This window comes from Bacillus sp. UNC438CL73TsuS30 (genome assembly GCF_000482325.1).
GTDB lineage: Bacteria > Bacillota > Bacilli > Bacillales > Cytobacillaceae > Neobacillus.
Map to the genome: position 1 here is coordinate 113,506 of NZ_KI535299.1, position 45,058 is coordinate 158,563.

A 45,058-nucleotide genomic window follows, 5' to 3' on the forward strand; every position below is an offset into this window, starting at 1 on the left:
GGCAATCGTGTCCGAATCTAGGGCTCATTCCGACAGCTTCATCATTGCCAAGGGCGTTTATGTCCGAATCAGGTTTTCATTCGGACAGTCTTGGTGAAATCATGAGCAATCATGTCCGAATCTAGGGCTCATTCCGACAGCTTCAAATTGCCAAGGGCTTTTATGTCCGATTCAAGATTCCATTCGGACAGCTTCGATGTTGTTAAGGGTAATCGTGTCCGAATCGGAATCCCTAGGGCGAAAACAGCTACTTCCGCTTTCTTTGGTTTGATTTCTTAATTTTCATTAACTTGGTTGGAGCTTGCTTTCGAATCCATTTTACGAAGCGGCTTAATTGATGATCTTCCCGCAGCTCCTTTAAAGTTGACAACCGCGAGGCGATTTCCTCATTGGTATAAAGTGCATGAACTTGCTTATGACAAGGAATGCAGAAATTGGCTGTTGCACCAAAAGTTCCTCCCATTTCCTTTGGGAGTAAATGATGTACTGTAATCTCAACCTCACTTCTTCCGCATAATTCACATGTCCCCACCGTCTTACCTTCTTTCAAAAATTTTTTCCACATTATGAAAACTAACAAAGAGGAACGATTGTCATTTCATAGACCACTATTTTACTATTCAGAAAGTTCAGTTTAACAACAAAGACAATGGAAGCTACCCCATTCACCAATAAAAACGAACCCCAGCGAGTTAAAGTATTAACGCACTGGGGGTCAGGCACTAGCTACTTAATCATCATTTAATTTGAAACTAATAAATTTTTGCTCCATCATTTCTTTCATCGCATATTTGATGCCTTCCCTACCGACACCGCTATCCTTCCAGCCGCCATAAGGCATGTTGTCAACCCGGAAGGTTGGAATATCATTGATAATGACCCCGCCTGTTTCTAAGCGCTGCGCAGCATAAAAAGCCTTTTCAACACTCGGTGTAAAGATGCCTGAATTCAATCCGTAACGGGAGTCATTCGCATCATTAATTGCTTCATCCAATGTATCAAATGGGAAAATACAAACGATCGGGCCAAATATTTCAGAACGAAATACTTTTGAATCACGGTTCACATTTGTTAAAACGGTTGGTGCCATGATATTTCCCTCCACCGTTCCGCCGCACTCAATTTTTGCCCCTTCCTTAACTGCTTCATCCAGCCAGCTCTGTAACCGCTCCAAAGATTTTTTCGAAATGACTGCCGTAATGTTTGTTTTTTCATCAAGTGGTGAACCGATCACAAGCTCTTTCGTTCTGCGAATAAATCGATCTAAATATTCTTGATAAAAGGATGAATGAACATAAATTCGCTGAATGGAGATACATACTTGACCATTATAGGAAAAAGACCCCATCACACTTCGTTCGACCACTTTGTCCAGGTCAACACCTTCATCAATGATCAACGGGGAATTTGACCCAAGCTCAAGCGTAAGTTTACGAAACCCTGCCTGCTGTTGAATAATATGACCGACCTCAACACTACCTGTAAAGGTCACCTTTTTTACATCAGGATGACTTGTTAAAACTTCACTTAACACTTCCCCTTTACCTGGAATAATGTTAAGTACCCCATCAGGCAGCCCGGCCTCTTGAAAAATCTCGGCGAGAACTAAGGAGCTTAACGGTGTTTGTTCAGCGGGCTTTAGGACAATCGAATTCCCTGCCGCGATGGCAGGACCGACTTTGTGCGCAACCAAATTAAAAGGAAAATTAAATGGAGTAATAGCTGTTACGACACCAATAGGGGTATGAATCGTAAAGCCAAAGCGATTTTCCCCTCCAATCGCCGCATCCATCGGTATTTGATCTCCATAATTATTCTTTGCTGCTTCTGCCGCAAATTGATAGGTCTGAACAGTACGGCTAATCTCCTCGCGGGCATTCCGAATCGATTTAGCCCCCTCAAGGGCAATGATCCTAGCATATTCCTCACTGCGTTCTTCCATGATGTCTGCGACTTTTGCTAAAATTTCTGCCCGGGCATGGGCCGGATAAGATTTGAATTTTTGAAACGCTTCATGTCCATTCGTTATCGCCAGCTCAGCATCAGCTGGTTCGGCTTGTCCAATTTGTGCTAACTCCTCATTGGTATGGGGATTATACAATGGTTCGTATGTCTTTGCTTCCTGCCACTTCCCACCAATCCATAATGGCCATTTTTTCTTCATCCTTCAGTTTCCTCCAGTCTTGTAACGAATCAATTCTATAATCGGCAAATGTAATCCCCAAGTGTTTTCGACAGCTTTACATTCTCTGAATAATCAACATCGACATCAATGAGTACAATTTCCTGACTTGCGATCGCTTTTTCCAAAGCCGGTAACAATTCATCAGAATGAGTTACTTTCACTCCTGTCACGCCGAAACTCTTTGCAAACTCCAAAAAGTCAGGATCTGTAAAGGTAATATCACTTGAGCGATTAAATTTATTCAACTGTTTCCATTCAATTAAACCGAATTTCGAATCATGGAAAATGACAACCACAAAGGCCAGTCCAAGGCGTTTGGCCGTTGCCAGTTCGACACCATTCATAAGAAAACCGCCATCACCAGTAACCGCAACGACCGGTTTTTCAGGATTGGCCAGTTTGGCCGCAATCGCACCAGGTACCGCAATCCCCATTGAAGCCCATCCGTTCGAGATAATGGTATGATTCGGCTTTTCCGGCTGATAAAGCCGGGCAATCCATAATTTATGCGCCCCAACATCCGAAATGATAATGGCTTCGCCTTTTTCAGCCTTCTTCAAATCGGCAATAATTCTTTGCGGTTTAACAGGACTTCCTGACAGCTCATCAGAGGCATGAAGTTTTTCAACTAGTTGAACTTTTAATTTTTCAACTCCTGGCCATAATTGTTTTTCTTCTACTAGTGGACTTAATGCTTCGAACCCCTCTTTTACATTTCCGACTAATTCTGCTTCCAACGGATAATAGGCGTCCACTTCAGCAGGAAGACTATCAATATGGATAATCGGGTTCATTGCCTCATCATTCCAATATTTTGGCAAATACTCAACAAAATCATAGCCGGCAGTAATAATCAGATCAGCTTGGTCAAATCCACAAAGCACATAATCTTTCGCCTGCATCCCTACTGTATAAAGGGTTAAGGGATGATTGGAAGGCAAAACACCTTTAGCCATAAACGTATTTACAACCGGAATATTCTTTGCTTCAGCAAATTCCCTTAACGCATCTGTTGCCCCATCGCGAATGACTCCGTTCCCCGCTAAAATGATTGGTTTTTTTGCACGATTAATGGCCATCGCAGCCTTTATGATTTCGCTTTTTGTCGGACTGGAAGCTGGATTTGGTGTGACTGGAAGCGGTTTACCCTCCGTTTCTTCCATGGCAATATCTTCGGGAAGTTCAATATGAACAGCACCAGGCTTTTCAAGGACAGCTTTTTTAAAAGCTTTCCGAACGATTTCAGGGATGGTATGGGCTACCCGGATTTGTTGATTCCATTTTGTTACTTTCTCAAACACACCAATAATGTCGACATATTGATGGGATTCCTTATGAATTCGTTCAAGACCAGCCTGACCCGTAATGGCGACAACTGGCGCATGATCAAGATAGGCGTCCCCGATCCCCGTTAGTAAATTGGTTGCACCTGGCCCAAGGGTTGCCAGACAAATTCCCGGTTTTCCTGTAAGTCTGCCATAAACATCAGCCATAAACGCTGCCGCTTGTTCATGATGAACAAGTATTAATTCAATATCAGAACCAATCAGGGAATCAACAAAATCAGTATTTTCCTCACCTGGAATGCCAAATATATACTTAACCCCTTCATTTTCTAAACATTTCACAAATAAATCCGAAGCCTTCAAGTTGCCTCCTCCAATCAATTGAACTGTGGTTTATGATATGGATAGTTTTTTCTTGGAAGGATGTATTTATGTAATGGTGGTCTTCAAGATTACAATGGATTAAATTCATCTTCCAAAGCTTTCTATACGGAACAACGAAAATTGATTTTTTAGTGGAATAAAAAAAACACTCACAAATGTTGATTTAACAACCTTTGTAAGTGTTTTGACGTCTTTATTATATACTCATTTGTTCTCACACTCGCACATGTGCTGAGTGTATGTGGCAAAACATGGGGTGCTGGTGAAGGATACCATTGCAAACTCTGCAATTGAAACTGGATACCAAGCAACCAGTTAGATAATATTTTCTTTCATCTTGGGCCGGTATTTATTCTATTTTCAAAAAGTCATTTGCATTGTAACATCTTGAATTATGTTCAGTTAATAATTTCGCCCTTGTTTTTAGCTAAATTTTCGTGCCATTCACGTCGCTCCAAAGTTGTCAGTTTCGCCCATTCTGTTACTTCACCAATTATTCTTAAAGGTTCTTTTGAACGATAAGAACGTGTTAAGTTACCAGGAAATTTTTTGTCAGTAACATTTGGGTCGTTTTCAAATTCACCTATTGGTTCTATTATATAAACTCGTTCTCTTCCTTCTCCTTTTGCTAAAGCTGCTGCAAGTCCTGCGCCATTGACATTAGCAGTGAAATAAATGTGGTTCATTTTAAGCCCAGGTTTGTAATTTGAATTTCCACCTGCTGTTAGTAAATCATCAACCTTCAAATCTGCCTTTGTACCATGGTAAAATGGTCCTATATCAGAAGGTGCACCCTTAGATGAATTTGACAATTCATAATTTCTTTTTGCATTCTCAGTATCACACAACTCCTCATAACATTTGGCAATCTTTAAATATAACGTTGAGTATGCACTCTTCACATTATCATCATTTATTTTTAGTGCACACTGTAGAGATGTTTCCATCCATTTTAATTTGTCTGTAATACTCTTTTGTTGACGAGCTAAATGATAAGCTGCAATAAATCTTTCATAGTCGTCTGTTGCTTCGTGCCATGCATTATGAAACACCTTGACTGCATCTTCAATATTTCCACTATCCTCCAATCCCATCCCACTCATACAGAGTTTAATAACGACGTTATTTGGATCAAATTTTATATTCATCTAATTACCTCCAAATTAATTGATTGTTATTATGAGTACACCCGGGAATTCAACTTCTCACTTTCATTAAAGGATCACATCGAATGTCAATCACAATTTCGTCATTTAAAGCGCCCGTTTGCTTTAAAAAATAAGCAAGCAATTTTGTTCTTATTGCTTAAATGCTTCTAATCTTTGAACTTGAACTCCTTTGTCATCAAAGTTCTCCTCTGCCAACCATTGAGTGAATGCTTGTTTATGTAAAGGCCATTCTTCTATTAGCATTGAAAACCAGCTGGTGTTTCGTGAGCGGTTTTTATAGATAATGGCATTTCTGAAGGTGCCTTCATACTGAAATCCTAAACGTTTTGCTGTTTGAATCGAGGGAGCATTTAGGGAATCACATTTCCATTCATAGCGCCGGTATTGGAGTTCTTCGAATACATACAGGGCTAATAAATAGTGTGCTTCGGTAGACATTCTAGTTCTTCTTAATGCATCAGAAAAATTAATACTTCCTACTTCGATCACCCCATTTGCCGGATCGATCCTCATTAAACTAAAGATCCCAAGGGGTTTGTTTGTCTCTTTATTTAACACGGCATAATAGATCTGTGTGCTGCTTTCTATTTTTTCTAGTAATGTCTGTTCAAACGCTTCATAGTCGTGAGGTGGTTCGTCGATTAAGTAGGTCCAATTACTAGGGTGAGAATTTTTATAGGCGTTATAGAGGTCTCTGGTATGTGAACGAGATAATCTAGTGACAATGGTATACTTTCCGACATAATACATATCTGAAGGGAATTTTCTTTTCTGCCAATTGGATAACTCCTCACCAATTGGCTGGTTGTATTTGTTTATTCTCTGATTCATTTCATCACCACATTTCATTATGCTTTTACCTAATATCTTCAACTTTTATATATTATTTTTTTGGCATTCTTGATAGTTTAATAAAAACGCCCAAACCAGCAAAGAAAAACCCTAAACAAAATAAACTTGCTGGACTGCCCCAAACGATATCTCCCATAATACGCCCCCTATAATTTATATAGACAGTATAATTTTACCATAAAGAGATGAAAGGCCTCTCAATATTTTTCCATTTTTCTATCAGAAATCATACGAATTAGTGTAAGATTTAAGCTACGAAAAAAATATGAAAAACCAAACCCCCAGCATGTAAGACGCCTTTACTCGATTGCTGTGGTAAGCCGAGGAGAACCGTCCCCTCGGCACCTAAAAATATATAAAATAAAAGCGCCAGTATAGGCGCTAAAAACAGGATTTTAGACAAATTTGCCGAATTTCTATTGAGGTTGGCATATGTCTATATTTATAGTGACATTAATCTTCTTTTTGCTTTAACAGCAGCTTGATCTGGTGTGCTGCCATGTTCGATTACGGCTTTTTTGCCCCTTCGAGCATACACCTTTATCCGGTGTCTCACTTGATAGACCCTAAAATAAATTCCATCTTCTTCATATGCAGAAACGGCTGCCATTGGACTCTTCATACATTCACAACCTTTCGGATTATACAGAGTAATTCTGCATTTTTATGAAAAATCCTTGTGAATGTTTTGTTACAATTTTTGTGTCGCAATCGAGCGTAGATTTATTAAATAAACATCTACTTCTGTCTTTGCCTTTTTATTGTGTTTGTTTGCTTTTTTTGTCCGGTTTCTAGGATTCTAACAGATATTAGACAATTTATAATAACATTTTCAAATATTTCTCGAAGTGAACTCCTTCTACACTAGGAACTTGCTCTTTAGAGGAATCCTGGATGGCCGCTGTCAGAAATGCCTCTGCAAGCTGTACAGATTTTTCCAGACTCTCCCCGCGCATCATGCTTCCCATAATCACAGATGCAAATAAATCACCCGTACCAGAATAGCTCATACCGTTATACTCCATCGCACGATAAAATGTATTGCTTCCGTCCAAATACATATTTCCGATATACTGCTTATCTGAATCTGCTGACGGTGGATTCATTCCAGTAATAATAACCTGAGCGCCAGATTCCTGCTGCAATATATTCCCTGCCTCTTCGACCGCTTTAATATAGTCACTTTCATTTGAATAGCGATGCAGCTTTTCATAAGACATGCCGGATAATAAACAGCACTCCGTAACATTCGGTGTAATCACATCAGCACGCTTCACCAGTTCCCTCATGAGTACCAGCAATTCATCGGTAAAAAGCTTATAAACTTCTCCTAAATCGCCCATTACCGGATCAACGAGTAAAAGGGTTTCCTTTGTTTGGAATTTCTCTAAAAAAAGAAAAATATTATGAATTTGCTCTTCACCCGTAACGAATCCTGTATGGATTCCATCAAAAGTAACCTCAAGCTTACTCCATTCCTCAATGAAATATTTCATTTTAGATGTAAAATCTTCACAATAAAAACTTGGATATCCGGTTTGCGCCGTCAATATGGCGGTTGGTAAAGGACATGCCTGTACGCCCATTACCGAAAGAACCGGAATCGCGGCTGTTAATGAACATTTTCCAAAAGATGATAAATCCTGTATTACAGCAACTTTTTTCATAATAACCCCCATAAAGCTGTCCGTCTTAAACTTTTTTCATCTTACCACAAATAAAGAATTTGGAAAATTCCTTTCTAACTGACCATATAGTTTTTTAATAAATTGACACTTTTATATATGCCAGTCATTTGCTAAAATCATAGAAAATTCAGTTAAGAAGGGTTAGAACTATGCAAACTACACAAACTTATTCAAAGCCAGGTTACAAAACGTTTGATTTAATTCTTACTGCTATGTTAATTGCACTTGTTTTCCTATCTACTTTCTTGAATATTAAACTGCCAATTGCTGCAAATGGAGGTTTAGTTCATCTAGGGACTGCAATGCTTTTTATCGCAGCTATTCTTTTTGGTCCTAAAAAGGCTGCTCTTGCTGGTGCGATCGGAATGGCATTATTTGATCTCGCTGGAGGCTGGGCGTTGTGGGCACCGATTACCTTTGTTTCGCGAGCTCTGCAGGGATTTATCGTTGGTAAAATTGCTTGGTCAAATGGCCGTAATGGCAATAGCTTTGCTTTCAATTTAATTGGAGCAATCGTTTCAATGCCAGTAATGATCGCTGTTTATTACATTGGTGAAGTTATACTATACGGTAATTGGGTTGCACCCGTAGCTTCGATACCTGGAGACGTCGTTCAAAATGTATTAGGAGTGATTGTTGCCCTTCCGGTTAGTGCTGCATTGAAAAAAGTTCCTTATTTTAATCGCTAAAATAAATACAAAAAGAAATGGATTTACCATTTCTTTCGAAAGCACTGGGGGTCAGGCACACTGGCCCCATTTTTATTTCTCACTTTCTTTTGAATTTTTTCACTAACCGCCCAGTGGAACCTATTGCAGAAATGAACCTGTTAGTTCAACAAGCAAGGTCATATCCTTCAATTGGTTATTTAATACCCATTGCTTCGGTTTTTCTTCTTCTCTAAAGCATTTAGCCCACTTAGTAGCCACTCTTCTCTATACCTCTCTACTGTATACCCTAACTCATCATCGTCATATCCAGGTTGAAATCCGCAGCAATGACAAATAAGACTTACATCTGGTTGCCCTTTTTCATTATATAAGGGACTAGGTAAACAGTCGTTACCACATACTGCACAAACAAAAAATTACTCTTTCCAAAAACATCTCCTAACCTTCATAAAAGGCTAATATGGGGGCATCTTTTTTAATATTTGTCCAAGAACTCAAATAAAACCTGAATAAATTGGTAGTACAAGCTATAAAGTGAGGTGATTACAATGCTCGATGGTCGAAATGAACCTGGTTGGGCGGATATGAGAAACAATCGAACTAATCGTTGTGATTGTGACTGTAATGGAGTTGGTCAACCGAATGAAGGTTGTTGCTCTGGTTCTAACCTAAGGCCTCCAGGGATCAGAAGAACAAGCACTCGTGGAGTTTACTTTGCAGATGCCGATTTAAGATGTAGTTCATTTTGTTATGGGTTTGACCGAGATACTATATATGAATGGAGTTTAATCCCCTTTACGGGAAATCCAAGAATCCTTGGAGATACTCGTAAAGTAGGGAATGACAGGGTGGAAGTCACTGGATCTGGAGAATTTGAATTAACTGTAAGAGTAACATTTAGGTGTAGATTTACGGATGGAAGAACGGAAGAAACATTTATAGTTGATTGTGTCAGAACAGCTACCAGAGAATTTAGTCAATGAGAAAAAAAGCAACATTATAATTCGGTCTCTCTTTCTTCAACGAAGGGTGCTTTAACACAATAATGAAAAAACTAAAGAGCCAAATATGCAAGTTTTTATTTCTTGCGTATTTGGCTCTTTTTTCAATGGACATAAACGGATCAGTTTAATACATACTCTTTTTGAGTTTACAGCAAACATTTACGAAAAAGCCCTCCTGAACAATATGATTAACTTTGTTGTTCGCATTAGAGATCATGACCGTGTCGCTGTAAATGTAAAGATTTGTTCATCCTCTGTTCATATAGGAGGTATATTCTAAGTTTGTAAAGAAGAGATTGGAGGAATGAATGATGAACCTTTCGTGGAAAGAAATGAAGAAAAATAAAGTAAGATTTTTGATATTAGGTTCAATTGTTTTTCTTGTTAGTTTACTAACTTTTATTATTTCTGGTTTGGCCAATGGATTATCACAAGACAATGCTGCATTAATTAAAGATTTACCACAAGGACAATTTTATATGACGAAAGATGCTGAGGAAACGTATAACCTGTCAAAAATAGACAGCAGTATCCAAAATAAAATATTAAACAAACAAAATGATGCTGTAGCATTTTCGATTCAAATGGGTTTTCTAAATGATCAAGATGATAAGCAACAAAGTGTTGCCTTTGTTACATCTACCGATTCAAAGTTATTTAAAAAGGTTAAACACGAAGAAATTATATTAGATAGCTCCTTAAAAGATAAAGGGATAAAAGTGGGAGATACCTTAACGAATAATCAATTTAGTGGCAAGTTTATTGTAAAAGGTTTTGTTGATCAAAAAAAATATAGTCATGTCCCTGTTGCTTATATCAATATGGAAGATTACAAACAAATATACAAGGTCAAAGAAATGCAATTAGTTTTCATCCCAGGAGGAGATTCTCCACAAGAATTCACTGGATTACAATCTTTCTCACAGAAAGATTTTCTCAATACGATTCCAAGTTATAACGCAGAACAAATGTCTTTAAATATGATTGTTTGGTTTTTAGTGATCATTAGTGGATTGTTATTTGCGATCTTCTTCTACATGATGAACGTTCAAAAGATTGGTTTATACGGTATTTTAAAAGCAATTGGTGTGAAAACAAGTGATTTATTCAAAATGATGTGGACACAGATGATTTTTATTACAGTCATTTCACTAGCTTTGTCTATTGCACTCAGTCAAGTCTTTAATATGATTGCACCTGAAGGAATGCCTTTTCATTTAACTTTTCAAACAACAGCTCAATTGTCTATCGTCTTTCTCGTGATCGGCTTTATTGGAGCTACACTCTCAGGAATACAAATAAAGAAAGTTGAACCATTACAAGCAATACAACAAGGAGAGGTTTAATATGACCATTTTTACGATTGATGAAGTTAGAAAAACATTTACAAATGGGGAAGTTAAAGAAGAAATATTAAAAGGAATTAATCTTTCTTTAAAAGAAGGTGAAGTAACAGCATTAGTCGGTGCATCGGGATCTGGTAAAAGCACCCTTCTTACAATTGCTGCAGGGCTTCAACCTGCCTCAAATGGACAAATCCTATTTGAAGGAAAAAATATGACGACAATGAGTGCAGAACAAATCCGAAAAGTACGAGCAAATAAATTTGGTTTTGTCTTTCAATTTGCACATCTTGTTCCTTTTCTAACAGTAGAAGAACAATTAATGCTCATGCTTGATGTTTCTGAATCCACATTAAGCAAACAAGCAAGAAAAGCAGAAGTTAATACCATACTGCAATTAGTTGGAATGGACCATCGAAAAAAAGCTTATCCCGCTTCCTTGTCAGGTGGGGAGAAACAACGGGTTGCCATTGCTCGTGCAATGATTCATAAACCTAAAGTTCTCTTCGCAGACGAACCAACTGCAAGTCTAGATTCAAAAAGATCAAAAGATATTATGATATTAATTAGAGATTTAACCAAAACGTTAAATATTACTACTTTAATGGTTACGCATGACGAAGAAATGCTTTCTTACGCGGATCATATCATTAAAATGAGCGATGGTCTAATTTTAAAGAACGAAGATTAAATCCTTGAGCATCAGGGAAAGAATTGAAGTTAATATTTAGTAAACAGCCTGCCGCATTGCGTCGGGCTATTTTTTTATATACCAGTTATAAAATCAGTTAAAAAGCGACTACTCACGATGAGCAATCGCTACTTTTTAAGTAAATAACAAATGAGCAGAAAAAATTACTGTCGTTACTGTGATGATACTAAATACTGTAGACATTAAAACTGCTTGTGCAGCATATTCAGGATGATTTCCATATTCAAGGGCAAACAGCGAACTATTTCTTGAAGTTGGAAAAGAGCTCGCTATAAGCAATGACTGTGCTGTGGTACCGTCCAACTTTAATAGTAAAATAATAAAGATCGCCATACATGGTGAAAGAATGAGCCGTCCAACAAGGCTTAGCACTAAAGGCAACGAAAGGCTTGTTATTTTTAGGAAAGCACTTTGTGCACCTAGAGTAATCAGTGCGATCGCTATAAACGCGTTAGAAGTATTTTTAATTGGGGTCCATACGAATTCTGGAAGTTTTATAGAAACTGCATGGAGAACAAAACCAAACAAAAAAGCATAGATGACAGGATTTTTCAAAAACGTTTTGATCGCCTGGAATTTTGCCTTATCAACAGAAACAGAATTAAATAACCCATACGTATACGTTAGGAGATTTTGAAAAATCATCACCACGACTTGTATCGATAGACCAAGAGGATTATGCTGAAAAACGACCTGACTGACAGGTAAACCAAAGTTCCCCGAATTACTTAATACCACACTGTTTTTAAAGGTAGATGAAAGACCACTCTCAAATTTTGCCACTTTAGAGATTCCTGTACTGATGATCATTAGGCAAAGATTTTGTATAACAAGGAAACTAAGAATATGCAGAAGCGTTTCTCCTTTAATATTACTTTCATAAACATTGGCAAAACTCACAGCAGGCATGGCCTTTAAAGAGTAAATCTTTAATATGATTATGACTACCAAGGAGATTTCAAAAACATAAAAATGACAAAGAACCCATCCTCTAATAATAGGCTCTTCCGACATTGCTTTCATTTCCATATTATTTACTTACGTATTAATGCTTTTCACATGAAGAAATATCCAATAAATACTTATAATGTATTATGGTTGTATTAATAATTAAATAACAAAAATATAAAAAACTTGGGAGTAACTTTTAACATATTTATTTATAGAAATGCCATTATTAAATAGTTCTACATATAACTAATTAAGTTAAAAACAATGAAACCTAATCCTGTCGAAAGACCTAATAAAATAATGGAAAGCCATTTTATTGAATTATTATGATTTTTAATACCATAAATAAGCAGTCCCAAAGAAATAATAAAAAGCAATACTATAAAAAGGGAAATTCCCATACAAATCCTCCTAATCAAGTTCTGATAAAATAATTTGTTTAATATTATTTTTATTCACGACAAATTTTAATATTATTTTATTTTCTTTATCTACATAGGAAAGAGTATTTCCTATTTCCTCTGATTTTTTAGTATAATCTTGACCATATACATTTTCTATTTTTGTTTTAGAATCTATAGGGCTAATTCCTTTATTTGTTGAAGTGAGTTTGTTTTCAGTAACTACAGCCACAATTTTCGAGTCTCTTGTTGCTATAAATAGACCTTTATACTTTAAAACCTGTTCGTACTCGACATTAAGAAGGATGGCCATGCCTGGATCGTTAATTTCAGGTCCGTAATGTTCATCAATCTTTTTTTTCATGGATTTTGTTAAGTAATCGCCTATTTTTAAATCTAAAATTGATGTGCCTGCTAAATCTGTACTTTTCACATAAGTATAAGAGTGGAAATAGAAAAAGCTACCTATGCCAAGGAGTATAGTAAATAGGCAAATAAACATAATTTTTATTGAAGTAAAATAATAGAGTAACCAAAGTATTAAAATAAAAAAAATAAGACTGAGTAAAAATAGCAATTGGCTTTCCTCCAAAGTTAAAAAGATGGGGTGCCGTAACCCTTAAACTTATTTGACTCATTACCTGGTTTGAGTTTCTTTATAATAAACTCAGTAGATGAATTTGGATATTGTTCCTTTAGTCTAGCTATCATTCCTGTTAAAATTGCTGCTGAAAAAGATGTACCTTCCAAAAATTTATCTTCAACTTTTATCGAGGTACCTGGCAACACAAAATCTAATTCGTTTCCATAATTAGAATAGTCCCATCTTTCACCATCAGTATCTATAGCCCCTACACTAATAACAAAGGGAGAATTTGCAGGAAAATCTAGACTGTTTTTACCCTTATTCCCAGCAGCAGCAACCAAAACGATATTTTTATTTTTTGCTTCTAATAAGATTGATTCAACTTTATCTATTTTTTTATTAAAGCCTAGACTCATATTAATAATATCTACTTTAAGCTCAATTGCACTAATTAAACCTTTAATAAAATCATATTCCTTTATAGAACCGCTAGGAGAAGCAACTGGGATACAATATAACTGTACCTTTGGTGAAATCTTTTTAATAAGAAGTGAGACTTGATCACCATGTAGTATTTTCCTAGATTTTACCTCTTCCTCCATATTTAAGCAACCCTTTGTGTTAGTGTTGGTATCTAGAATTGCAACTTTAATTCCTTCTCCGCCATAATTATTGTTCTTTAAATTTATATAAGTTAGTTCCCATTCTTCCTGTTTAAAAAAGTCCTGCTTCTTCGTTTTTTGGGGAACTTCCTGTACAAATTCGGTCTTACCAAAACTAAAGTATAAATACCCCATTCCGGCTAATAAACTAGAAAAGAATATACAGATAATAATTCTTTGCTTCATTTTTTCTCTACTTCAACTGGGTAACGACTCTTTAAAAAATTGATCAATTCTATTTTCTCTTTATATAGTTTTTTAGTAGCATAATAATCTAATATTGCTTCTTTGTTCTGCTTGAAGTTTTTATTTGTTTCTTTCACGACTTTATCTATTATAATTATCGCATGTGAAGAACCATTACTATCTGTATAATCATGTGAATGTATAAATTCTCCAGCATTTAAACCTTGTAAAGTAGCAAATGCACTATTTGACTCATCAATAATAACACTCTGAAAATCTACTCCTAGCTGCGATTTTATTTCTTGCAATGTTACTCCACTAGCGAGTTTATTTCCGATTTCATCCAATTTCGAATGATCATGGTCTTTATATACCTTTACATAATATTTAGCAGGCAAAACAATATTTTTTTCATTTTCCCAAAACTTCTCTAATTCTGTTTGGGTGATTGTGTATTTTTTATATAACTGTAAAGTATGATAGAACAATTCGAGTTCCTTTTTTTTCTCATTCCTTATTTTATTATCATCATCTTTTAAATTATTGACCAACTTGTAGTATTTTATCGCTTTTTGTTCTTCTTCCTTATTTAATGGTCCGTATCCCAATCTTTTAATTTCCTGTTTTATTAAATCATCACTAACCATTTTATTAAGAGCTGTATCTCTATACATTTCATTCAAAACCTTATCCAGTTCTTTCTCACTTATTTTTTTTTCTCCAATTTTGGCCACTACCTTCTGTTCAGTTGAATAGTCTTTGAGAACAATGAAAAATAGAATAGTAAAAAGGGCTATAAATAATATGTACATACTTTGCTTGAAATATTTCATGTTTGTAAAACTCCTATACAATGAGATATTTAAAAGAGAGAATTTAGCGTTTGTCTAAATTCTCTCTTTTTTTAATTAAGAAGAAGGACTAAAGAAGCCAGTGTGCTTATGATATTTTCTAGAATGTCCTACTCTGGAAAGAACAGAACAACGTCCTTTATTTGTGTCCCTATAATTGGAACAATACCTTTTACTTGCTTCACCATAATCCGATAGACAATAGGTATACCAGAATAAAGCAACATCACAATCACTTTGAACAAAGTTTCTTGATGCTAAATAAGGATGGTCGAATTTATCATAATAAACTCCATCACCTAGGTAACCATTAAACCGATTACAATGCACGGTTTGTCCACGAGAATAAGATGTACCATGCGATACATTTCCTACATTCTCTGCGCCATCCACATTTGCATCTTGAGATGACGGAGCTACTTCTTCACCAGCCTGGGTATCAGTAGCAGTTTCTACATCTTTCCCCATTTCTGCAATGATTTCATCCAAATAAATATCTTGAGTAATATTTGCAGTTTTGTCGCTGCCAACTTCAACAACATAAGTACTTTCTTCCTGTGGAGAAGTATTAACTGTAAGCTCAAGTTCCGTAGAATCTTGACTTTGATCAAGTGGAACCTGAATTTCTCCGTTACTGTCTGTAACATATGTCTGATCCTCTACTTGAACTTCAACAGCTTCTTGATGAACTTGTTTGACAAAATAGTCTCCCTCTGTTACCCATCCTGCGGCTTCATACATAGATTTTAATTCTTCAAGTTCCTCAGGTGTTGCATCTTCGTCTGGTACTTCTAAATACAGATTTTGTTTGATTTGAACATCAGCTGTTGTATCTGTTGTAGTTTCTTCAGCCGATGCCAGTGTTGAAAAAGATAAACTATTTAGTAAAAAAATTAATAGGACAAATATCTTTTTCATTTCTCCACCCCCTAATATATGCCAGAATGACTATAATTTTACCCTATTGGATAAAACTACTAAAATAGTTCTTTGGTACCATTTTGGTAGTTTTTTATAAAATTTTGTCTAATTTTAGGTTTTTATAACTAACGATAAAATGATGAAATATTACAAAAAATTGGTGTCAGCTGGATTATCTGGTAGATTAAAATCATAAATTTCCCGATTTACAGCGTTTTTCTGTAGCCTTGAAAAAGGTATCCATCATCTGTCATGCAATCAAAGCCCTCGTAATCTATTACCGAACCACCTTTTATCTTATGGAGAATCTTGTTACTTCAGTGCTTGAGCAAACGATTGAACCCTATCATTTACCTTATCAGCTTCAACAGATGGAAAATGGATCGTCATCGAATTTGAAAAGTAGATTAGAACAACTAGAAAAACGAATTATTAATGAGGCGATTGCCAACAATTCATCGCTGCGCCAGGCCGCCAAATCACTAGGAATTGACCACTCCACATTAGTAAAAAAGCTGCAGAGGTGGAAGCGCGACCTGTAATGCATTAGTGGCTTCTTTAATCTATACTTGTAACTAACCAGATAATAAGGTGCTTAATGGCATAGGTAACAGGACTACTTTTTTTCCTTATCGAACAAAAACGGATAAGTCCAATGACTTAGGGGAGACGTGGTTATCTGTCCATTTAATGTCGAAGCGACATCTACGGAATGACTGAAAGGATGCTTTTTTATCTAAATTATAAAAATCCTTAAAAATAAAGAAGAGCACATATTAGTCATCCATAATATGTGCTCTTCTTTTATTCAATTAAGGCGCCCATTAATTGAAGATCGTCCCTCGTATTTAGCACCAACTTCTATTTAATAGAAATCGGCACTTCGGTTATTCGCTATAAGTTTAGCGTGACGCTTTTGGCGGTTGGCACACGTCACATTTACGTTGGTTATTATTTTTAAATTTCGTAAATGTTTTTTCAAAATTGCTACCACAAGCACATTTAAATAGTAACTTTTGAGAAAAACCGAGATATTCCGTCGTTAGCAACTTACTTTCCGAATTGTTCTCAACAAATTCTTTAATTTTACCGATTGTCCATCGTTTATTCATTCTCTAACACCTCTATATTTTATCGCTACATGGAGGCTTTTTTTGGCATCCATTCAATTATGAGCAAAAGTCTTAATTATTCTAAGTTACTCATTATAACATGAGCTGGAACACAATTAAACAGATAAACTATACTCTCTGATTACGCTTTTGAGTATGGGATAAAATCATTCTGAGATTCTTCTTGGTGATGAATGCTTTTTAACCATTCCTATGAACCTAATACAATTTATGAGATTAATTTTAAAAAATGGAGAAAAGGAATTTGCTGATTGGTTACCTACTCTTTACCACGGGACTTCGTTCAAGTGAACATTTAAGTTTAAATTGGGGAAGTTTTCGATATAACCGAAAATTGTGAAGTTTAGTCTTAAATAAAATTATAAAAATTCCACTTAGTAAATTAATCCTCTTCCTAACCTATTGCTACAGCTAGGGACAATTATTTCAAAAATTTTGCTATTTTTGCAATCTATAATTCCCGACAATATGGCCCGATAAAGAAAGACGCCTTCTTATTTAAGAATGGCGCCCTATAATGGAATAACTGAGTAGCTCATGATAACTATTTTAGTTTAAGTACTTTTACAATCACTTAGTTCAGGATAGATACTTTTTAGATGCTGATTCCCACGCTACAAAGAATTCTTCTACTGTTGAATATCTGTCTTTTTTATCTATTTCAACTGCTTTCATTGCTCTTCGTAAAGCTTTTGACCTACATCTCACTTTTTAAAATATCGGTCAAGTTCTCCAACCAACAATCCAAAAGCGATTGCACCTATATTAAATACGTTAGTTTTTTCATTTATTCAGCATCCATTCAAACTACTTCTGGCGACATAAATCTTGATGATCCCCATAGTCTTCTCTAGATGATGAAATTTCCGTGTGAAAGTCATTCAAAAATCTTTTTATCCTTCAAAATTTGAAGGGTAATCTGCTTTGCCTTGCTGCTGCTCACCAGATTGTCCGCCTCAATATTCATGGCAAAAATATAAGCGTTTCCGTCCTTTTCAACGTAACCGATGAAATTTCCGTTGACCGGAATCCCGTTAATCACTCCATCCTTCCATCCTGTACCCGTTTTTCCAGACAGCAATGCACCATCTTTCTGATCCAATACGAGTATTTTCTTCACAATGTCGATGTTTCGGTGTGAGAACGGCAGTTGGTAGGTGTAAAACCGTTTTAAGAAATCCACTTGCTATATTGGTGAGATTTCTAATGAACTTTGCAGCCAGAAATGGGTTAATCCTCCCGAAATATCCTCATTTCCGTAGTGGATCCGGTGCAAAAAATACTGCTCACGATTTTCCCCCAACCGGCTAGACACTTCTTGGAAATACCAGATCGTCGAATTTTGAATCGCTTGGGTCAAAGTCTGATCCTGATTCCATTGAGGAAATGGATATTCAGTTCCATCCCATTGAAACGTCGTGTTTTCATCTTCCAACACTCCCGTTTGCAATCCAAACAAAGCATGAGGTACTTTAAAAGTGGAATTGGGTGAAAGCCGCTTTTCACTCTTGGCTTTGTTGTAAATTGTATACTGTTTATGCTCGAGATCATAGCTAAAACCGGTAAAATACGAACTTAGATCTTCGTAGACGACATTATGTTTTTTTACGAATACATCGTTCTTCTCCGCATAACTTTTACTGTTGAAAGTTAGAAGAATTGTAGCCACAAAAGTTATTACGACTAAGTATGCCAATATTCTTCTCCATCCCATTGTCATTCTCCTTTAGCGTACATTTTTATTATGTTTTTTTCGGGTGTGGTTACCAACTTAAATCCGATTAACCTCTCAAACTTCTATTTCTCTTTTCTTACTAAATAGCCCAACAAAAAAGACAACATACTAATAGATAAAATCAAAAATTCATATGTGCTTCCTAATTCTTCCCCCTTTCATTTTTAGCCTAATCCTCTAACAATGACTTAATTCAACTGACACTACTAATTATTTCAAATCTTCCAAATTTACACAATTACTTATTGTTAAATGGCCCGATTGCTGAACAAAGTTTAAAATGTACACATTTAGTATTTATTACAAAACTCGTAAGTTTTTTACACTACAAAAATATCAGTTTTTTCGCTTTTTTTCTATTTTGATTTCCATCTAAAAGTTAGTCTATAAAAAATGTACAGAAAGTTATATATCTTTTGACGGGAATGGTCAAAAATGAGTGAACTTGTTGGATACGCAAGGGTAAGTACCTTAGATTAGGATTATTCCTTACAAGTTAAACAATTAGAAAAGTATGGATGCACTAAGATTTTTTACGATAAGAAAAGTGGCAAAAACACTGGAAGGCCCGAACTGAACAAAGTCATGGAGTATTTAAGAGCAGGAGACAAATTAGTTGTTTATAAGATTGACCGTTTGGCCAGATCAACAAGAGACTTACATAATATTGTTCATGAATTACAAGAGAAAAATATCGGTGTTGTATTCATCAAAGAACAGATCGACTTTTCAACTCCGGCTGAAAAGCTCATGTTTACCATGCTGGGGGCTATTGCTGAATTCGAGCGCGATCTCATCAATGAACGGACCAAAGAAGGGAGAGAACGGGCGAAAGCACAAGGGAAACACTTAGGAAGAAAAGGACAGGACACAAAGGAAATCAAAAGTGCATTAAAAATGTTTGCAAAACGGGAGAAAAATGGATTAAGTGTAAATGACATTTCTAAACAAACAGGGGTACCTGGGAAAGGACTATAGGAACACTCGCACTAGGTCAGCAATTTAAAATGGATGAACAACAATTTGACAGTAGTAAAGATGATGGTAGTTATGCACGATTTTATTGTACAGTTTCCAATGAAACATTCTAAATAGGGGAAGTTATTCCCCTATTTTTATTTTCTTAAATAAATTTTCAGCCACTTTTTCCTAACTGACCCACTCTACAAAGGACGGTATTCTTAACAGTCCCTTTTCCGTAAGATTCCTGTATTTAACTTTTACTTTCATCTTTGGATCTAGATAAACGAATTTATCATTTTCTTCTATAATAAAGTCCTTATATTGTTTGTAAAATTCTTTACGATTTGGAGTAGGAATAAACTCTATTAACCCTGCGTATTTGCCATTTTCAAAATTCAGCAGTAATCCAAACTCGTCTTTCCGTAACCCTGAAACATAAACATCTTCATACTGATAATTTATAACCTTCATCCAATCACTTGAACGTTTATTGATTTGGTACTTAGAGTTTGCCTTCTTTTGAACTATTCCCTCAAGTTGGTGCTGCTTTATTAATTCAAAATACTGTTCAGCATTGCCTTCTATCCACTGGACTTTATTTAGTAATTTACTATCTTCCGGAATAATCTTTTTAAGCATTTCCTTACGTTCAATTAATGGTAAGTTGGTTATCTTAGCCCCATTAAAATATATAATATCGAAAACACTGTAAGAAATTTCAAGACATAAATCGTTCCATTACAGCTTCAAAGTCTGGTTTCCCTTGATTGTCAGTAACTATTATCTCTCCATCTAAGATAGTACCATCTGGAATAGGAAGGTTTATCAATTCAGGAAATTTAGATGTAATTTTATTATTATGACGAGTATAGATTTTTACTTTATTATCAAACTTAGTCCAAATGGTACGAAATCCATCAAGCTTTAATTCAGTTATATAATTATCATCGTCAAATGGATGATCTATTTTTTGTAAAAGCATTGGTGAAACAAACATTTAAAACACCTCATGATAAATTGTACCATGAGAACTTTTCAAAATTTGGTGGTAATTAAATGTAAAATAATTACCATTTAATTAAATAATAAGATGTGAACTCCATCCTTAACGCTAAATTGAGGTTTGGGCAGTTAAGGATGGAATTTTTAAAGTAGGCACCAAGGCATTGAGGAACCTCAGTTAAAAACAATATGGACATTTTTTCCAAAAATATACATTTACAAAATAGGCTAAAATCCAATATTAACAAGACCTTCAACCAGTATGTACCATCTATACATTTATTTGTTCTTCGCCAGGAGAGATCCTGGCATTTTTATTTTGTAATTTAGTTCATTTCAACATTTGTACCTTTTAAGGTTTAACATTTAAAATATTTAAGGTAAAATGGATATTCTAAAATTTTCCAATATCACATAAGATAAAGGTGTAGGACGAAGAGGGTCACCTTCCCGCTTAAAGCGTCATTTTTTTGACGCTTTTTTATTTTAATTACTTCCGCTAATCATCAAATATTCTGCACCTGTTCTCTGTTAGGTTAGGACGGCTTGGATATCTGCATGGTTTTTGCGATTTACCTGTTTATCCCCCAAATAAAAAAAGCACCCACATATTGGATGCTCAACACATTTTATACACCTGGCTTTGGTTCTGCATATTTTATTGGAAAGCCACCTGGTCTTGGTTCTGCATAACTCATGGGATAACCACCTGGCTTAGTACCTGTCATTCCCACGGGTGGGTCACCTAAATGATAACCACCATTCTTAAAAACTATTTTACAGAAATACTACCAAGTGATAAATATTTGATATCGAGATATTCCTCGATTCCATATTATTTTTGAATGTAACATTTTTTTGATTAAATGACTCTCATGGATTTTTTAATTTATATAATGCCGGGGCGAATCCCCCAGTATCGTTTTATGCATCTTTTCTCTTATAAAGTTCAGCATTAAAAATCTCAGCATGTTCATTAGTTAAACGAATATAATTAACACCATTCTCAAATTTTGTTTTAACATATCCCTTTTTTTCCAACCGGTAAACTGAGGATTTTAATTTAGTCCAACCCTCTTTATCGTGTTTTCCTATAAAGAATGACTCACGGCTATATTCAATCCAATCATCCTCAAGCTCCTCTGTTGCATACTTGTTAATGAGGTGACCAATAACCATACAGTAATAGATATTTATTTTATTAAAATTTTCTAGATAGAGTGGTATTAATACGCCTTTTTTGGAGTCCGTATTATCACAATCTAAATATAGCTTTTTAGCTTTTTCAGTTAATGACACTTCACCCTTATATTCACTGGTGTTTTCCTTTATACTTTTAATGTCCGGAAGCACCACCTTACACATTTGACATAGCTCATCATCCTGATAATCTGAAATATCCTTTACATAGATACTTTTTATTGCCGTTTCCGGATCTTTATTTCGTGCTCTAGTACAATATGGTTGATTAATAGTATTAGGAACAATATGAAGCTTCTGACCTTTCCCAAATTGTACTAGTTTAAAGCTAGTAGGTACGGATTCGGCTAATTCCTTGTAAGTAATTTTGCTCATGTTGATATGCCTCCTCATAATTGAGCCGAGGATTAGACCCCGGTATTATTTTTCAACTTGTAATGGCCCTTTCAAACCATTCCATTGCATTAGAAGGGAATTTTTCCTCTTTCAAATACGCAACATCTTCATTAGTTAATTTATAATGATTGGATTTGCTTCAACCAATCTATTAGAAAACTGAGCCTTTAAAAATTTGTGATAAAACTTCATTGTGTCGTAAGTTTCCAATGTATGAACAATTCGAACAGTATCACCATATTCAAATTTTACATTTTCAATTTTTTGTTGTAATAACAAGGAAGTTGTATAAGTAAATTTGTGCGTACCGTTTGAAAATTGCAGCAACAAAATGAAACCGTGTTTCGGAATTTCACGCTGCTTCTTTTCTTCTTCTCTTTCTTTTCGCCTATCAGCATTTAATTGTCGTCAGTTCTTTACTTGGGATTTCCTCCTGGAACTTTTCTAATGGATCTTCAAACTTGTCGAATTTAACGCTAGGATTAAACCCATTATTAATATTAACATTAGTATTTGATTCATCAGCGTTGGCCTTACAGTCTGATGTCCTCGATCTAAACGTACTGTGCTTGACTAAAAATTTCCTCGGTTCCAAGTCTTCACTTTTTATCTCCTATTTTATTATCCTGCCTAATCCTCCTTCCTTTCTAACCGTTTGGTGGTAGCACTTGAATTATTTATCATATATTGTCCGAGCGTACATATTATTATAATGTGAATTTAACACATATTGAAATTAAAATTTTAATGAAAGAAACAGGCACAGTAAAAAAATTGATCAAAGTGGATACTTTTTCATAAATTAGATTTAGATTTCAATTTTTGTAAAAAAGTTTATTCGTTTCCTATCTAAATTACTCCACAATCGCACCTTTTAATTGAATAACAACGGACTATATTTTATTGAAATCATGGTCAACAAAGATCTTCATTTTATCTGTATAAGGACGCTAAGTTTCCATGTTTGTAATTTTGCCGAAAAGTACTGCATCATAATACTTATTCTCTATAAAATAGTAGTCCTTTTATCTTCCTTCTAACTCATATCTATTCTTTTCAAGTATCCGTGCAGAGCCAATATTGGCATGAACTAAATTATTACACTTGGTTTTAGTAATCTTTCTTGTGATGAAATTGAACTTGGTGTTACTTTATTGAAAAAGGCCTGGTTATAAAAACACCCCGTAACAATTACGGGGCAATTCATTTCAATAGAATATAATACCTACCTTCAAAATGAAAAGTAACCCTTTCACAAGTGATTATTCGTGACTCCCACATCTAGTTGAGACAAAATAGAAAATATGGAAAGGTTATTATCTGAAAGCATGGACACTAAAGTCCTTTTAGAAAATACAACATTGAAAAACGGGTTTTTTTATATCTCTCGTTGGATTGGTAACAAAAATCGATTCTTTAAGTAAGAAAAATGCTCTCAAACATCGAGAGCATTTTTTTCAGTCTAATTAATCATGTGTTTTTTCAAAATTAAAATCAAATTCACATTCTTCTAGTCTAACTACCTTTGTCTTCTTGATAAACTTAAATCCAAACCACAAGAGAAGGAAAAGCGGTATTCCTAAATAAGCGGCAATGACACTGCCCCAATCAATTTTGTTGCCAAGGAATGCTTGATAGTTTTGGGCTAATGTAACAATTAAACAAATAGATATCGCGAAAATGGGGCCAAATGGGTATAATTTTGCGCGATATGGAAGTTGACGGAGCGAATAGCCCTGGGCTAGATAAGCCTTACGGAATCGATAGTGACTTACAGAAATACCTAACCAGAAAATAAAACCGGTGATGCCGATCGAATTCATTAACCAAACATAAACAATACCGTCACCAAAGATGGAAGATAAGAAAGCAAGCATTCCAATTGCAGTCGTTAAAATAATGGCCGCGAACGGTACCCCGCGCTTATTAAGCTTTGCAAAAATGCGTGGAGCTTGTCCTTCTTTTGCCATTGCGTATAACATACGAGTGGATGCATAAAGACTTGAATTACCTGCAGACAAAACGGCAGTCAAAATAACCGCATTCATGAGTGATGCTGCAAACGCAAGACCAGCCTTTTTAAATACAAGTGTGAATGGACTCACCATTACATCATCACTTTGTAAATTCGGGTTTGTATAAGGGATAATAAGACCAACAACAAGGATGGCTAGTACATAAAAAATGAGGATACGCCAGAAAACACTATTAATGGCTTTTGGTATGTTTTTCGCTGGATCTTCACTTTCACCTGCAGCAACACCGACAATTTCTGTTCCTTGAAACGAAAAGCCGGCCGCAATGAAAATAAGAAAGGTACCTAGAAAACCTCCGCTAAACGGGGCTTTATCAACTGTAAAGTTTTTAAATCCGATGACTTCTCCACCCATTATTCCAAAAATCATCAATAAGCCGATGACGATAAAAATCACAATGGCGGAAACTTTAATGAAGGAAAACCAATATTCCCCTTCACCATATCCCTTAACGGATAAATAGTTTAATAGAAAAATAAGGGCTAAAAATGAGAAACTCCATAGTAATGATGGACTATTCGGAAACCAGAATTTCATAATCATGGTAGAAGCTGTTAATTCCGCTGCAATCGTCATGGCCCAGTTAAACCAGTATGTCCACCCTAACGCAAATCCAAATGCAGGATCTACAAACTTCGTTCCATAGGAACTAAACGCACCGCTTGTTGGCATAAAAGCAGATAGTTCGCCTAAGCTCGTCATAACAAAATATACCATCAATCCAACAAATGCATAGGCAAATAATGCACCACCCGGCCCAGCTGCGTGAATCGCAGAACCGCTTCCTAAAAACAAGCCTGTACCAATCGCTCCACCAATCGAAATCATTGTTAAATGCCGGGCTTTCAAACCGCGATTTAACTTCGGCTCTTCATTTCCTGAGTGTTGGGAAACTATCACTTTTTCTTCCCTTAATCCCATTCTCACATCAGTCCTCCTCTTTATTTTTTAGTACTTACAATATAACCAGTTGTCTAACGTAAGTAAGTACCAATAAGTCCTTTAAATTATCATTCTTTTCCGAAAATTCAATTGATAATAAAGCACTTATTCAAAATTTTATATTGCAATTTTTATGCCAAAATCTCTAGTAAAAAATCCTTTACTAACAGCTACCTTTGTCAAAATTTCTTTATTTTAGTGCAAAAATATTTTTAATTTTATAATTCATTTTGCATGTAGGTGCAAAATCCCCATAAGGTTTAATTAAATCTTTTACTGCTTTTTCATCTTCTGATAAAACTGAGAATCAGTCATGCAGAGTAAATGCATAGGCGATAATCTTTTTAGGTAATATGAAAATAATTGTTAATTATCAACTATTTCCATCTTTCAACGGTAATAGATTTATATAGTATTTTTTTACAAATATTTTTCATAATTTTATAAAATTTAAATAAATTAAGTGTTACTAAATTAAAAAGAATGTCCAATAATAAGTTGAATATACACCTTCATTTGCTCAATCTAGAAATATGTTTATTAAGTTTGTATTACATACCATAAATAAAGAGATCCCAACTCCAAGGAAATCTCAATGTATCTAAGCAATGGAAAACGGTAATATAGACACCAAATTTTGTCCAACAGCTGCCCAGGGTGCACTTCCTAGGTTAGCTATTATCATAAAGCTATTTCCTATAGCATTTAACGTAATAGAACAAACAAACCATAATAAGTTTACAGGTAGACTTCTCATAATTACCCCCAATTTTTCCCGACATCTTATATTGTATCTTCAAAAGCCCCTCTCGATGATTAAAGTGTACCCATTGTAAAGGACATTTTAAAAAAGGTTATGCCATATTGAGAAGATAATTTCTGTATTCAACAGGGGTCATTTTCTTTAAATTCCATTGATATCTAAAATTGTTATAGTAGATCATATAACGCCTTATTTCTTTTTTTGTTCTTCTAAAGCATTACACTGGTTTATAAATGCCTCATCCTTAAAATGGCCAAAAAAAGACTCTTGTGGAGCGTTATCCCAACATTTCCCTCAAATTGTGGCTTAAGCCCACAATAAACTAAAAGTAGCAGGCATCCGCCAGTTACTTTCAGAAAAAAATTATAAAAATACAAAAGCAAGTGGAGAAATACGATCCGTTTTTCTTCACTTGCTTTATTTTAGAAATTGTCGGACAGCCCCTTTTCCTTTTTATGAAGCTGGTTCAACCTTTGTTGCTTTATAGCTTGAGCCATCCCATTGGAGATACACACGATATTTTTGCGTGCCATTTCCTTTTGCTGATACAATCCCAACTGAGCCGCCTGGGTTGCTTTTGTCGCTCCCTAACCACCATACAGTTATATTGCTTTGATTTATTCCAATAGCAGAAGAGATTGTCTGCAGCATCTCCTGCCAATCTTGAGAATTTGGATCATAGCTTGTAACATGCTCGTTATTCTGGTTCGGAGAATCGTCAGAATTTCCTCCTTTAACGTACAGTTCATTATTCACTCTATTAACGTCACTTGGCTGCTTAAAGCTGGTTGAGTCTGTTCCAAACGCTTGCATCATGTCCTTAAACATTAGTTGCGAGATTTTGGTAGTATCTCCAAGCATATAGTTGCCTGGACCGTTATTCACATACCCAGTCCATACAGCCATCGTGTATTGTGGGGTATAACCCGCAAACCAACTGTCATTTACTGCGTTGGATGGATATCCAAATTGAGCACTGGTCTTATGGTCAAAATTGGTTGTACCTGTTTTCCCAGCAACATCCAATCCTGGGACATTTGCCGTTTTTCCAGTCCCATCGTTTACGACTGTACGTAACATATCTGTTACCATATAGGCTGTGTAATCATGCATAACACGGTTTGGCTGTGGCGTAAAGCTCATAACTTTGCCATCAGGAAAGACTACTTTTTGGACAAAATGCGGTTGATTGTATACTCCTTCATTTCCAAAAGCACTGTATGCCCCTGCCATTTCTAAAGGATTAACTGTATTACTTCCAATCGCGTAGGATTCGTACACTTGGTTGTTATTAAAAGGAATACCGAGGTTTTCTGCAAAATTCTTTGCCTTATCCATGCTAACCTCACGAAGAGTAAGAAGCGCAGGGATATTATAAGAATATTGTAGTGCCTTCCGTATTGACAACATCCCGTGATATTGATTATCCCAATTTGAAATAGATTGACCATTTGTATACGTTGTCGGCTGATCATTGATTTGGTGAGCAGTTGACCATTTCAAATACTCAATCGCAGGACCATAATCAAAAATCGGCTTAAACGAAGAACCTGGTTGACGTTTTATATCAATTGCAAAGTTGTTTCCTAGAAATGTTCCTTTATATTCATTTCGTCCGCTCCCTATTGCCCGGACTTCACCAGTTTTTGTATCTAACAAAACAAATGAACCTTGAAACTTAGAATTAGGATAAGCAATGATATTATTTGTGTTCATCATTTTATCCGCATAATCCTGTGCTTTTGGATCTAAAGTGGTATAAATAGATAATCCATCCGTGCTGATGTCTACACCTTTAAGTTTTCCTTCCACTTCTTTAACAGCTGCATCAAAAAATGCTTCATAAGGAATACCTTGTTGAGTGGTTTTCGGAACAAGGCCCTCCGTTACGGGTACTTTCATCGCTTCCTGCATTTGTTTCTCTGTAATATAGCCCTGTTTATGCATGGAGCTTAACACAAGATTACGTCGATTGGTGGCAGCCTCTCTATTTGCTGGTTTAGACGGATCGTAATTAGCTGGACTTTGTGGGAGCCCTCCCAGCATAGCAGCCTCCGGAAGCGTTAATTTATTTAAATTATTTGCATCAATTCCGTAGTAGGTTTTTGCAGCAGCGGCCACTCCATAGGCCCCATCTCCAAGGTAGATCTTGTTTAAATACATCGTTAAAATATCCTGTTTAGAATATTTTTTGTCCAATTGATACGCCAAGTACCATTCTCTTACCTTTCGCTTTATGGTTTTCTGTGGAGACAAAAAGGAGTTTTTAATTACCTGCTGTGTTATGGTACTACCGCCCTGAGAACCGAATTGCCCGGTTAGATTCTTGAAAATCGCTATAGCGGTCCGTTTAAAATCTATACCATCATTTTTATAAAAATTTGCGTCTTCGGTAGCAATAAATGCGTGTTCCAACACTTTTGGAACTTGAGTATACGTAATTTTCGTTCGATTTTCTTTACCGTATTCATAAATGAAATTCCCTTCTTTATCATAAAATTTTGTTGGTAGTGGATCTACTAGTTTTGAAGAATTTAATTTAGGCGCATCTTTAATCATAGTAGCGAAGGTAATGGCAACTACTCCTGACGAAACAAATCCCAGCACCAGACAGGAAATTAACACTTTTTTCAACAAGGATGCTTTTTTTGGCGTTTTATTACTTTCTTTTTGATTTTGTCTTATTTTTACAGCTTGTTTTCGTTCCTGACGAGAACGATACGTTTCTTCTGACATTAATCTTCTCTCCTATGTGTAAGTTACTAAAAGTTGATATAAAAAGAAGTAGTTATCACTACCTTATCTCTGACTGATGAGAGACTGATTTTAGTCCATTACTTTTCATGTAAAATCCGTCTATAACGAATTAAATTAGTAAAAATCTAATCATCCCTTTACGTCTTTCGAAATAAGGTATTTACGCTGTTCAATCTTTTCTATTATTTCTTGCATAGCCTGTTCCTTTTTAACATCTAGCTCTATCATTATTTCCTCTCATTTAAATCCTTCTATAAAGAAGAACAAATAACAAAATCCTTCAAACTAACTCTTCCCTATTCTCCTACTCTATCTGAGTGTCTAAAGTTGAAATGAACGTCTACAAATGCTAACGGCTGAACGTTACAATTATTATTTCATAAACAAGCATTTATAGTTTTGTTTTGCTTTTCATAGACATTATACATAAAAATGAGTAGAAATAATTTTTCCGTATCTTTACATATTTGAGTCAATTTCATATTATTTTATTGTAATTTTTTATAAAGGCTCAATTTTCATTATAAAAAAGCCCTTTAGAGAAATGTGTTGGCTCGATTATCTTAATGATTTTTCTGAAACCGATGAAATGAATACAAGCGTAAAGGTTTATTTTTATTTTTTGGATTTGATTGTATTGTGTATGGTTGGATTTGTTCCAAGCAGAATGATGTAGATATTTAATTTTCACTTCACTCTTATTGTGACTTCCTTATCAACAATTGGAATGGCTATTTTTAGCTTCAAATACTCTAAATTTTGTACCATATATTCAAATACCTAATAGAAAAAGAGTTGACTCCTTTAAAGAACTGAGTGGCACATTACAGAGAAAATGGTGAAGCTGGTTTAATTTCCAACTATACAAATTATGATATTGAATTTAAAATGGACGTACTAAATTATATGAACGAATTTAGAGCGTCCATAACACAAGCCGCAGCTGTGTATAATATTTCTTCACCTTCAACGATTCTTCAATTGCAGAGGCAGGTTGAAAGATTGGGTGCGGACGCTCTACTACCAAAGAAAAAGGGGCGTCCACCCATGAAAAAGGTAACTAAAAAATCAGTACCTGTAGAGAGGGATCATACGAAGCTTTACAAGCTGAAAATGAGCGTTTACGCATGGAGAATGCCTATTTAAAAAAGTTACAAGCCTTGATTCAAGAAAAGGAAAAATCACCGAACAAGAAAAAGCGCAAATAATATATGAATTAAGGCACGAATTTAAGGTGATAGAGTTAGTTAAGATCGCTGGGATTCCACGTAGTACCTATTACTATTGGGTAAAGCAAATGGACCGCCCAGATAAATACAAGGAAATGAAAGAGTTAATTAAGGAGATTTTTGAGGAACACCAAGGGCGTTACGGTTACCGTCGTATCACATTACAGCTACGCAACATGGGGATTATTATCAATAATAAAACTGTTCGTCGTTTAATGAATGAGATGGGCCTAAGATGTTTGGTACGAATGAAAAAATATAAATCTTATCGTGGACAAGTCGGTAAAATTGCACCTAACATTTTAGACCGTGATTTCCATGCCTCAAAACCGAATGAAAAGTGGGTAACAGATGTAACTGAATTCCACTTATTTGGTGAAAAGTTGTATTTTTCGCCAGTTCTAGATTTATATAACGGAGAAATTATAGCGTACAACATGGAGAGTCGTCCCGTATACCCACTTGTTTCTAAGATGTTGGACAAAGCCTTTGGATGCTTAAACGAAGGGGACGCCCCCCTCCTCCATTCTGATCAAGGCTGACATTATCAGATGAAGCAGTATCAATTTGCGCTAAAAGAAAATGGAATCATTCAAAGTATGTCCCGTAAGGGGAATTGCTTAGACAACGCAGTCATTGAGAACTTCTTTGGCTTATAAAGTCTGAATTGCTTTATTTAAAGGAGTTTGAGAGTATGGAGCAATTTAAAGTAGAGTTAGAGAAATACATCTACTACTATAACCACAAAAGGATTAAGGCAAAGTTAAAGGGCATGAGTCCAGTACAATACCGAACTCATGCCCCTGTAGCTGCCTAAATCCCGTGTCTAACTTTTTGGGTTCAGATCAAATTTGGCCTTTTTTTATTCTAACTTCTTTGCAAATATTCCTTTTCCAGAACTAACATACCCTTTGTTTAACAATCCCCCCCAAGATTTCTGATGCTGAAAAAAATTTTTTGATCGATTTTACTATTTCTGACGTCTAATTTTATAGAAATGTACCCTACCTTTCCAACTCGTCACACATTCTAAGATTTGTTGTCCATGTGTGCATTACTCCAGGCAAGTGTCGATCCACTTCATACTGGTCAAAAAATACCCTAGTACTCATCATGAATTCAACCGTATCCATCTAACACATCAAAATCCTCCGCTCTTAATGTATTTAGATTAAAAGATTTCTTGTGCAGATAAGAATAGAATTTGGAACCAAATAAGATTTCCGGTCGAAGATATTTGTACATTCGGGAATCATAGAGCCACTCAGTGGACTTTAAATCAATAACCTTTTTAAAATCCTCCACTGTGAACCCTTCCCTCATTCTTGTCTGAATGATGACCCTTGTTTTTTGTAAGCTTGGTTCGTAAGCTGCGTTTGTCTTTTCATTTAGGTAGCTGATAATTTCGGTAACGGGTGAAGTTTTCTGTGGAGTCATTTCTGATGTGTTTCCCGGTTCAGTTTGGTCTATTTCGATTTCAGCCTCGTGTATCTTAGGCTCAGGAGATGTTAATTCTAATGTTTCCAATCGCTCATAATCGATGGTGTACCACTTGGTTTGATCCATTTTGCTTCGATCCCAGTTCTCTGAGAGGAGAAGTCCTTGGTCTTCCAATGAACGAATCGTTCGTTTAATGGTGCTTAACGACCAAAAAGAAAACTGCTGATTCCACTGTTGGTAGGTGTTATAAATCCAGGTCTTTCCTTCAATCACATGAGAACTTTTTTGAATCCAATAATGAATCTGCTGCAGGATGATTGCTTCATTTAACCCAATTTTCTTTGCCAGTGATGGCAGCACTATCATGGGGCTTTCGTTCAGTAATAAACTGCTCATTGCTTTTTCCTCCTTTTGTTCCTCTTCCCGAGAGAGTCTCTGATGAATACTTCCTCGATTGGTTCACTAACCTTACACAAGCTATATATAGAAAAAGGAGCAAAATGGACATGGTGAATAAAAAGGTTTTTTAGCGTACGGAGAAGTTGTGAACAAATGTCAGGAGATTTGAATTGATCTTAAAAATGGGGTTTGGGAGTTTTTTAGGTTGGAACAACGACAACGTGAGTTTTTTTCTGTTGTTGTTGTCTTTGAGTAATCTCTGAAGTAATCTCTGGTATTGCTTGGTTCAGGCTTGTTCCTTCCAAAGGGTCAGGATGGAATGTCAGAGGATTCAATTTGAAACCATGATGAGTTCATGCTGAGTTGAAGGAAAACTCATTTCGGTTTTTCAAGTAAGTGTCTGGCCACCAGACTTTATCGTACATGGTTTCCCCCTCCTCTCCTTGCTTTACAAAAATCCAATACCGGGTAAATGGACAAATAAAAAAGATGAAACCATAATGATTTCACCTTAGCGTCCTTCCATTACTCCGACTTTAAAAGGATGCAATTCCACATCCATGACACCGGTTTGAACAGCAGGGTCTTTTTCAAACATTTTTTGTGCTTCTTCCGCAGATTCCGCATTATAGATAATGATCCCATAAGCCCCGTCTAAACATGGGCCAGACAAAACCACTTTCCCTTCCGCGTACATCTGCCTAACGTATTCAAAGTGTTTTCCCATTATTGCCTTTTCCTCAGGAGTTATTGTTGCTAGCCAATTCTCCCGTTTTGCCTTGCCAATCGCCAAGAACTCAAGTTGTTCCATTTTCAAACACTCCTCAGTTGTCCTTTAATCAACCTATTTTTCCACAATAAATGGAATGGATACCTTATAAAATTGATTTAGTTCAGACTGAAATAAACAATCTTATTCTTATCCGCCAATTAAATCAAATTTATTCACATAATAATACATAAAAGAAATTTGAGAAATATTTTCTTTAAACTAAAAAACCCTACTCATTTTAAATAACATTTTCTTTTTCATCACCTTGGTGAGAAACCACCACCAGGATAAGTTTTATATATAACAATTCAATTTATAAAAACATGATAGAATAAAGTTCAGGAGGTGAAATATGGTAACTGGAGATTCTAAAAAATGGTATGAAAGAGAGCGTTGGACAAAGGAACGGAATGTTTTTTTGGCTAAAATCATCATTCCCCTCATTCTCTTAATTTTTTCTTTCGTTGTAAAGAAAAGTTGGGGAAGTCAAATTCTATCCTTTACACAGGAAAATAAATGGTTGATCCTTGTAGGTGTCGCTCTTATTATCATCTACACAAGTTGGACTTTCCCTAAGTTCTTTAAAAAGCATAATCAAAATTTGAGAAGAACATGGTACTTCTTTTTTATTGTAGGGATGATCTTGCTGCTGAATCAGTCAGGTTTTGATGTGAAAGAGTGGCAACGATACACGTTTTTAGCGGGCATGTTTATATTTGTAGACTTAGCGTTATTTCTTACACCGTCTATTAAAAAAATAGGCGGAGCCGAAATGGAACCGATTACTGAGGTGGAAAGTATCAATGAAGAAATGCACAAGGTTATTACGCAAACGCAAAACAGAAACTTGCAGTTCACTTCTATTTTAGACAGTGTGAAAAAATCTTCTTTTGGTACTCAAGAATGGCAAGATGCGGAATCATATCGTGATAGTTTAGAAGATTTTCTTATGGCCTACGGAGAAACTTGTAGGCAGGAACTTACCGTATTTGTTAAGCAAGATGATGGAGCATTTAAACAAGAGATAGGTACGATCATCGGTGTTAATTTAACGGAAGACCAAATGAAATTTCTAAATGAGAAAAAGGTCGTTCATATTGATAAATTCACGATATTAGTACCTTACTTAAAACATACATATCCAGTTGTTATCGCAATTGTATCAGAGATCGACATATTAGATATAGATATTGATCATATCATTAATTTGTCAGTAATACATACTTGGGTTGAAAAAGCGCAACCGCAACAACCACATTGGCAAAACCAATTATAGAAAATAGAGTGTAAACCTGATAGAATTAGGGTAATAGATAGGAAAGGAGTGGATAAAATGCCAGAGCGTGGAGCAGAAGCAGTTGTTTCAAGGAGACGCAAAGGTAGAGCAAGATCCCCTTTCTTAATGGAAAGGACGGCTCAAACAGTTCCACAAACTTCTCCTTCGTTGTATACAAGAGATTTGTTTGAGAGAAGCAACAAAGCGGTAGAGCGATTAAGAGATAGCCGTTATGGTGAAGCGAAGCGATAAGACAGGAGATTTCTCCTGTCTTTTTTGTTTAAAGCTCTCATATTGTGACCATACAGACAATATAGATATATTAAGAATCTGTTTGGGAGATGATGTAATGGGAGAGAGAAAAAAGAAAAGCCCTTTTTTGGACAAACCATCAGGAACCTTACCTAAAAGGGATTTGAAAGATAGTCAATTACTAAAAATGAATGAAAAAATCAAAGAGAATATTGATAAAATAAAGAAAAGCAGATAGTCTATACAATCCTATCTCCACCTCCAGAAATGACAATGATCGGTAAACAAACCAAAGATACAAACTGATTGTACTAATTAATTGAGTAATTTTATTGAGTGAAATCCTCCTGTTACACTTACTTGAATTTGATCCCCAATAAAATCAATGTTTGATATTACTTGGTTCAGGCTTGTTCCTTCCAAGGGTCAAGATGGTATGTCACATGATTCAGATTGAAAAACATGTTGAGTTCATCCTGAATAAGTGGGAAGGTCATTTTGTTTTTTTACAGTAAGTGCCTGTCCCTAGCCTTCAGAGTACATACGTTCCCCTCTTCCTCTTCCTGTACGAACAAAATCCACTATTGGGTTAATAGACAAATAAAAAAGATGAAACCATCACGATTTCACCTTAGCGACCTTACATTACTCCGACTTTAAAGGGATGTAATTTCACATCCATGATACCTGTTTGAACAGCAGGATCGTTTTCAAACATTTTTTGTGCGTCTTCCGCAGATTCCACTTATAGATAACGATCCCATAAGGCCTGTCTAAACATGGTGTCAAGTGGCGGTATTAGTATAGAGTTTTGGCAAAAAGTAGCCCTTCCGCTTTTAATTAACCGATTACAAAAAGTGAAAATGGATTTTCTGTAAGAAGGCAGCTCTTTTTCCAGACTGCTTTAAGTCTACAGGATACTAGACTACCTCTCTCCTATTGGCTAAAAGTTAGTCTAAAACAAAATGGACAAAATATTGTTAACCTTAGACAACAAAATAGAAAAAAAGACTGCTCTATACTTTAGAAACGGTCAATTATTCTATCCATTCTAGCTACTACTGCTACTTTCGTCATCTTCGTCTAATAAGTCACTACTGCTAACTAACACAAAGTTTTCATGTTTGATGAACATCGCTGGTTCTGATTCAGTAAGTGAAATACCATTAAGTGAAAAACCACCTGTTACACTTACTTGAATTTGATCCCCAATAAAATCAATGTCCCCGCTTACCGTTACGACTAATACTTGTTGGGGACCTGTAGGTTGATCGGGAGTGGCTGCTTCTTCAGTTGTTAACGCAAAGAACACTGGTACTGCAATCATAGCCGCTGAACGTGGAGCGAGCGTGCAAGGATTTGGAGGGTATAATGGATTCATAATTGGGGAGGGTGGGAAAACAGGGGCTGGTGGTGCCCCTGCAACAAAAGCACTATCAGTCCGGTGAACTACCGTTAATGTTCGAGTGGTTAGATTGGTGAAAGTTAAAAACATATGAGTGACTGGTCTACCACTGCATGTCTGAGTCGGAACCAAAAATGGACCTGAACGCAAAGTTGCCATTAAAACACATCCTTTCAATTCATAATTTATCAATCAATATATTAAATGTGAAAATTTATCTTTTTGATATGGACAAGTTATTTAGTCTACTTGTACATTTCTATTGCCAGTGAAAGCCCTTTACCTGATATTGTTGGTAAAAAAGTTCTTCTGAGGTTTTGCGAAAATTTCCTATTTAGCCGCAACAATTTCCATTTACTATCTATCCTTACCGCCATCTAATAACAGTTTGTCATGGATTCCATCTTTTTTGTTAATACCTTTTATTACTTCATTCGATTATAATTCAATTAACAAATATATTACTATTTTTATATAAATTGGGAGGGGTTAGGGATGGAATCATTTCAAACTAAAGAGAACAATTGGGATGCGAATTTATATGATAGTAAGCATTCCTTTGTTTCAAAATATGGGAATAGCTTAGTTGAATTGTTAAATCCACAACAAGGGGAAAAAATACTTGATCTTGGTTGTGGAACAGGAGATTTAGCCAATAAATTATATGAGTTTGGAGTAGAAATTGTTGGCGTAGACAAATCACAAAATATGGTGGAACAAGCAACCCGTAAATACGCACAAATACAGTTTAGGGTTCAAGATGCCACAAACTTAGACTATAATAACGAGTTTGATGCAGTGTTTTCTAATGCTACACTTCATTGGGTTCAACCTGCAATCCAAGCATTACATGGTATTTATAAAAGCTTAAAACAAGGTGGAAGATTTGTTGCTGAATTTGGAGGAAAAGGAAATGTTCAAGCGATAACGGATGAAATCATCTTACAAATAAAAGAAGCAGGGTTTGAATTTAATAAGGAACAATTTCCTTGGTTTTATCCAAGTATTGCTGAGTATTCGACTTTAATGGAAGAAGCAGGATTTAGAGTAACTTTTGCTCAACATTTTGATAGACCAACTCCATTGGATGGAGTGAATGGGTTAAAAAACTGGATTGAAATGTTCGGAAATCATTTGTTTGATGGTATACCTGATCATTCAAGAGATGAAATAGTAACAAACGTGGAAAATAATTTAAAAGGTGTTCTGTACAAGGACGGTAATTGGATTGCTGATTATAAAAGAATTCGTGTAATTGGAGTAAAATAGGTTCTTAATTGGTTAATGAAAAGATACCTGAAAAATTTTAGCCCAGGAACAGCTCCAGACGTTATTTACCTCTTCGAGAATATGTTATAATAAAAGCTGATAACAGTATTGGGAGGAACACTATTTTTATGTCAGTCGAAATAGGCAGCAAAGTACAAGGTAAAGTAACAGGCATCACTAATTTTGGAGCATTCGTAGACTTACCAGATGGAACAACAGGTCTTGTGCATATCAGTGAAGTTGCGGATAGCTATGTAAAAGATATTAATGACCATCTCAAGGTAGGAGACCAGGTTGAAGTAAAAGTGATTAGTATGAAAGACGGAAAAACTTCCTTGTCCATTAAAAAAGCGATAGATAGACCTGAAGGACAAACCTCTTCTTATTCACAACAACGCCCACCACGCTCGGGCAGAGGTGATAGCCGTTCCAAAGACTTTCGTCCAAAAGGTCAATTCAAACCGAAGGAAAGTTTTGAAGATAAAATGGCTCGTTTTTTAAAGACGAGTGAAGAGAATTTGTCTACCCTTAAACGAAACACCGGAGCAAAACAGGGCGGCAGAGGCGGAAGACGAGGATAATCATCATTCTTTTTCTTCATTGAAATTAATGAAAGCTATTTTCTCTCTAAGTAGAAAATAGCTTTCACTTCATTCCGTTCAATTCGATAAAACCTTCATTACAGACCTCATCCCTACATCGTTTGGATTAATAAAATTTCATCTATAATGGGAATTTCTTTATTCAATATAGTTAAGAGATTTTCTTCGATTTGATTGTCAATCTCACAAACCGTTATCGCCGAACCATTGATTTTTGAACGTTCATTCGCCATACGGGCAATATTTAACCCTTTTTGATAAAGTGATCCTGATAACTCGGCAATAACCCCTTTTCGATCCGTATGACGGATTACAAGTGTTGGTCGTTCTCCGGAAAACTTTAACGGGTAATCATCCAATTCCTGAACTTCTACTTTGCCACCGCCTAACGAACTGGCCAATACCTTTACCGTTCGCGTTGCTCCTGATAATTCAACTAGCACTGTATTCGGATGGTAACTTCCCATCACCCGCTTCGTAAACTCGTATTGTAATCCATTTTCTTCGGCAATCGATTTTGCATTTGGAATGCCTTCATCCATGGTTGTTAACCCAAGAACCCCTCCCAATAAGGCTAAATCTGTGCCATGACCTTGATAGGTTTCGGCAAAGGAACCCATCAGGGAGAACTTTGCAAATAATGGTTTTTCGTTTAACAGCTGGCAGGCTATGTTGCCAATTCGGACAGCACCTGCAGTATGTGAACTGGATGGCCCGACCATGACAGGGCCGATAATTTCATAGGCGCTTTGATATTTAGCCGGCCCGCAGCTGCTTGTCGGTTCACTGAAAATCTGCGCCTTCAATTTTTGACCTGTAGGGGTGCCAGCTAGACCGCCAATCCCGGTTTCCCTCAGCGATTCAGGCATTTGCTGCCCGACTTCATGCATGACATGAATCACCTCATCAGGTGGAATAATGCTGACCACCCCTGCCAACGCCATATCTGCAGCAGCCTGCGCGGTAATCGCGTGTAATCCGTTCCGAACGATACATGGAATTTCCACTAGCCCGGCGACCGGATCACAAACGAGTCCCAGTGAATTTTTTAAAGCAATTCCAATGGCATTTCCAACCTGCTCTGGAGTGCCTCCGGCAAGCTCAACTAAAGTGCCAGCTGCCATCGCGGTTGCTGAGCCAATTTCCGCCTGGCATCCGCCGGCAGCTCCTGATATCGAAGCTTTATTAGCAATCACCAAGCCAAGGGCAGAGGCAGTGAACATCGACAGTACGATTTGTTCTCTTGGGAATGTTCCGCTATCCAGAGCGTGAACGAGCACTGCCGGCAAGATTCCCGCTGAACCTGCAGTCGGTGTTGCGACAATCCGCCCCATTGCGGCATTGACTTCTGATACGGCAAGCGCATTGGCTGCGGCATTTAATGTCATGGGATTGATAAAGGATTTTCCTTTTTCGGCATATTGGTGAAGACGATACCCATCACCACCGGTCAAGCCGGTACGTGACATCACAGCACTTGTCGTCCCTTTGCGGACAGCCTCTTCCATTACCGTAAATTGCTCGGCCATTTTTTCGATAATCTCTTCCCGTGAAATGTTCTTTTGCTGTATTTCCGTTTGGATCATTAATTCAGCAATCGTTATGTTTTGCTGCTTTGCCAGTTCAATTACTTCCCTTAAACTCATGAAAGACATCATACCACTCCTTAAAAGGAGACGGTTCCCGTGCCCGAAGCATTTGAACCGTCCCCCCTTTTCATCCTTTGTTTACTTTATATTAAACCGCTTTTGGTTTTGTGCCTTTTTCGTTATCAGCATCGTCTAACGGTACGCGTTTTTCCATTTTTAACAGATAAAAAATACCTGTCATGAGAGCGAGGAATGCAATTCCCACGATTAACGGGATGCGCGTGCTTGGATTGATAAACATTCCGACTAGGACCACTAGTAAAAAGAGAATCGTAGCATAGTTGCTGTACGGTGCAAAGGGCATTTTAAATGGATGTTTTTCCATTGCATCAGCATTTACTTTTCTAAATTTGATTTCACTAATGAGCAGTACAAACCATGGAATCATTCCTGGAAGTACACTCGCACTGTATACATACACGAAGATCGATGGCGGTGCAACAAAGCTCAACACAACGCCAAGGAGTAAGCCGATTAAAACCGTTATGGTTGAATAAACAGGAACTTTATTTTCCGATAATTTGGCAAAAATCTTTGGTGCCTGTCCATTTTTCGCCAATGCGTAAAGCATCCGTGTGGCGCTGAAGATGCCGCTGTTACAGCCGCTCATTGCTGCCGTGATCACAACAAAATTGATAATGCCGGCTGCAGCCGTAATTCCGATTTTGGCAAAAACTGAAACGAATGGGCTTCCAATTTGATTGAGCTGGTTCCAAGGGTAGACCGTTACAATAACAAAGATCGCACCGATATAGAAAATTAAAATACGCCAAACGGTTGTTTTCACAGCATGTGTGATGGTTTTCTTCGGATTTTCAGCTTCCCCGGCTGTAATCCCAATCAGTTCCACTCCTTGATAAGCGCCGATTACGATGGAAAGGGCAAAAAAGAATCCTTTAAAGCCACCGGTGAAAAAGCCGCCATTTTTCCAAATGTTCGAAAATCCTATTGCATGTCCGCCATTCCCGAAGCCAAAGAGAATAATGCCAATACCAGCAATAATTAACAAGATAATCGTTAATACTTTAATTAATGAAAACCAGAATTCAAATTCACCAAAGTTTTTAACCGAAATCATGTTGGCAACGCCAAGAATCAACATTGCAACTACCCCAGGGATCCATGTTGGCAGATGTGGGAACCAATAATTCATATACGAACCAACTGCGATGATTTCCGACATGCCGACAATAATCCATTGGAACCAATAGCTCCAAGCTGTCAAATATCCAGCTAAAGGATGGATATATTTATTGCCGAGGTCAGCAAACGAACCAGTAGTTGGTTCCAAATATAGCATTTCCCCCATCGAGCGCATAATGAAAAATAGGAAGAGACCGGCAACTGCATAGGCAATCATCACGGATGGGCCCGTCCATTTAATCGTACTGGCGGATCCCATAAATAACCCAACCCCGATGGTACCACCCAAAGCAATCATTTGGATATGACGCGATTTAAGGCCACGCTTTAATTCCTGGTTTTTTGACATAAACTGCCCTACTTTCCCTCATTGGATTTTTTACTCTACCTTCTTAATGTTATTCTTTCTTTTAAACCAATACAGGTTCCCCAAATGGAACACCCAATTTTCTCCCTAAGTTTTCGAGCATGGATTTTGTCATACGGTCTAAATCGTACCGCGGGTTAAAATCCCATTCCTCTTTGGCTGCGGCCGCATCAATGCTGTTTGGCCAAGAGTCGGCAATTTGCTGCCGGACTGGATCTACCTGATAATCCATCGTAAACTCTGGTATAAATTTTCTGATGGAAGCGGCAATTTCTTCAGGCTCAAAACTCATGGCTGTAATATTAAAGGCGTTTCGATGTATTAATTTCGATGAATCCGTTTCCATTAATTGAATAATTGAATCAATCGCATCCGGCATATACATCATATCCATGTAAGTGCCTTTCGCTATATAGGATGTGTATTTTTTGTTTTTTAACGCTTCATAGAAAATATCAACCGCATAGTCTGTCGTTCCTCCACCGGGAAGAGTTTTGTAAGAAATCAATCCCGGGAAGCGGACGCCACGGGTATCAACACCAAATTTTGCAAAATAATAATCACAAAGTAATTCAGCGCTTACTTTGGTGACACCGTACATCGTGTTTGGCCGTTGGATTGTATCCTGTGGTGTAAGGTCTTTTGGCGTAGATAGACCAAAGGCTCCTATCGAGCTTGGTGTAAAGAACTGTGCATGGGAATTCCGCGCCACCTCGAGCGCATTCATCAATCCGCCCATATTAAGATTCCAGGCAAGTTGCGGGTTTTTCTCTGCTGTTGCCGACAGCAGCGCTGCCAAATGGATAATCGTATCAATCTGATAGTCATTGACCAGTTTCTGCATTCTCTCGCCATCTAGCACATCCAATGTATCAAATAAACCATTTTCCACGACTGGGTTGCCATTAACATGACGGATATCAGTGGCAATGACATTTTCCTCTCCGTACAGTTCTCGCATTCTCATCGTTAACTCTGAACCGATTTGGCCTAAGCTTCCGGTCACAAGAATTTTTTTCATCGTAACAACCTCCATTAATACACTTTTCAATAAAAACTTACATCGCTTTCAGAATAAGATGAATTTGAATTGTAAACGTTTTCATATGTTAAGTTTAAATCGAATTTTGTCGATATACATTCCTATATTTGTTGTGTGTACCCCTTATATTTGCCCTTCTTCACAATTTCGTCAAAACTAACAACAAAAAAAGACCATTAAGTTTTAACTTAATGGCTTTATTTCAAAGAGATGAAAAGCATTAAAGGTCAGAGTGGATTGTAAATAAAGCTCCGATTCCACTTTTTCCTCATAAATTTGCAAATTAGGGTGGGTTCCCTGCTTAATATAAGAAATAATCTCCTGGTCGTAAATATCCTGATGCTGCAGATTTATCCAGTTAATATAAAATTCACCGTTATTTTGATCAAGGATGTGCCTGCGAATTTGATAACGCCCAGGCGGAAGGCCTGAAATCACCACTTTCTTTTCCTTTGTAATGGAATGCAAAAAGAAGCTTTCGACCGAATAAGAGGGATTGATATAGGAAGGGTTATAAACGGCTAATTGGTACCCATTTTCTCCCATTGCCATTACAAAATCCGAGCCTTCCGCTAAAATTCGCAAGGTCATTTTTGCCATTAGTTGAAGATTAAAATAAGCTGGGCGTTTAATCTGATAATAATACAGGAGGGCAATTCCATTCATGGCAATATGGTCTTGATCCAGATTATTTTTTTCCAATGAGTGGGTATCAATCCAGAACCCCAAACCGGATATTTCCTTCATCGCATCCAACATTTCTTTAAAAATAAGGGCAGAACGGAAAAAAGTGCCGCTCAAATCCATCGTATTTCCATAAAGTGTATTCCAATCGGTAAGAAAAATTGGAATCTCCTCTAAACCCACAGACGCTAGACTTTCCTTTAATTTGCTGATTTCTTTCTTTACATAATTTTTTACTCCTTCAAAAGTATGATTATCCATATCGGTAAAATCCACTTCTTCATTCGGATTGCAAGTGAAGCAGATCAGCTCGCATCTGTCGGAAATTTGGTTTATAAATTCAGCAGCAGGAACGGAAATAGCCTTTCTTAAGGAAAACGGCATATGGAGGCCTATTTTTGCGGCAGGAGCCCGCTTTTTTACAGTTCGATAAAAATCTTGATAAAAGCTCTTTGCTGTTTCGCCGCATTCCGTGAAAACCAGTTCAAATCGCCATTTGCCTACAAAATCGCTGCCAAAATAACAAAGACTATGCTGTAAAAATTCATCAAGCTTCTTAAGGTATTCAAACCTGCTTGCCACTTCCTTTTCAACTTCCACACGAATGAAAGGAACCAACCTTAATTGTTGAAAAAGGCTGAATAAGGCATCCACCTGATAAAATTGACCTCCTATTTGATAGAGGGGCGTTGTCATCGCAAAACTGTCCGAAAAAAGGTTCGTAAAATAAATATATTCAAATCCAAGTTCCTCTTGGATTAGCTTTAATTCCGCCTTCACTTCTTCATTCAAAGCATATTCCAGTTGCCCAATTACGAGTAACTTTAAGGCTTTTTCTCTGATAAAAATGGGCTCAAGCGGCAAGTCTACATGTACCGCTGAAGCAGTCGGTTCCATCGGTGTGGTGCTCTTCTCATTTCCTGAAATATATTTACTGATTTCCATTAAAAAGTTGGGCGATTGCAGTAATGTATATTGTTCGGTTTCATGTTTCACTTCCTCGACATCCATCGGTTCCACTTTATGCAGGCTGCGATATTCAGTAGGCGTTTGCTGGTACATTTCTTTAAAAGCCATATTGAATGCCTTTACATTGGGAAAACCACAATTCTCAGAAATCTGGGTAATATTATGGCCGCTATAAAGCAGCTCTTGCACCGCTGATTTCAAACGGACATTTTTGAGATATTGGGAGAAACTAACCCCAACTTCCTGCTTGAAATAGCGGGACAAATAGTAAAGAGACAAATACTGTTCTTTGGCAATTTCCTTCAATGATATCGGTTTGCGATAATTTTTTTCGATAAAAGCTAGGATCTCTCTAATTCTTTCATCCTTCATTTCGGTGAATTGATTACTTCCAGGTTGTGTAGTTTTAAAATTTCGAATCAACAGTGTAACTAATTGAAAAATCAGTCCGTTAATCTCGATTTCATTTCCATCCTGCTTTTGGTAATAGGCAATCAAAATCTTTGCCATTAGTTGGCGAATTTGATCATAAAGCAGATACATCCCGTTATCCTCTTTGGATGAGTTGCAGTTAAAATGACACTCATGAATATTCAGATAAAGCGGCTTGATTAGATCTAAGGGAATTTGTAACGATAAGACCACATTCTCCTTATTCCCCTTAATAGAATGTAGATCATTGGCGTTAATCAGCAGAAGATCATTTTCAGCTAAATGGCAGGAATGTTGATTGACCGTAATCTCAATTTCTCCCCTTATCACTAGAAGAATCTCGATTCCTAAATAAATATGCGGAGAATAATATTCAATGTTTTGTAAACTTATTTGATAAGAATGATCTTTTATTGACTGGTTCATGAACATCCACCTTAGGACAGATTAAAAATGTGCAATTCGCATTAAGAATAGACTAGCGCCATTAACCATAGTTACTGTATATTTGTTGGCCACACGATTAAGTATAGACTTTAACACGCTAAAAACAAAAAAGGTCAATACCTTGATTGCTCAAAGCATTGACCTATAAGGGTTTACCCTTTTGAGTGATACCGGTGGTCGGGGTCGAACCGACACTCCTTACGGAACACGATTTTGAGTCGTGCGCGTCTGCCAATTCCGCCACACCGGCAAAATAAAACAAACAGGGGTAGTAGGAATCGAACCCACACTGAAGGTTTTGGAGACCTTAGTTCTACCTTTAAACTATACCCCTAAGTTATCGAAAGTTATTTTCGCTAACTCGAAAAAACTATGGTGGAGGGGGACGGATTCGAACCGCCGAACCCTGAGGGAGCGGATTTACAGTCCGCCGCGTTTAGCCACTTCGCTACCCCTCCATCTATAAAAAACAATAAAATAATGGCGGAGGAAGAGGGATTCGAACCCCCGCGCGGTTTAACCCGCCTGTCGGTTTTCAAGACCGATCCCTTCAGCCGGACTTGGGTATTCCTCCACTATTTTAAAAATAATATGGTAGCGGCGGAGGGGATCGAACCCCCGACCTTACGGGTATGAACCGTACGCTCTAGCCAGCTGAGCTACACCGCCATATTTTAATTATTAAGCCAAAATCTGTTATGGCGCGCCCGAAAGGAGTCGAACCCATAACCTTCTGATCCGTAGTCAGACGCTCTATCCAATTGAGCTACGGGCGCATTGATTGAAAAATAGTTTTACTTTGCAAAAAAACTTGGTGCCGAGGACCGGAATCGAACCGGTACGGTAGTCACCTACCGCAGGATTTTAAGTCCTGTGCGTCTGCCAGTTCCGCCACCCCGGCA

The 45,058-nt window shown here is 36.8% G+C and carries 33 protein-coding genes, 7 tRNA genes and 6 pseudogenes; 13 read left to right on the forward strand and 33 right to left on the reverse strand.

The window, feature by feature from the left end; genetic code table 11:
• Positions 1–247: 247 nt before the first annotated feature.
• The 7 genes from M028_RS0127485 to M028_RS0127520 form a co-directional block, all read right to left on the reverse strand.
• Positions 248–565 (reverse strand): restriction endonuclease, encoded by a 318-nt coding sequence (locus M028_RS0127485; protein ID WP_051591284.1) that lies wholly within the window; start codon positions 563–565, stop codon positions 248–250.
• Positions 566–730: 165 nt separating this feature from the next.
• Positions 731–2,164 carry an aldehyde dehydrogenase family protein gene (locus M028_RS0127490; protein WP_026576718.1) on the reverse strand — a complete coding sequence of 478 codons (1,434 nt, stop codon included), beginning with the start codon at positions 2,162–2,164 and terminating at the stop codon, positions 731–733.
• A gap of 35 nt (positions 2,165–2,199) precedes the next feature.
• Positions 2,200–3,834, reverse strand: a complete 1,635-nt coding sequence (locus M028_RS0127495; RefSeq protein WP_026576719.1) for an acetolactate synthase large subunit — start codon at positions 3,832–3,834, stop codon at positions 2,200–2,202.
• Between the two features lie 419 nt (positions 3,835–4,253).
• Positions 4,254–5,003, reverse strand: a complete 750-nt coding sequence (gene arr / locus M028_RS0127500; protein ID WP_026576720.1) for an NAD(+)--rifampin ADP-ribosyltransferase — start codon at positions 5,001–5,003, stop codon at positions 4,254–4,256.
• A 150-nt stretch (positions 5,004–5,153) separates the two neighbouring features.
• The gene (locus M028_RS0127505; protein ID WP_035424945.1) at positions 5,154–5,855 is read right to left on the reverse strand and encodes a GNAT family N-acetyltransferase; all 702 of its coding nucleotides are present in this window, start codon (positions 5,853–5,855) and stop codon (positions 5,154–5,156) included.
• Between the two features lie 463 nt (positions 5,856–6,318).
• Positions 6,319–6,498, reverse strand: coding sequence for a hypothetical protein (locus M028_RS0127515; protein WP_026576722.1), 180 nt, complete (start codon positions 6,496–6,498; stop codon positions 6,319–6,321).
• Positions 6,499–6,694: 196 nt separating this feature from the next.
• The gene (locus M028_RS0127520; RefSeq protein ID WP_026576723.1) at positions 6,695–7,543 is read right to left on the reverse strand and encodes a pyridoxamine kinase; all 849 of its coding nucleotides are present in this window, start codon (positions 7,541–7,543) and stop codon (positions 6,695–6,697) included.
• Between the two features lie 170 nt (positions 7,544–7,713).
• Between M028_RS0127520 and M028_RS0127525 the strand changes: the two genes are divergently transcribed.
• From M028_RS0127525 to M028_RS0127545, 4 genes are all read left to right on the forward strand, one after another.
• Positions 7,714–8,253 carry an ECF transporter S component gene (locus M028_RS0127525; protein WP_026576724.1) on the forward strand — a complete coding sequence of 180 codons (540 nt, stop codon included), beginning with the start codon at positions 7,714–7,716 and terminating at the stop codon, positions 8,251–8,253.
• A gap of 530 nt (positions 8,254–8,783) precedes the next feature.
• The gene (locus M028_RS0127535; protein WP_026576725.1) at positions 8,784–9,218 is read left to right on the forward strand and encodes a hypothetical protein; all 435 of its coding nucleotides are present in this window, start codon (positions 8,784–8,786) and stop codon (positions 9,216–9,218) included.
• Between the two features lie 332 nt (positions 9,219–9,550).
• The gene (locus tag M028_RS0127540; protein WP_026576726.1) at positions 9,551–10,585 is read left to right on the forward strand and encodes an ABC transporter permease; all 1,035 of its coding nucleotides are present in this window, start codon (positions 9,551–9,553) and stop codon (positions 10,583–10,585) included.
• 1 nt (position 10,586) lies between these two features.
• Complete coding sequence (locus tag M028_RS0127545) at positions 10,587–11,273, forward strand: ABC transporter ATP-binding protein (protein ID WP_026576727.1); 687 nt, start codon at positions 10,587–10,589, stop codon at positions 11,271–11,273.
• A gap of 135 nt (positions 11,274–11,408) precedes the next feature.
• On the opposite strand, the gene M028_RS31195 is transcribed toward M028_RS0127545, so the two are convergent.
• The 5 genes from M028_RS31195 to M028_RS0127575 form a co-directional block, all read right to left on the reverse strand.
• The gene (locus tag M028_RS31195) at positions 11,409–12,308 is read right to left on the reverse strand and encodes an AEC family transporter (protein ID WP_081810912.1); all 900 of its coding nucleotides are present in this window, start codon (positions 12,306–12,308) and stop codon (positions 11,409–11,411) included.
• A 348-nt stretch (positions 12,309–12,656) separates the two neighbouring features.
• On the reverse strand, positions 12,657–13,223 hold the full coding sequence (locus tag M028_RS0127560; RefSeq protein ID WP_026576728.1) for a hypothetical protein: 567 nt from the start codon (positions 13,221–13,223) through the stop codon (positions 12,657–12,659).
• Positions 13,224–13,240: 17 nt separating this feature from the next.
• Complete coding sequence (locus tag M028_RS0127565) at positions 13,241–14,080, reverse strand: S8 family peptidase (protein ID WP_026576729.1); 840 nt, start codon at positions 14,078–14,080, stop codon at positions 13,241–13,243.
• Positions 14,077–14,913, reverse strand: a complete 837-nt coding sequence (locus M028_RS0127570) for a hypothetical protein (protein ID WP_026576730.1) — start codon at positions 14,911–14,913, stop codon at positions 14,077–14,079. Before M028_RS0127570 ends, M028_RS0127565 begins: the two co-directional genes overlap by 4 nt.
• A gap of 75 nt (positions 14,914–14,988) precedes the next feature.
• Positions 14,989–15,849 (reverse strand): hypothetical protein, encoded by an 861-nt coding sequence (locus tag M028_RS0127575; protein WP_026576731.1) that lies wholly within the window; start codon positions 15,847–15,849, stop codon positions 14,989–14,991.
• Positions 15,850–16,172: 323 nt separating this feature from the next.
• Here M028_RS0127575 and M028_RS0127580 point away from each other — a divergent pair, with 323 nt between their 5' ends.
• Positions 16,173–16,394 carry a helix-turn-helix domain-containing protein gene (locus M028_RS0127580; RefSeq protein ID WP_026576732.1) on the forward strand — a complete coding sequence of 74 codons (222 nt, stop codon included), beginning with the start codon at positions 16,173–16,175 and terminating at the stop codon, positions 16,392–16,394.
• A 360-nt stretch (positions 16,395–16,754) separates the two neighbouring features.
• On the opposite strand, the gene M028_RS33750 is transcribed toward M028_RS0127580, so the two are convergent.
• On the reverse strand, positions 16,755–16,964 hold the full coding sequence (locus tag M028_RS33750; RefSeq protein ID WP_026576733.1) for a hypothetical protein: 210 nt from the start codon (positions 16,962–16,964) through the stop codon (positions 16,755–16,757).
• 128 nt (positions 16,965–17,092) lie between these two features.
• On the opposite strand from M028_RS33750, the pseudogene M028_RS34130 reads away from it, so the two are divergent.
• Positions 17,093–17,209, forward strand: a pseudogene (locus M028_RS34130) (SET domain-containing protein-lysine N-methyltransferase); the annotation flags it as partial.
• Between the two features lie 653 nt (positions 17,210–17,862).
• On the opposite strand, the pseudogene M028_RS33755 reads toward M028_RS34130, so the two are convergent.
• Positions 17,863–18,705: pseudogene (locus M028_RS33755) on the reverse strand (penicillin-binding transpeptidase domain-containing protein).
• A 450-nt stretch (positions 18,706–19,155) separates the two neighbouring features.
• Here M028_RS33755 and M028_RS31205 point away from each other — a divergent pair.
• Positions 19,156–19,698: pseudogene (locus M028_RS31205) on the forward strand (recombinase family protein).
• Positions 19,699–19,869: 171 nt separating this feature from the next.
• Here the strand turns inward: M028_RS31205 and M028_RS31210 are convergent.
• From M028_RS31210 to M028_RS31220, 5 genes and pseudogenes are all read right to left on the reverse strand, one after another.
• Positions 19,870–20,680: pseudogene (locus tag M028_RS31210) on the reverse strand (ATP-dependent DNA ligase).
• A gap of 929 nt (positions 20,681–21,609) precedes the next feature.
• Complete coding sequence (locus M028_RS0127610; RefSeq protein WP_026576734.1) at positions 21,610–22,260, reverse strand: hypothetical protein; 651 nt, start codon at positions 22,258–22,260, stop codon at positions 21,610–21,612.
• A 1,487-nt stretch (positions 22,261–23,747) separates the two neighbouring features.
• Positions 23,748–25,238 carry an amino acid permease gene (locus M028_RS0127630; protein ID WP_035424924.1) on the reverse strand — a complete coding sequence of 497 codons (1,491 nt, stop codon included), beginning with the start codon at positions 25,236–25,238 and terminating at the stop codon, positions 23,748–23,750.
• An 875-nt stretch (positions 25,239–26,113) separates the two neighbouring features.
• Positions 26,114–26,316 (reverse strand): annotated as a pseudogene (locus tag M028_RS32475) (IS3 family transposase); the annotation flags it as partial.
• Positions 26,317–26,475: 159 nt separating this feature from the next.
• Positions 26,476–28,758 carry a PBP1A family penicillin-binding protein gene (locus M028_RS31220; protein ID WP_081810914.1) on the reverse strand — a complete coding sequence of 761 codons (2,283 nt, stop codon included), beginning with the start codon at positions 28,756–28,758 and terminating at the stop codon, positions 26,476–26,478.
• A gap of 837 nt (positions 28,759–29,595) precedes the next feature.
• Between M028_RS31220 and M028_RS33760 the strand changes: the two are divergent.
• Positions 29,596–30,825 (forward strand): annotated as a pseudogene (locus tag M028_RS33760) (IS3 family transposase); the annotation flags it as partial.
• A 302-nt stretch (positions 30,826–31,127) separates the two neighbouring features.
• Here the strand turns inward: M028_RS33760 and M028_RS0127665 are convergent.
• Together M028_RS0127665 and M028_RS0127670 are read right to left on the reverse strand one after the other, a co-directional pair.
• Positions 31,128–31,844, reverse strand: coding sequence for a conserved phage C-terminal domain-containing protein (locus tag M028_RS0127665; RefSeq protein ID WP_026576740.1), 717 nt, complete (start codon positions 31,842–31,844; stop codon positions 31,128–31,130).
• Positions 31,845–32,358: 514 nt separating this feature from the next.
• Positions 32,359–32,658 (reverse strand): YciI family protein, encoded by a 300-nt coding sequence (locus M028_RS0127670; RefSeq protein ID WP_051591288.1) that lies wholly within the window; start codon positions 32,656–32,658, stop codon positions 32,359–32,361.
• Between the two features lie 313 nt (positions 32,659–32,971).
• Here M028_RS0127670 and M028_RS31230 point away from each other — a divergent pair, with 313 nt between their 5' ends.
• The 3 genes from M028_RS31230 (at position 32,972) to M028_RS33205 (ending at position 34,385) form a co-directional block, all read left to right on the forward strand.
• On the forward strand, positions 32,972–33,895 hold the full coding sequence (locus M028_RS31230; protein WP_051591289.1) for a type II toxin-antitoxin system SpoIISA family toxin: 924 nt from the start codon (positions 32,972–32,974) through the stop codon (positions 33,893–33,895).
• Between the two features lie 57 nt (positions 33,896–33,952).
• Positions 33,953–34,147 carry a hypothetical protein gene (locus M028_RS0127680; protein WP_026576742.1) on the forward strand — a complete coding sequence of 65 codons (195 nt, stop codon included), beginning with the start codon at positions 33,953–33,955 and terminating at the stop codon, positions 34,145–34,147.
• Positions 34,148–34,244: 97 nt separating this feature from the next.
• Entirely contained in the window at positions 34,245–34,385 is a 141-nt protein-coding gene (locus M028_RS33205; protein ID WP_155925853.1) for a hypothetical protein, read from the forward strand.
• A gap of 813 nt (positions 34,386–35,198) precedes the next feature.
• Here M028_RS33205 and M028_RS0127695 read toward each other — a convergent pair.
• Positions 35,199–35,711, reverse strand: a complete 513-nt coding sequence (locus M028_RS0127695; RefSeq protein WP_026576743.1) for a hypothetical protein — start codon at positions 35,709–35,711, stop codon at positions 35,199–35,201.
• Between the two features lie 336 nt (positions 35,712–36,047).
• Here M028_RS0127695 and M028_RS0127700 point away from each other — a divergent pair, with 336 nt between their 5' ends.
• A complete protein-coding gene (locus tag M028_RS0127700; protein ID WP_026576744.1) occupies positions 36,048–36,821 on the forward strand; it encodes a class I SAM-dependent methyltransferase in 774 nt (257 codons plus the stop codon).
• Between the two features lie 128 nt (positions 36,822–36,949).
• A complete protein-coding gene (locus M028_RS0127705) occupies positions 36,950–37,402 on the forward strand; it encodes a S1 domain-containing RNA-binding protein (protein WP_026576745.1) in 453 nt (150 codons plus the stop codon).
• 113 nt (positions 37,403–37,515) lie between these two features.
• Here the strand turns inward: M028_RS0127705 and sdaAA are convergent, their stop codons facing one another.
• The 11 genes from sdaAA to M028_RS0127760 all read right to left on the reverse strand — a co-directional run bounded on the left by sdaAA (position 37,516) and on the right by M028_RS0127760 (position 45,057).
• On the reverse strand, positions 37,516–39,078 hold the full coding sequence (gene sdaAA / locus M028_RS34135; RefSeq protein ID WP_026576746.1) for an L-serine ammonia-lyase, iron-sulfur-dependent, subunit alpha: 1,563 nt from the start codon (positions 39,076–39,078) through the stop codon (positions 37,516–37,518).
• A gap of 82 nt (positions 39,079–39,160) precedes the next feature.
• Entirely contained in the window at positions 39,161–40,564 is a 1,404-nt protein-coding gene (locus tag M028_RS0127715) for an amino acid permease (protein WP_026576747.1), read from the reverse strand.
• Positions 40,565–40,625: 61 nt separating this feature from the next.
• On the reverse strand, positions 40,626–41,603 hold the full coding sequence (locus tag M028_RS0127720; RefSeq protein ID WP_026576748.1) for an L-threonine 3-dehydrogenase: 978 nt from the start codon (positions 41,601–41,603) through the stop codon (positions 40,626–40,628).
• 204 nt (positions 41,604–41,807) lie between these two features.
• Positions 41,808–44,135, reverse strand: a complete 2,328-nt coding sequence (locus M028_RS0127725; RefSeq protein WP_026576749.1) for a helix-turn-helix domain-containing protein — start codon at positions 44,133–44,135, stop codon at positions 41,808–41,810.
• A gap of 189 nt (positions 44,136–44,324) precedes the next feature.
• Positions 44,325–44,406: transfer RNA gene (locus M028_RS0127730), tRNA-Leu, on the reverse strand.
• Between the two features lie 13 nt (positions 44,407–44,419).
• Positions 44,420–44,490, reverse strand: a tRNA-Trp gene (locus tag M028_RS0127735).
• A gap of 39 nt (positions 44,491–44,529) precedes the next feature.
• Positions 44,530–44,614 (reverse strand) — tRNA-Tyr (locus M028_RS0127740).
• Between the two features lie 23 nt (positions 44,615–44,637).
• A tRNA-Ser gene (locus M028_RS0127745) sits at positions 44,638–44,730 on the reverse strand.
• Between the two features lie 18 nt (positions 44,731–44,748).
• A tRNA-Met gene (locus M028_RS0127750) sits at positions 44,749–44,825 on the reverse strand.
• A gap of 30 nt (positions 44,826–44,855) precedes the next feature.
• Positions 44,856–44,932: transfer RNA gene (locus tag M028_RS0127755), tRNA-Arg, on the reverse strand.
• A gap of 36 nt (positions 44,933–44,968) precedes the next feature.
• Positions 44,969–45,057, reverse strand: a tRNA-Leu gene (locus tag M028_RS0127760).
• Position 45,058 lies beyond the last annotated feature (1 nt).

Bases quoted from the DNA above. Each gene is read 5' to 3' on its own strand.
- M028_RS0127485 (WP_051591284.1), bottom strand. From the start codon at position 565: ATGTGGAAAAAATTTTTGAAAGAAGGTAAGACGGTGGGGACATGTGAA.
- M028_RS0127490 (WP_026576718.1), bottom strand. From the start codon at position 2,164: ATGAAGAAAAAATGGCCATTATGGATTGGTGGGAAGTGGCAGGAAGCA.
- arr (WP_026576720.1), bottom strand. From the start codon at position 5,003: ATGAATATAAAATTTGATCCAAATAACGTCGTTATTAAACTCTGTATG.
- M028_RS0127505 (WP_035424945.1), bottom strand. From the start codon at position 5,855: ATGAATCAGAGAATAAACAAATACAACCAGCCAATTGGTGAGGAGTTA.
- M028_RS0127515 (WP_026576722.1), bottom strand. From the start codon at position 6,498: ATGAAGAGTCCAATGGCAGCCGTTTCTGCATATGAAGAAGATGGAATT.
- M028_RS0127520 (WP_026576723.1), bottom strand. From the start codon at position 7,543: ATGAAAAAAGTTGCTGTAATACAGGATTTATCATCTTTTGGAAAATGT.
- M028_RS0127525 (WP_026576724.1), top strand. From the start codon at position 7,714: ATGCAAACTACACAAACTTATTCAAAGCCAGGTTACAAAACGTTTGAT.
- M028_RS0127535 (WP_026576725.1), top strand. From the start codon at position 8,784: ATGCTCGATGGTCGAAATGAACCTGGTTGGGCGGATATGAGAAACAAT.
- M028_RS0127540 (WP_026576726.1), top strand. From the start codon at position 9,551: ATGAACCTTTCGTGGAAAGAAATGAAGAAAAATAAAGTAAGATTTTTG.
- M028_RS0127545 (WP_026576727.1), top strand. From the start codon at position 10,587: ATGACCATTTTTACGATTGATGAAGTTAGAAAAACATTTACAAATGGG.
- M028_RS31195 (WP_081810912.1), bottom strand. From the start codon at position 12,308: ATGTCGGAAGAGCCTATTATTAGAGGATGGGTTCTTTGTCATTTTTAT.
- M028_RS0127565 (WP_026576729.1), bottom strand. From the start codon at position 14,080: ATGAAGCAAAGAATTATTATCTGTATATTCTTTTCTAGTTTATTAGCC.
- M028_RS0127570 (WP_026576730.1), bottom strand. From the start codon at position 14,913: ATGAAATATTTCAAGCAAAGTATGTACATATTATTTATAGCCCTTTTT.
- M028_RS0127575 (WP_026576731.1), bottom strand. From the start codon at position 15,849: ATGAAAAAGATATTTGTCCTATTAATTTTTTTACTAAATAGTTTATCT.
- M028_RS33750 (WP_026576733.1), bottom strand. From the start codon at position 16,964: ATGAATAAACGATGGACAATCGGTAAAATTAAAGAATTTGTTGAGAAC.
- M028_RS0127610 (WP_026576734.1), bottom strand. From the start codon at position 22,260: ATGAGCAAAATTACTTACAAGGAATTAGCCGAATCCGTACCTACTAGC.
- M028_RS0127630 (WP_035424924.1), bottom strand. From the start codon at position 25,238: ATGGGATTAAGGGAAGAAAAAGTGATAGTTTCCCAACACTCAGGAAAT.
- M028_RS31220 (WP_081810914.1), bottom strand. From the start codon at position 28,758: ATGTCAGAAGAAACGTATCGTTCTCGTCAGGAACGAAAACAAGCTGTA.
- M028_RS0127665 (WP_026576740.1), bottom strand. From the start codon at position 31,844: ATGAGCAGTTTATTACTGAACGAAAGCCCCATGATAGTGCTGCCATCA.
- M028_RS0127670 (WP_051591288.1), bottom strand. From the start codon at position 32,658: ATGGAACAACTTGAGTTCTTGGCGATTGGCAAGGCAAAACGGGAGAAT.
- M028_RS31230 (WP_051591289.1), top strand. From the start codon at position 32,972: ATGGTAACTGGAGATTCTAAAAAATGGTATGAAAGAGAGCGTTGGACA.
- M028_RS0127680 (WP_026576742.1), top strand. From the start codon at position 33,953: ATGCCAGAGCGTGGAGCAGAAGCAGTTGTTTCAAGGAGACGCAAAGGT.
- M028_RS33205 (WP_155925853.1), top strand. From the start codon at position 34,245: ATGGGAGAGAGAAAAAAGAAAAGCCCTTTTTTGGACAAACCATCAGGA.
- M028_RS0127695 (WP_026576743.1), bottom strand. From the start codon at position 35,711: ATGGCAACTTTGCGTTCAGGTCCATTTTTGGTTCCGACTCAGACATGC.
- M028_RS0127700 (WP_026576744.1), top strand. From the start codon at position 36,048: ATGGAATCATTTCAAACTAAAGAGAACAATTGGGATGCGAATTTATAT.
- M028_RS0127705 (WP_026576745.1), top strand. From the start codon at position 36,950: ATGTCAGTCGAAATAGGCAGCAAAGTACAAGGTAAAGTAACAGGCATC.
- sdaAA (WP_026576746.1), bottom strand. From the start codon at position 39,078: ATGTCTTTCATGAGTTTAAGGGAAGTAATTGAACTGGCAAAGCAGCAA.
- M028_RS0127715 (WP_026576747.1), bottom strand. From the start codon at position 40,564: ATGTCAAAAAACCAGGAATTAAAGCGTGGCCTTAAATCGCGTCATATC.
- M028_RS0127720 (WP_026576748.1), bottom strand. From the start codon at position 41,603: ATGAAAAAAATTCTTGTGACCGGAAGCTTAGGCCAAATCGGTTCAGAG.
- M028_RS0127725 (WP_026576749.1), bottom strand. From the start codon at position 44,135: ATGAACCAGTCAATAAAAGATCATTCTTATCAAATAAGTTTACAAAAC.